Origin of the sequence: Streptomyces sp. NPDC005496 (assembly GCF_042872045.1) — a bacterium.
GTDB lineage: Bacteria > Actinomycetota > Actinomycetes > Streptomycetales > Streptomycetaceae > Streptomyces.
Genome location: NZ_JBIAJQ010000004.1, coordinates 732,981 through 790,651, shown reverse-complemented (window position 1 = coordinate 790,651; position 57,671 = coordinate 732,981). Strand labels below are relative to the sequence as shown.

Annotated in this window: 47 protein-coding genes (2 of these 47 cut by a window edge); 37 read left to right on the top strand and 10 right to left on the bottom strand. The window is 72.9% G+C overall.

What is annotated here, in order from left to right; all coding sequences use genetic code 11:
- The 5 genes from ACFYQQ_RS15790 to ACFYQQ_RS15770 form a co-directional block, all read left to right on the top strand.
- Positions 1–827, top strand: partial view of an NADPH:quinone oxidoreductase family protein gene (locus ACFYQQ_RS15790; RefSeq protein ID WP_356164591.1) — the 3' portion only. 151 nt of this gene lie to the left of the window's left edge; only the last 827 of its 978 coding nucleotides appear in the window; its start codon lies off the left edge, out of view; its stop codon occupies positions 825–827.
- Positions 824–2,032, top strand: a complete 1,209-nt coding sequence (locus ACFYQQ_RS15785; protein ID WP_388904775.1) for an acyl-CoA dehydrogenase family protein — start codon at positions 824–826, stop codon at positions 2,030–2,032. Before ACFYQQ_RS15790 ends, ACFYQQ_RS15785 begins: the two co-directional genes overlap by 4 nt.
- On the top strand, positions 2,029–3,117 hold the full coding sequence (locus ACFYQQ_RS15780) for an acyl-CoA dehydrogenase family protein (protein WP_355794072.1): 1,089 nt from the start codon (positions 2,029–2,031) through the stop codon (positions 3,115–3,117). The genes ACFYQQ_RS15785 and ACFYQQ_RS15780 overlap by 4 nt, the downstream gene beginning before the upstream one ends.
- Before the next feature lie 211 nt (positions 3,118–3,328).
- Complete coding sequence (locus ACFYQQ_RS15775) at positions 3,329–4,192, top strand: phosphatidylinositol-specific phospholipase C/glycerophosphodiester phosphodiesterase family protein (RefSeq protein ID WP_356164586.1); 864 nt, start codon at positions 3,329–3,331, stop codon at positions 4,190–4,192.
- Between the two features lie 104 nt (positions 4,193–4,296).
- Positions 4,297–4,491, top strand: a complete 195-nt coding sequence (locus ACFYQQ_RS15770) for a hypothetical protein (protein WP_355790336.1) — start codon at positions 4,297–4,299, stop codon at positions 4,489–4,491.
- Between the two features lie 2 nt (positions 4,492–4,493).
- On the opposite strand, the gene ACFYQQ_RS15765 is transcribed toward ACFYQQ_RS15770, so the two are convergent.
- From ACFYQQ_RS15765 to ppdK, 6 genes are all read right to left on the bottom strand, one after another.
- Positions 4,494–5,723 (bottom strand): phosphodiester glycosidase family protein, encoded by a 1,230-nt coding sequence (locus ACFYQQ_RS15765; protein ID WP_356164584.1) that lies wholly within the window; start codon positions 5,721–5,723, stop codon positions 4,494–4,496.
- Between the two features lie 75 nt (positions 5,724–5,798).
- Positions 5,799–6,155, bottom strand: a complete 357-nt coding sequence (locus tag ACFYQQ_RS15760; protein WP_355790339.1) for a DUF779 domain-containing protein — start codon at positions 6,153–6,155, stop codon at positions 5,799–5,801.
- 133 nt (positions 6,156–6,288) lie between these two features.
- Entirely contained in the window at positions 6,289–7,350 is a 1,062-nt protein-coding gene (locus tag ACFYQQ_RS15755; protein WP_355790342.1) for an LLM class flavin-dependent oxidoreductase, read from the bottom strand.
- A complete protein-coding gene (locus ACFYQQ_RS15750; protein ID WP_355790345.1) occupies positions 7,350–7,883 on the bottom strand; it encodes an SRPBCC family protein in 534 nt (177 codons plus the stop codon). The genes ACFYQQ_RS15755 and ACFYQQ_RS15750 overlap by 1 nt, the downstream gene beginning before the upstream one ends.
- 116 nt (positions 7,884–7,999) lie before the next feature.
- Positions 8,000–8,497, bottom strand: a complete 498-nt coding sequence (locus ACFYQQ_RS15745) for a helix-turn-helix domain-containing protein (protein ID WP_356164581.1) — start codon at positions 8,495–8,497, stop codon at positions 8,000–8,002.
- A 92-nt stretch (positions 8,498–8,589) separates the two neighbouring features.
- Positions 8,590–11,286: a pyruvate, phosphate dikinase gene (gene ppdK / locus ACFYQQ_RS15740; RefSeq protein ID WP_355789852.1), complete on the bottom strand. Its 2,697-nt coding sequence runs from the start codon at positions 11,284–11,286 to the stop codon at positions 8,590–8,592.
- Between the two features lie 286 nt (positions 11,287–11,572).
- Between ppdK and pflB the strand changes: the two genes are divergently transcribed.
- The 24 genes from pflB (at position 11,573) to ACFYQQ_RS15620 (ending at position 44,051) form a co-directional block, all read left to right on the top strand.
- Entirely contained in the window at positions 11,573–13,831 is a 2,259-nt protein-coding gene (pflB, locus tag ACFYQQ_RS15735; protein WP_388904774.1) for a formate C-acetyltransferase, read from the top strand.
- Between the two features lie 5 nt (positions 13,832–13,836).
- A complete protein-coding gene (gene pflA / locus ACFYQQ_RS15730; RefSeq protein ID WP_355786894.1) occupies positions 13,837–14,577 on the top strand; it encodes a pyruvate formate-lyase-activating protein in 741 nt (246 codons plus the stop codon).
- Positions 14,578–14,766: 189 nt separating this feature from the next.
- A complete protein-coding gene (locus tag ACFYQQ_RS15725) occupies positions 14,767–15,459 on the top strand; it encodes a response regulator transcription factor (protein WP_355786883.1) in 693 nt (230 codons plus the stop codon).
- Positions 15,460–16,482: 1,023 nt separating this feature from the next.
- Positions 16,483–17,961, top strand: a complete 1,479-nt coding sequence (locus ACFYQQ_RS15720) for a sugar transferase (protein WP_355786886.1) — start codon at positions 16,483–16,485, stop codon at positions 17,959–17,961.
- Between the two features lie 73 nt (positions 17,962–18,034).
- The gene (locus ACFYQQ_RS15715) at positions 18,035–19,351 is read left to right on the top strand and encodes a nucleotide sugar dehydrogenase (protein WP_355786888.1); all 1,317 of its coding nucleotides are present in this window, start codon (positions 18,035–18,037) and stop codon (positions 19,349–19,351) included.
- Positions 19,341–20,600 carry a glycosyltransferase family 4 protein gene (locus ACFYQQ_RS15710; RefSeq protein ID WP_356164574.1) on the top strand — a complete coding sequence of 420 codons (1,260 nt, stop codon included), beginning with the start codon at positions 19,341–19,343 and terminating at the stop codon, positions 20,598–20,600. Before ACFYQQ_RS15715 ends, ACFYQQ_RS15710 begins: the two co-directional genes overlap by 11 nt.
- On the top strand, positions 20,597–21,961 hold the full coding sequence (locus tag ACFYQQ_RS15705) for a Wzz/FepE/Etk N-terminal domain-containing protein (protein WP_356164572.1): 1,365 nt from the start codon (positions 20,597–20,599) through the stop codon (positions 21,959–21,961). The genes ACFYQQ_RS15710 and ACFYQQ_RS15705 overlap by 4 nt, the downstream gene beginning before the upstream one ends.
- The gene (locus tag ACFYQQ_RS15700; RefSeq protein ID WP_388904773.1) at positions 21,958–23,478 is read left to right on the top strand and encodes a Wzz/FepE/Etk N-terminal domain-containing protein; all 1,521 of its coding nucleotides are present in this window, start codon (positions 21,958–21,960) and stop codon (positions 23,476–23,478) included. Before ACFYQQ_RS15705 ends, ACFYQQ_RS15700 begins: the two co-directional genes overlap by 4 nt.
- A 3-nt stretch (positions 23,479–23,481) precedes the next feature.
- The gene (gene asnB, locus ACFYQQ_RS15695; protein WP_388904772.1) at positions 23,482–25,416 is read left to right on the top strand and encodes an asparagine synthase (glutamine-hydrolyzing); all 1,935 of its coding nucleotides are present in this window, start codon (positions 23,482–23,484) and stop codon (positions 25,414–25,416) included.
- A gap of 29 nt (positions 25,417–25,445) precedes the next feature.
- Positions 25,446–27,629, top strand: a complete 2,184-nt coding sequence (locus ACFYQQ_RS15690) for a bi-domain-containing oxidoreductase (RefSeq protein WP_388904771.1) — start codon at positions 25,446–25,448, stop codon at positions 27,627–27,629.
- Positions 27,626–29,584, top strand: coding sequence for an alginate lyase family protein (locus ACFYQQ_RS15685; RefSeq protein ID WP_355794004.1), 1,959 nt, complete (start codon positions 27,626–27,628; stop codon positions 29,582–29,584). The genes ACFYQQ_RS15690 and ACFYQQ_RS15685 overlap by 4 nt, the downstream gene beginning before the upstream one ends.
- An 8-nt stretch (positions 29,585–29,592) precedes the next feature.
- Positions 29,593–31,128, top strand: coding sequence for a right-handed parallel beta-helix repeat-containing protein (locus tag ACFYQQ_RS15680; RefSeq protein WP_388904770.1), 1,536 nt, complete (start codon positions 29,593–29,595; stop codon positions 31,126–31,128).
- Position 31,129: 1 nt separating this feature from the next.
- The gene (locus ACFYQQ_RS15675) at positions 31,130–32,416 is read left to right on the top strand and encodes an O-antigen ligase domain-containing protein (protein ID WP_355783287.1); all 1,287 of its coding nucleotides are present in this window, start codon (positions 31,130–31,132) and stop codon (positions 32,414–32,416) included.
- A gap of 2 nt (positions 32,417–32,418) precedes the next feature.
- Positions 32,419–33,660, top strand: coding sequence for a glycosyltransferase (locus tag ACFYQQ_RS15670; RefSeq protein ID WP_355783285.1), 1,242 nt, complete (start codon positions 32,419–32,421; stop codon positions 33,658–33,660).
- Entirely contained in the window at positions 33,657–34,892 is a 1,236-nt protein-coding gene (locus ACFYQQ_RS15665) for a class I SAM-dependent methyltransferase (RefSeq protein WP_355783282.1), read from the top strand. The genes ACFYQQ_RS15670 and ACFYQQ_RS15665 overlap by 4 nt, the downstream gene beginning before the upstream one ends.
- Positions 34,889–35,698 carry a glucose-1-phosphate cytidylyltransferase gene (locus tag ACFYQQ_RS15660; RefSeq protein WP_355783279.1) on the top strand — a complete coding sequence of 270 codons (810 nt, stop codon included), beginning with the start codon at positions 34,889–34,891 and terminating at the stop codon, positions 35,696–35,698. The genes ACFYQQ_RS15665 and ACFYQQ_RS15660 overlap by 4 nt, the downstream gene beginning before the upstream one ends.
- Positions 35,695–36,342, top strand: coding sequence for a PIG-L deacetylase family protein (locus ACFYQQ_RS15655; RefSeq protein ID WP_355783276.1), 648 nt, complete (start codon positions 35,695–35,697; stop codon positions 36,340–36,342). The genes ACFYQQ_RS15660 and ACFYQQ_RS15655 overlap by 4 nt, the downstream gene beginning before the upstream one ends.
- Positions 36,343–36,345: 3 nt before the next feature.
- Positions 36,346–37,371 (top strand): SDR family oxidoreductase, encoded by a 1,026-nt coding sequence (locus ACFYQQ_RS15650; RefSeq protein ID WP_355783273.1) that lies wholly within the window; start codon positions 36,346–36,348, stop codon positions 37,369–37,371.
- A complete protein-coding gene (locus ACFYQQ_RS15645) occupies positions 37,368–38,642 on the top strand; it encodes a DUF4910 domain-containing protein (protein ID WP_355783270.1) in 1,275 nt (424 codons plus the stop codon). The genes ACFYQQ_RS15650 and ACFYQQ_RS15645 overlap by 4 nt, the downstream gene beginning before the upstream one ends.
- Positions 38,639–39,946 carry a hypothetical protein gene (locus tag ACFYQQ_RS15640; RefSeq protein WP_356164555.1) on the top strand — a complete coding sequence of 436 codons (1,308 nt, stop codon included), beginning with the start codon at positions 38,639–38,641 and terminating at the stop codon, positions 39,944–39,946. Before ACFYQQ_RS15645 ends, ACFYQQ_RS15640 begins: the two co-directional genes overlap by 4 nt.
- The gene (locus ACFYQQ_RS15635) at positions 39,943–40,890 is read left to right on the top strand and encodes a glycosyltransferase family 2 protein (protein ID WP_356164553.1); all 948 of its coding nucleotides are present in this window, start codon (positions 39,943–39,945) and stop codon (positions 40,888–40,890) included. Before ACFYQQ_RS15640 ends, ACFYQQ_RS15635 begins: the two co-directional genes overlap by 4 nt.
- Positions 40,887–42,119: a polysaccharide pyruvyl transferase family protein gene (locus tag ACFYQQ_RS15630; protein ID WP_356164551.1), complete on the top strand. Its 1,233-nt coding sequence runs from the start codon at positions 40,887–40,889 to the stop codon at positions 42,117–42,119. The genes ACFYQQ_RS15635 and ACFYQQ_RS15630 overlap by 4 nt, the downstream gene beginning before the upstream one ends.
- On the top strand, positions 42,116–42,667 hold the full coding sequence (locus tag ACFYQQ_RS15625; RefSeq protein WP_355793901.1) for a dTDP-4-dehydrorhamnose 3,5-epimerase family protein: 552 nt from the start codon (positions 42,116–42,118) through the stop codon (positions 42,665–42,667). Before ACFYQQ_RS15630 ends, ACFYQQ_RS15625 begins: the two co-directional genes overlap by 4 nt.
- A 79-nt stretch (positions 42,668–42,746) precedes the next feature.
- Positions 42,747–44,051, top strand: a complete 1,305-nt coding sequence (locus ACFYQQ_RS15620) for a glutamate-1-semialdehyde 2,1-aminomutase (protein ID WP_355793903.1) — start codon at positions 42,747–42,749, stop codon at positions 44,049–44,051.
- Positions 44,052–44,134: 83 nt separating this feature from the next.
- Here ACFYQQ_RS15620 and ACFYQQ_RS15615 read toward each other — a convergent pair whose 3' ends face one another.
- Positions 44,135–44,845 (bottom strand): phosphatase PAP2 family protein, encoded by a 711-nt coding sequence (locus ACFYQQ_RS15615; protein ID WP_388904769.1) that lies wholly within the window; start codon positions 44,843–44,845, stop codon positions 44,135–44,137.
- 617 nt (positions 44,846–45,462) lie between these two features.
- Between ACFYQQ_RS15615 and ACFYQQ_RS15610 the strand changes: the two genes are divergently transcribed.
- Positions 45,463–47,883, top strand: coding sequence for a BTAD domain-containing putative transcriptional regulator (locus ACFYQQ_RS15610; RefSeq protein WP_388904768.1), 2,421 nt, complete (start codon positions 45,463–45,465; stop codon positions 47,881–47,883).
- Positions 47,884–47,895: 12 nt separating this feature from the next.
- Here ACFYQQ_RS15610 and ACFYQQ_RS15605 read toward each other — a convergent pair whose 3' ends face one another.
- On the bottom strand, positions 47,896–49,113 hold the full coding sequence (locus ACFYQQ_RS15605) for a cytochrome P450 (RefSeq protein WP_388904767.1): 1,218 nt from the start codon (positions 49,111–49,113) through the stop codon (positions 47,896–47,898).
- A gap of 200 nt (positions 49,114–49,313) precedes the next feature.
- Here ACFYQQ_RS15605 and ACFYQQ_RS15600 point away from each other — a divergent pair, with 200 nt between their 5' ends.
- Positions 49,314–50,528: a cytochrome P450 gene (locus tag ACFYQQ_RS15600; protein WP_355782076.1), complete on the top strand. Its 1,215-nt coding sequence runs from the start codon at positions 49,314–49,316 to the stop codon at positions 50,526–50,528.
- On the opposite strand, the gene ACFYQQ_RS15595 is transcribed toward ACFYQQ_RS15600, so the two are convergent.
- Positions 50,483–51,238: a 4'-phosphopantetheinyl transferase superfamily protein gene (locus tag ACFYQQ_RS15595; protein ID WP_356164543.1), complete on the bottom strand. Its 756-nt coding sequence runs from the start codon at positions 51,236–51,238 to the stop codon at positions 50,483–50,485. The two genes, ACFYQQ_RS15600 and ACFYQQ_RS15595, sit on opposite strands and share 46 nt — an antisense overlap.
- The gene (locus ACFYQQ_RS15590) at positions 51,235–52,842 is read right to left on the bottom strand and encodes an AMP-binding protein (protein ID WP_356164541.1); all 1,608 of its coding nucleotides are present in this window, start codon (positions 52,840–52,842) and stop codon (positions 51,235–51,237) included. The genes ACFYQQ_RS15595 and ACFYQQ_RS15590 overlap by 4 nt, the downstream gene beginning before the upstream one ends.
- A gap of 150 nt (positions 52,843–52,992) precedes the next feature.
- Between ACFYQQ_RS15590 and ACFYQQ_RS15585 the strand changes: the two genes are divergently transcribed.
- The 6 genes in view from ACFYQQ_RS15585 to ACFYQQ_RS15560 are tightly spaced (at most 41 nt apart) and all read left to right on the top strand, a layout consistent with a single transcriptional unit that may run on beyond the window.
- Complete coding sequence (locus tag ACFYQQ_RS15585; protein ID WP_356164537.1) at positions 52,993–54,699, top strand: AMP-binding protein; 1,707 nt, start codon at positions 52,993–52,995, stop codon at positions 54,697–54,699.
- A gap of 24 nt (positions 54,700–54,723) precedes the next feature.
- Entirely contained in the window at positions 54,724–54,993 is a 270-nt protein-coding gene (locus ACFYQQ_RS15580; RefSeq protein WP_355793514.1) for a hypothetical protein, read from the top strand.
- A 41-nt stretch (positions 54,994–55,034) separates the two neighbouring features.
- On the top strand, positions 55,035–55,973 hold the full coding sequence (locus ACFYQQ_RS15575; protein WP_355793512.1) for an ATP-binding cassette domain-containing protein: 939 nt from the start codon (positions 55,035–55,037) through the stop codon (positions 55,971–55,973).
- Entirely contained in the window at positions 55,970–56,785 is an 816-nt protein-coding gene (locus ACFYQQ_RS15570; RefSeq protein WP_355793510.1) for an ABC transporter permease, read from the top strand. Before ACFYQQ_RS15575 ends, ACFYQQ_RS15570 begins: the two co-directional genes overlap by 4 nt.
- Positions 56,782–57,612, top strand: coding sequence for an ABC transporter permease (locus ACFYQQ_RS15565; RefSeq protein WP_355793508.1), 831 nt, complete (start codon positions 56,782–56,784; stop codon positions 57,610–57,612). Before ACFYQQ_RS15570 ends, ACFYQQ_RS15565 begins: the two co-directional genes overlap by 4 nt.
- Positions 57,613–57,614: 2 nt before the next feature.
- Positions 57,615–57,671 carry the beginning of an FAD-dependent oxidoreductase gene (locus ACFYQQ_RS15560; RefSeq protein ID WP_356164532.1) on the top strand. It continues 1,308 nt past the right edge of the window, so the window shows 57 of its 1,365 coding nt (coding positions 1–57); its start codon is at positions 57,615–57,617; its stop codon lies off the right edge, out of view.

The following is a 57,671-nucleotide window of genomic DNA, read 5'->3' as shown; positions in this document are numbered from 1 at the left end:
AGTACCAGGTCAGGCCGCCGCTGCCGTTCACGCCCGGCGTCGAGATCTGCGGCGAGACCGAGGACGGGCGCCGCGTCCTCGCCAACCCCGCGCTGCCCTACGGGGGCTTCGCCGAGTACGCCGTCGCGGACGCCGCCGCCGTCCTGCCCGCGCCCGAGGCCCTCGACGACGCCGAGGCCGCCGCCCTGCACATCGGCTACCAGACGGGCTGGTTCGGTCTGCACCGGCGCGCCCGCCTGGAAGCGGGGGAGACGCTGCTCGTCCACGCTGCCGCCGGAGGGGTCGGCAGCGCGGCGGTGCAGCTCGGCAAGGCCGCCGGCGCCACCGTCATCGGCGTGGTCGGCGGCGCCGACAAGGCGGCCGTCGCCCGCGACCTCGGCTGCGACGTCGTCGTCGACCGGCGCGCCGAGGACGTCATCGCCGCCGTCAAGGAGGCCACCGGCGGACGCGGCGCCGACGTGATCTACGACCCCGTCGGCGGCGAGGCGTACACGCAGTCCACGAAGGTCGTCGCCTTCGAGGGCCGGATCGTCGTCGTCGGCTTCGCGAGCGGGTCCATCCCCAGCCCCGGCCTGAACCACGCGCTCGTGAAGAACTACGCGATCCTCGGCCTGCACTGGGGCCTCTACAACACCAAGAACCCGAAGCTCGTCCAGCACTGCCACGAGCAGCTCACCGACCTCGCCGCACGCGGCGCGATCAAGCCGCTGATCAGCGAGCGCGTGCCGCTGAGCGGTGCCGCCGCGGCCGTGCAGCGCGTCGCCGACGGCACCACGACCGGACGCGTGGCCGTGGTCCCCTCCCCGGAGAACGGAGCAGACGCATGACCGACGCCACACGAGCGGGCGGCGCCCTCGACGCCGCCGCACTGCGCGAGCGCACCCGGGAGCTGCTGGCCGCGCACCCGCCCGCGACGACGGACCGCCTCGACTTCCTCAGGGCCCGCTTCGACGCCGGCCTCGCCTGGGTCCACTTCCCCGAGGGCCTCGGCGGCCTCGGCGCACCGCGCGCCCTCCAGGCCGTCGTGGACGCCGAACTGGAGGCCGCGGGCGCCCCCGACAACGACCCGCGGCGCATCGGCATCGGCCTCGGCATGGCCGCGCCGACGATCCTCGGCTACGGCACGGACGAGCAGAAGCGGCGCTTCCTGCGCCCCCTGTGGACCGGCGAGGAGGTCTGGTGCCAGCTCTTCAGCGAGCCCGGCGCCGGCTCCGACCTCGCCGCGCTCGGCACCCGCGCCGTCCGCGAGGGCGACGGCTGGGTGGTCAACGGGCAGAAGGTCTGGACGTCCAGCGCCCACGTCGCCCGCTGGGCCATCCTCATCGCCCGCACCGACCCCGACGCGCCCAAGCACCGCGGGATCACCTATTTCGTCTGCGACATGACCGACCCCGGCGTCGACGTGCGCCCGCTGCGCCAGATCACCGGCGAGGCGGAGTTCAACGAGGTCTTCCTCACCGACGTGCGCATCCCCGACGCCCACCGGCTCGGTGACGTGGGGGACGGCTGGCGGGTCGCCCAGACCACCCTCATGAACGAGCGCGTGTCCATCGGCGGCATGCGCATCCCCCGCGAGGGCGGCATGATCGGCCCGGTCGCCAAGACCTGGCGCGAGCGCCCCGAACTGCGCACCCACGACCTGCACCAGCGGCTGCTGACCCTCTGGGTCGAGGCCGAGGTCGCCCGGCTCTCCGGCGAGCGGCTGCGCCAGCAGCTCGTCGCCGGCCAGCCCGGCCACGAGGGCTCCGCCATGAAGCTGGGATTCGCGCGTCTCAACCAGGAGATCAGCGGCCTGGAGATCGAACTCCTCGGCGAGGAGGGCCTGTTGTACGACGACTGGACGATGCGCCGGCCCGACAAGGTCGACTTCACCGGCCGCGACGCGGGCTACCGCTACCTCCGCTCCAAGGGCAACAGCATCGAGGGCGGGACCACCGAGGTCCTGCTGAACATCGTCGCCGAACGCGTGCTGGGCCTGCCCTCCGAGCCGCGCACCGACAAGGACGTCGCCTGGAAGGACCTGGCCCGATGACCGATCTGCTGTACTCGGAGGAGGAAGAGGCGCTGCGCGCCGCCGTCCGCGACCTCCTCGCCGACCACTGCGACGCGGCCGGCGTCATCACCCGCACCGAGACCGACGCCCCGCACGACCGCGCCCTGTGGAAGGCGCTCGCCGAGGGCATGGGCCTCGCCGGGCTCCTCGTGCCCGAGGCGCGCGGCGGTCAGGGCGCCACCCACCGCGAAGCCGCCGTGGTGCTGGAGGAGTTGGGCCGCGCGGTCGCGCCCGTGCCCTACCTGACCAGCGCGGTCGTCGCGACGGAGGCACTGCTGGCCTGCGAGGGCGACGAGGCCGACACCCTGCTGACCGCGCTGGCCTCCGGCCGGACCGTCGGCGTGCTCGCGGTCGCCCTGTCCACCGCGCCGGGCGGCACCCCCAAGTCCGTACGGTACGAAGACGGCGCGCTGCACGGGGAGTTGACCGGCATCGCCGACGCGGTGGCCGCCGACGTCCTACTCGTCCCCGCCGAGGACGGCGCCCTGTACGCCGTCGACGCGGACGCCGTCACCCTCACGCCGCAGGTCTCCCTGGACCTCACCCGGCCCCTGGCCACGGTCGTCCTCGACGGGACCCCGGCGCGCCTCCTGAGTCCCGACGCCGCGCCCGTGATCCGCCGAGCCCTGCGGTCCGGTGCCGGCCTGCTCGCCTCCGAGCAACTCGGCCTCGCCGACTGGTGCCTGACCGAGACGGTCCGCTACCTGAAGGACCGCAAGCAGTTCAACCGGCCCGTCGGAGGCTTCCAGGCGCTCAAGCACCGCCTCGCGAAGGTGTGGCTGGAAGTCGTCAACCTCCGCGCCGCAGCCCGCAACGCCGCCGACGCGCTCGCCACCGGCAGCGAGGACACCGACGTCGCAGCGGCCCTCGCCCAGGCGTACGCGGCCCCCGTAGCCGTGCACGCCGCCGAGGAGGCCCTCCAGCTGCACGGCGGTATCGGCATGACCTGGGAACACCCGGTCCACCTGTACCTGAAGCGCGCGAAGGCCGACTCGCTCGCGTACGGCACGGCGGGCAGGCAGCGGGAGGAACTGGCCGCACTGGTCGACCTGCGGGCACCCTGACGCCCGAACCGCTCCCGCCCAAGGCCCGTCCCTCCGGGGGCGGGCCTCTCGCGTGCGCCGCCGGTGAAGTGAACCCGGGACGGCAGTCCGGCCAACTCCGCGCACGCCACTGCTCCTTGGGGCCGCGCGGACCGCATACTCTCCCCGACCCGATCTCGCCCGGACGGGCGGTGCCCCCACCTGTCCGGTACGGCACACCCAGGGAGACAGCATGGCCCTCACCACCCGTCGCAGAGCCCTCACCACTCTCGGTGCCGCCCTCGCAGGCTCCGTGGCGCTGCCCTCCGCGTACGCCGGGGCCAGCGAGCGAGGCCACCGCCCGCGTCCCCTGTGGCGGGCCCACGCGCACAACGACTACGAGCACCCGCGGCCCCTCCTGGACGCCCTCGACCACCGCTTCGGCAGCGTCGAGGCCGACATCTACCTCGTGGACGGCCAACTCCTCGTCGCCCACGACCCGGTCGACCTCGACCCCGCCCGCACCCTCGAAGCCCTCTACCTGGACCCCCTCGCCGCACGCGTCAAGGCCAACCACGGCTCCGTGTACCGCGGACACCGCAGGCCCCTGCAACTGCTCATCGACATCAAGACCGAGGGCGCGTCGACGTACCTCGAACTCGACCGCCGTCTGCGGCGCCACAAGCACCTGTTCACCAGCTACGCGCACGGCAGGGTGCACCCGGGAGCGGTGACCGCCGTGATCTCCGGCGACCGGGCGGCCCGCGTCCCGATGGAGGCGCAGAGCGAGCGCCGCGCCTTCTACGACGGCCGCCTCGCCGACCTCGGCACCGCGGCACCCGCCTCCTTCGTCCCGCTGATCAGCGACAACTGGACGCTCAACTTCACCTGGCTGGGCGTCGGGCAGTTCCCCGAGGCGGAGCGGCGCAAGCTGCGCGGCATCGTCGCTTCGGCGCACGCGCGCGGCCAGCGGGTGCGGTTCTGGGCCACCCCCGACCTGGCCGGTCCGGCACGCGACGCCGTCTGGGGCGAACTGCTCGCCGCCGGCGTCGACCACCTCAACACCGATGACCTGGCCGGTCTCGAGGCGTTTCTCGACGCACACGACAGGCCGTAGAACTCCACACGTTCGGAGGACACGTCAGCAGCCCGGAAGAACCCTCCGCTACGCGACACTTGCGGCCGAATGCCGCGGTGTGGACGTGGCGGAGGAGGTTGACGATGGCCATTTCCATCTCTGTGGTGGTCCTGCTGATGATCCTGGCGGTGGTCTTCGTGCGCAACGGCGCACTGAAGCTCTCGCACGCGGTGGTCTGCGTCCTGCTCGGCTTCTACCTGGCGAGCACGAGCATGGCGCCGACCATCAGCGAGGGACTCACGGCCACGGCGGACATCGTGAGCAGCCTGAACCCCTGACGTCAGGACCGTGAGAAGACCCCGATGCCGTTGGGCACCGGACGTTCCGCCCCACCGCTGGGGTGGTTGCGCACGGTGACGGCGGCGGCTCCGGGCTCCCGGGCCACCAGCGTGGTGGAGCCGCCGCCGTCCAGACTGAAGGCGTCCTCGGAACCCAACGACCGCAGCGTGTCCGCCACTTCGGCGATCGTCAGTCCGCTGCGGTAGGCGGGTGCCCCGTCGACGGCGAGCAGGAGGAGGCGGCGGCCGCCGTCCGCGATGCCGGCCGCGGTCCGTACGGCCGACGTCGTGTCGTCCAGGCCGGGCAGCGGCTCGCCGCCGTGGAGGACCGGGTAGCCGCCGAGCGCGAAGCGGTACGCGACCCGGGAACGGGCCGCCACCAGCCGGTGCCGCACCCGCACGGTCTCGCCCGCCGACAGCTTGCGCAGCCGCTGGGCGCCCGCCTCCCGCCCGACCAGGACGGTGGTGTCCGCCGCGACGGGACCCGAGCCGGGAATGTCCGAGGCCGAGACGACCCGGCCGCCTCTGACCGTCACCTCGTAGGTGTCCGAACTGCAGGGCGCGGCCCGGTCGGTGTCCGTCCCGCACACGGCGCGGGCACGTGAGACACCGCCCCAGTCCGAGGTGAACGCGCCGACCGAATCCTGGGGCAGGGCGTACTGGTTGAGCCCGCCGAGGGCGAACCGGCCGTCCGGCGTGTGCACGGAACCGTCGAGCGCCAGGCTGTCCAGCCGGGCCCTGCCGTCGGTTCCCACGCCGAGCACGTCCTTCGTGGTGGTGCCCGGCGGCAGGGCGGGCCCGAACCGCTGTCCGTCCGGGACCGCCGCCTTGAGCGCGTGCCCGCTCTCGATCGCCGGTCCGACGGGCGCCCCGGTCGCCTCGATCCCGGGGTGCTGGGTCTCGGTGATGTTGAAGAAGTCGCCGTTCACGCCCGCGACGGCGCCGCGCGCGTCCGCGAGGCGCGAGACGGGCTCCCGGGAAGCCACGACACCGGGATACAGCAGGCCGACGCCGGTACGGGAGTCGCGCAGGTCGACGGTCAGCAGGTGGACGTGGGTCACGCCCTTCGCCGCCCGCAGGTCGAACTCCTTGTAGAGCACGCCGGGAGCGATCCGGGTGCCGTCCTCCACGGCGTTCACCGGAGACGCGCCCGCCAAGGCCGCTCCGGCCAGCGCGCTCCAGGCCGCGAGTGCCGTCAGTACCGTTCTGAACCGTGCGGTGCGAGGCGTCACAGTCCCCCCTGATGTCTCGTCAACTGTCCCAGGACTCAGGGGGAGTGCACCAGACGGCGGTGGCCGCGCCGGTGGCTACGTGCCGACGACGCGGGAACGGATCAGAAAACGCACTCCTTCGGGTGCCTCCAGCGAGAAGCCGCTGCCCCGTCCAGGCACGACGTCGACGATCAGCCGGGTGTGCCGCCAGACCTCGTACTGGCTCCGGGACATCCAGAACGGCACCGGCTCCGCGACCCCGTCCGCCTCCAGTTCGGCGAGCAGGATGTCGGAACCGCCGGTGCGGAACTCGCCGGCCGGGTAGCACATCGGTGCGCTGCCGTCGCAGCAGCCGCCGGACTGGTGGAACATCAGCGGGCCGTGCAGCTCGCGCAGCCGGCCCAGCAGTTCGGCGGCGGCCGGGGTCAGTTCGACGCGCGCGGTGGTGTCCACAGCGGTGGCTCCCGTCCTCGGAGTGTCGGGGCGCGACGCGGTCCCGTCCCGTGGCTGTGCTCAGCCGACACCCCGCGACGTTGCACGGACGTTGCGAGGTGCCGGCACGCGCGGTCCGGCGGCCTCACGGACGCTACGGGGCCGTCTCGGCCTCGATGCCGCGGACCAGCTCGACCGCCCGGCCCAGGGTGGTCAGGCGGGCGTCGAGGGTGTCCCCGGCCGGGTAGAGGCGGACGGTGTCCACGCCGGTGTCGCGCCAGACGCGGAGCCGGTCACGGACCATGTCCTCGGTGCCGATCAGGGTGGTCGCCAGCACCATCTCGTCCGTCACCAGCGCGGCGGCGCCGTCCCGGTCCCCGGCCTGCCAGCGCGTACGGACCTCTGCCGCGACCTCGGCCCAACCCTGGCGGCTGTAGGCCTTGTTGTAGAAGTTCGTGGACGCGGAGCCCATGCCGCCGAGGCTGAACGCCAGCTCCTTCTTCCGCCCGGCGACCATGGCGCGCAGGGCGTCCTCGTCGTCGGCGAAGGCGACCTCGGCACCCTGGCAGACGTCCAGGTCGGCCCGCGTCCGTCCGGCGGCGGCCAGCCCCCGGTCCAGGTGGGCGAAGTACGCCGCGCCGGCCCCCTCGGGGACGAAGCTCGTCCCGAGCCAGCCGTCGGCGATCTCACCGGTCAGCTCCAGCATCTTCGGGGAGAGGGTCGCCAGGTACACGGGGATGTCGTGCTCGGCGCGCATGGACAGGCGCATCGGTTTCGCCTCCCCGCCCGGCAGCGGGATCTCGAACTCCCGCCCGGAGTAGGCGATCTTCTCGCCGGTGGCGGCCTGCCGCACGATCTCGACGGTCTCCCGCATCCGTGCGAGCGGCCGGGCGAAGGGCACACCGTGCAGTCCCTCGATCACCTGCGGTCCGGAGGGGCCGAGGCCGAGGAGGAAGCGCCCCTCGGAGATCCGCGACAGCGTGATCGCGGCGCGGGCGATGGCCACCGGGGTGCGGGTGCCGAGCTGGATGATGCCGGAACCCAGCAGCATGCGGTCGGTCCTCGCGGCGAGATAGCCGAGCGGTGACGGTGCCTCGGAGCCCCAGGCCTCGGCGACCCAGCAGATGTCCAGGCCCAGCTTCTCGGCCTCGGTGACGAAGGCGACCGTCTCCCGCCAGTCGCCGCCGGAGGCCTCGATCGTGGTCGACGTACGCATCAGGCGTCCGCCTTCCCCGAGTCGGCGGCCCTCTCGGCCAGTTCCTTGACGGCCGCGACGGTGCCGGCCATGGCGGCCTCGAACTCCCGCATGCGCACGAAGACGATCTTCTGTTCCTTCTCCGGCATGCGGTCGATGGCGAGCGAGAGTCCCGAACGGCCCGGTCCCATCCGCATCCATTGCCGGAGCAGGGTGCCGCCGTCACGCGGCTCCGCCGTGAACCGCCAGAGGGCCGTGGGGCGTTCCGGGTCCTCGACCGCCCAGGCGAGCACCCGCGGCGGCTCGTACTCGACGATCTGCGAGGTGGTGGACCACTCGCCCAGCGCCTCGTGCCTGCTGTGCCCGACGAACCGGGCGCCGAGGGCGGGTCCGTCTGCGCCGCCCAGCCAGTGCACCGACTGGAGCTCGGAACTGAGGCGCGGCATCAGCTCGATGTCGGACACCAGCCCCCACACGTGCTCCGGTGGGGCGCAGATCCAGGTCTCCACCTCGGCCGTGGGCCCGTCCGCGTAGCGCGCGCCTGTCCACTCCATCGAGTTGCCGCCTCCGGTCCATCCGATGATCCCCGCGAAGAAAGGGGCCTGACCAGTAAAGTTGCGTAGATAGACTCACCTGTCAAGGGTGAGCGCCGAGGCGAGGGCCGCTCGCGTCAGCCCGCGAACCGCTCCCGCACGTCCGGTCGTTCGGCCAGGTGCGGCGGGTAGCCCGGTCCCATCCGGGGGTGCGTGTCGCCGGCCGTCATCGGCTCGCCGCAGCCGGCGCACACCACCTCGGCGTGGCTGTCCTGCCCGCAGGTGTCGTGGTGGAGGACCACCGGCGGACCCGCCTCCTCGGCCAGCCAGCGGTCCCCCCACCGGTTCATCACGAGCAGTACGCCGTAGAAGTCGCGGCCCTTCTCGGTGAGGACGTAGTCGTGGCGCACCGGCTCGGTCTGGTACGGGCGCTTCTCCATCAGTCCCTCGTCCACCAGCCGCCGCAGCCGGTCCGTGAGGGTGTTGCGGGCGATCCCCAGCGACTCCTGGAACGCGTCGAAGCGCCGGATTCCGTAGAACGCCTCACGCAGCACCAGGGGCGTCCACCAGTCCCCGAGCAGATCCATGGTCCGCGCGATCGAGCAGGGCCACTGAGCAAAGGAAGTCCGCCTCATGTCCGTCAGCATACGGTGCGTCTCGTGGTGAGACCCAGCAGGTGAGACGGGGTGCGCGGAAACATGCCGGGTGGGCTGTCGGCCGACTCCTCTCACCTGCTGTCGCTGTCGTCCGCCCCCTCCAGCGCGGCGCGTCCGGCCTCCAGGCGGGCGACCGGGACCCGGAACGGCGAGCAGGAGACGTAGTCGAGGCCCGCGGCATGGAAGAAGTGCACCGAGTCGGGGTCGCCGCCGTGCTCCCCGCACACGCCGATCTTCAGACCGGGGCGGGCGGCACGGCCCTCGGCGACGGCGATCCCGACCAGCCGACCCACGCCGTCCCGGTCGAGGGTCTCGAACGGCGAGGTGGGGAAGATCCCCTTGTCGAGGTAGGCGGAGAAGAAGGCCGCCTCGACGTCGTCGCGGGAGAAGCCCCAGGTGGTCTGGGTCAGGTCGTTGGTGCCGAAGGAGAAGAACTCCGCCTCCTCGGCGATCCGGCCCGCCGTGAGCGCCGCCCGGGGCAGCTCGATCATCGTCCCGACGGGACAGTCCACGGGGACCCCCGACGTCCGGGAGACCTCGGCGAGAACGCGGCCCACCTCCTCGCGCACGATCCGCAGTTCGCGCACGTCCCCGACGAGCGGCACCATGATCTCCGCCCTCGGGGAACCGCCGGCCCGGACGCGTTCCACGACCGCCTCGCCGATCGCCCGGACCTGCATCGCGACCAGACCGGGGACCACCAGGCCGAGGCGCACTCCGCGCAGCCCCAGCATCGGGTTCTCCTCGTGCATGCGGTTCACGGCGTCCAGCAGTTCGGCGTCGTGCTCGTCCGGCCGCCCGCCGCGGGCCTCGGCGGCCGCGACACGCACGGCCAGCTCGGTGCGGTCGGGCAGGAACTCGTGCAGCGGCGGGTCCAGCAGCCGAATCGTGACCGGCAGCCCGTCCATCGCCTCCAGGATCCCCGCGAAGTCCGCCCGCTGGAGCGGCAGCAGAGCCGCAAGAGCCCGGTCCCGGCCGGTGTCCGTACCGGCCAGGATCATCTCCTCCACCAGCTTGCGGCGCTCCCCGAGGAACATGTGCTCGGTGCGGCACAGGCCGATGCCCTGGGCCCCGAACCGGCGGGCCCGGGCGGCGTCCTCCGGGGTGTCGGCGTTGGCGCGCACCTCCAGCCGCCGGACGGCGTCGGCCCTCTCCAGCGCGCGGGCCACCGCTTCGACCACCCCGTCGGACGCCTCGTCGGTGTCACCGGCCTCCAGCAGCCGCATGACGGCCGAGTCGACCAGCGGGACCGGCCCCGCGTACACGGCCCCGGCCGTGCCGTCGACCGAGATGAGCGTGCCCTCCGTGACGACGGTGCCGTCCGGGGCGGTGAAGCGCCGCGCCTCGGTGTCCACCGCGAGCTCCTCGGCGCCGCACACGCAGACCTTGCCCATGCCGCGGGCCACGACCGCCGCGTGACTGGTCTTGCCGCCGCGGCTGGTCAGCACCGCCTGGGCGGCGATCATGCCGGGCAGGTCGTCGGGTGTCGTCTCGTGCCGGACGAGGACGGTCCGCTCGCCGGCCGCGGCGCGCCGTACGGCCTCGGCGGAGTCGAAGACCGCCACGCCGACCGCGGCACCGGGCGAGGCCGGGATGCCGTGCGCGAGCGGATCACCGGTCGCGGAGGCGTCGAAGCGCGGGAACATCAGCCGGGCCAGGCCCTCGCCGCTCACCCGGGAGAGGCCCTCGTCGGGGCTGATGAGCCCCTCGTCGGCCAGTTCCGCCGCGATGGCGAAGGCGGCTTCGGCGGTCCGCTTGCCGACCCGGGTCTGGAGCATCCACAGGGTGCCGCGCTCGATGGTGAACTCGATGTCGCACAGGTCGCGGTAGTGCCGCTCCAGGGTGCGCATGTGCGTGCGCAGACGGTCGTAGGAGCGCGGGTCCAGGCGTTCCAGGTCGGCCAGCTGCACCGTGTTGCGGATGCCGGCGACGACGTCCTCGCCCTGGGCGTTCGGCAGGTAGTCGCCGTACAGGCCGGGGCGGCCGGTGGCCGGGTCGCGGGTGAAGGCGACGCCGCTGCCGGAGTCGGGGCCGAGGTTGCCGAAGACCATGCACTGCACGGTGACGGCGGTGCCGAGGTCGTCGGGGATGTGCTCGCGGCGCCGGTAGAGGCGGGCGCGCTCCCCGTTCCAGGACTCGAAGACGGCCAGGACCGCCCGGCGCAGCTGCTCGGCGGGGGACTGGGGGAAGTACTCGCCGGTCTCCAGGTGGATCAGGTTCTTGTAGGTCTCCACGAGTCCGGCGAGGTCCTCGGCGTCCAGGTGCACGTCGTCCGGGGCGCCGCGCAGGTCCTTGAGCAGCGCTATGGCCCGCTCGAAGTGCGAGGGCTCGACCCCCATGACCGTGCTGCCGAACATCTGCAGGAGCCGCCGGTAGGAGTCCCAGGCGAAGCGGTCGCTGCCGGAGACCTTCGCCAGCCCGAGCACGGACTCGTCGTTCAGCCCGATGTCGAGGATCGTCTCCATCATGCCGGGCATGGAGAACCGCGCTCCGGAGCGGACGGACAGCAGCAGCGGGTCGTCCGGCTGCCCGAGCAGCCGGCCCGCGGCGGCCTCGACGGCGGACAGGTGTTCAGAGATCTCCTCCCACATGCCCGAAGGCTCACCTCCGGTGTCCAGGAAGGCCCGGCAGGCCTCGGTGGTCACGGTGAAGCCGGGAGGCACCGGCAGTCCGAGGCGGGTCATCTCCGCCAGATTGGATCCCTTGCCGCCGAGCAGCCCGGCCATGGCACGGCTGCCCTCCGTGAAGTCGTACACGTAACGAGCCATGACGCTGTGCTCCTCAGCTGTCGGGCGTGCTGCTTCCAGCGTCCGACCGCGGGGCGTTTCCCGCGAGGTGCCGGCGGTCCCGTCCCGGGGGCTGGTCGGCCCCGGTGACCGCGGCGGGGGTGCCGGAGCCGCCGTGAGCGCCGCCCCAGGGGTAAGCGCGCGGGGCCCGAAGGTCCCGGGGCGCGAGGCCGGACGGACCGCCCCGGTGCCCTGTCCGGCACTGCTCACCGGCGCCCCGCACGACGAGCATCGACAGGGAGAAGGCCGTGCGACGAGAGGACCCGTGATGACCGCGACGGTGACAGCCGGACCCCGGACCACCGACGCCTGGCGGCGGTTCGCCGGGACCGGGTGGCGTGAGGGCGTCGACGTGCGCGACTTCATCCAGGCCAATTACACGCCGTACGAGGGCGACGCGTCCTTCCTGGCCGGCCCCACGGACCGTACGCGCGCCGTCTGGGAGAAGGTAAGCGCCCTCTTCCCCGAGGAGCGGCGCAGGGGCGTCCTCGACGTGGACACCGCCACCCCGTCCACGATCACCTCGCACGCCCCCGGCTACATCGACCGCGACCGCGAGCTGATCGTCGGCCTGCAGACCGACGCCCCGCTGAAGCGGGCGATCATGCCCAACGGCGGACTGCGCATGGTGGAGAACGGGCTGAGGGCGTACGGCTACGAGGCCGACCCGTTCGTGTCGAAGGTGTTCGGCACCTACCGCAAGACCCACAACGACGGTGTCTTCGACGCCTACACGCCCGCGATGCGCACCGCCCGCAGGGTCGGCATCATCACCGGGCTGCCCGACGCCTACGGACGCGGCCGGATCATCGGCGACTACCGGCGCGTCGCCCTCTACGGCACCGACCGGCTGATCGAGGCCAAGCGTGCCGAGCGCGCCCTGCTGGACGCCCGGCCGTCCACCGAGCACGTCATCCGCGACCGTGAGGAACTGGCGGAGCAGATACGGGCGTTGGGTGAGCTGACCCGGATGGCGGCGACCTACGGCTGTGACGTCTCCCGGCCCGCGGCGACCGCGCACGAGGCCGTCCAGTGGCTTTACCTCGGCTACCTGGCCGCCGTGAAGGAGCAGAACGGCGCCGCGATGTCGCTGGGCCGCACCTCCACCTTCCTGGACGTCTACCTCCAGCGGGACCTGGACGAGGGCACGCTCGACGAGACCCGCGCCCAGGAACTCGTCGACGACTTCGTGATCAAGCTGCGGATCGTGCGGTTCCTGCGCACCCCCGAGTACGACGCCCTGTTCTCCGGCGACCCCACGTGGGTGACGGAGTCCATCGGCGGCATCGGAGCGGACGGCCGCCCGCTGGTCACCCGCACCTCCTTCCGCTTCCTGCGGACGCTCTACAACCTCGGCCCGGCACCCGAGCCGAACCTCACGGTGCTGTGGTCGCCGCGACTCCCGCCCGCCTTCAAGGAGTTCTGCGCCCAGGTGTCCATCGACACCAGCGCCGTGCAGTACGAGTCCGACGAACTGCTGCGCCCGCGCACCGGCGACGACACCGCGATCGCCTGCTGCGTCTCGGCGATGGCGGTGGGCAGGCAGATGCAGTTCTTCGGGGCCCGAGTCAACCTCGCCAAGGCGCTCCTGTACGCGATCAACGGAGGCCGGGACGAGATGACCGGCGAGCAGGTCACCCCGGAGATGCCGGCGCTGACCGGCGAGTACCTCGACTACGAGGAACTGTCGGCCGCGTACGACCGCGTCCTCGACTGGCTGGCGCGGACGTACGTGGACGCGCTCGACGTCATCCACTACATGCACGACAAGTACGCCTACGAGCGCGTCGAGATGGCCCTGCACGACCACCCGGTCCACCGCTTCATGGCCTGCGGCATCGCCGGGCTCTCCGTCGCCGCCGACAGCCTATCCGCCGTGAAGCACGCCCGGGTCAGGGTGATCCGGGACGCCACGGGACTGGCCGTCGACTTCACGACCGAGGGCGAGTTCCCCGCGTACGGCAACAACGACGACCGCGCCGACGCCCTCGCCGTCGGCCTGGTGGAGTCCTTCATGGCGAAGGTGCGCGAGCACCCCACGTACCGGGACGCCGAGCAAACCCAGTCGGTGCTGACCATCACCTCCAACGTGGTGTACGGCAAGCACACCGGCAACACACCGGACGGACGGCGGGCCGGCATGCCCTTCGCGCCCGGGGCCAACCCGATGAACGGCCGCGACCGGCACGGGGTGGCCGCCTCGGCGCTGTCGGTGGCGAAACTGCCGTACGAGCAGGCCCGGGACGGCATCTCGCTGACCACCACGATCACTCCGGAGGGGCTGGGGCACGTCCCGGAGGAGCGCGCCGGCCACCTCGCCGGCATCCTCGACGCCTACACGGCGTCCGGCGGCTTCCACATGAACGTGAACGTGCTGGACCGGTCCGTCCTCGAGGACGCCATGGAACACCCCGACAAATACCCGGAGTTGACCATCCGGGTCTCGGGCTACGCCGTCAACTTCGTCCGGCTGACCCGCGAACAGCAGCTCGACGTCATCAGCCGCACCTTCCACGGATCGCTGTGAACGCCATGACCGCGGGACCGGCCACCGGCCGGATCCACTCCTGGGACCTGTCCACCGGCGTGGACGGTCCCGGGACCCGGTTCGTCCTCTTCGTCAGCGGCTGCCCGCTGCGCTGCCTGTACTGCGCCAACCCGGACACCTGGCACATGCGCGACGGACGGGAGGCCACCGTCGACGAGGTGATGGCCGAGATCGAGAAGTACCGGGCGTTCATCACCACGGCGGGCGGCGGGGTCACCGTCACCGGCGGGGAGCCCCTGCTCCAGCCCGCCCTGACGGGGGCCGTCCTGCGCCGCTGCAAGGAGGCCGGACTGCACACCGCGCTCGACACCTCCGGTTTCCTCGGCGCCCGCGCCAAAGACGAACTCCTCGCCGACACCGATCTGGTGCTGCTGGACATCAAGTCCTTCGACGTCACGACGTACCGCAAGCTGACGGGCGGCGAACTCGCGCCCACCCTGAACTTCGCCACGCGGCTGGACCGGCTCGGCAAGCGCGTGTGGATCAGGTACGTCCTGGTGCCCGGCTGGACGGACGATCCGGAGGCCGTCGAGGGACTCGCCGGTTTCCTCGCGGGCCTCACGAGCGTCGAGCGGGTCGACATCCTCCCCTTCCACAAGCTCGGCGCCGCCAAGTACGACGCCCTCGGTCTCCCGTTCCCGCTGCGGGAGACGCCCGTCCCGGACGCGGAGCTGGTGGACCGGGTCCGTGGTGTGTTCCGCGCCCACGGACTCGCCGCCCACTGAGCGGGCCGCCTCCAGGACCTCAGGGGGCCCGGCGGCGTCATCGGGCCGCGCGCGGTCGCCCGCGGCGTCCGACAATGAGCACATGCGGACACGGAGGCCGGAACCAGGGACCAGTGGCCCTGGCCTTCCGGCCCGCCGACAGGGAAGGATCGGCCTGGAGACAGCACAGGGCATCACGAGGAGTGACTGATGGTGGACAGCGAGCGGGCCGGCACCGGGGACCCCATCCGGGTCTTCCTCCTGGACGACCACGAGGTCGTCCGGCGGGGCGTGCACGATCTGCTGGACGACGAGCCGGACATCACGGTGGTCGGCGAGGCGGCCACGGTCGAGCAGGCCCTGGTACGGGTCCCCGCGCTGCGCCCGGACGTCGCCGTCCTCGATGTGCGCCTGCCCGACGGGGACGGCGTGACCGTGTGCCGTGAGCTGCGCTCGACCATGCCCGACCTGGCGTGCCTGATGCTGACCTCGTTCGACGACGAGGAGGCACTGCTGGACTCGATCATGGCCGGTGCCTCCGGGTACGTCCTGAAGCAGATCCAGGGCTCGGACCTGGTCTCCGCGGTACGGACCGTGGCCCGTGGCCAGTCGCTGCTCGACCCGAGCGCCACCGCCCGGCTCATGGCCAGGCTGCGGGGAGGCGAGCAGCAGGAGAAGGAGCCGGACGCCCTTCCGGGGCTGACCGACCGGGAGCGGGAGATCCTGGCCCTGATCGGAGAGGGCCTGACCAACCGCCAGATCGGCCAGCGGCTGTACCTCGCCGAGAAGACGGTGAAGAACCACATCTCCCGGCTGCTGGCGAAGCTGGGTGTGGAGCGCCGCATCCAGGCGGCGGTCATCGCCACCCAGGCCCAGGACCGACTGCGCCACCAGGGACGCTGAGGCCGTCCGGCGAGGCGCGGAGGGGCCCACCGGCCTCTCCCGCCCCGGCCCCGAAGGTCCGAACGATCGGCTGCCGGTTCCCTCTGGACCCGAGCCGCGTCCCCGTACCGGCGGAAGCCCCGTTTCCGGTGCTCGCGGCGGCTGTCCGCGTCCCACGGGACGCCCGGACGCAGTCCGATCCCGTGCGCCACGACATCATGGGCCCAGGGTCCCCCGAAGGCGCCCGACGGCGACCGGCTGACCGACCCGCTCCGCGGAACAGCCGTACCCGTGCCCGGTATTCGATCCGAACCGGTGCCGCACGGGACCGCTTCCGCGGCGTGCGGGCATGGACGCGCAGGTCGAACGCGGCCGCCCGGACGCGGCGGCCGTTCCGGATCTTACGCATGGCGCCGCCTCACCAACACCCCACCTCCTGTGGTGAGTTCGCTTTTCGGTCAGTCCGCCGGGCGCTCCGGTCGGGGTGCGGTGACCGTCTGGATCTCCTTCGTCACAGGTCAGGAGGTGTTTGTGCCGGCGAGGCCTTCGCGGGCGGTGGCCGATTCGTGGAAACGGCTTCAAATGTTGCGTACAAATTGCGCACATCCCTCTCCGCACGCGGGTTCTGATGGTCTAGATTGACCGTGCTTCGCATGCTGGGACACGACGCGACAAATAATGATCTATGGGTCGGCGCCATGAAAACGGCGGCCGGTCGTGTAGCCGGCGCTGGATGTGTGGGTGAAGATTCTCGGCCCCCGGAAGGGGCCGGCGGGTGAGGGGGACACCCGTGTGGTCTGCGAATTCTCAAGGCACCTCGGCTGTCCGCAACGCCTTCAAGTCCGTTGCCCACTACGGGGATCGCTCATGCAGCACTGACGTAACCGGGATGTGAAGCGCGGGAGGCGGGGGCCTCCCGAGGTGGGAACTGTGCGGGAGGCGGGGGCCTCCCGGGGGAGGAACAGTTCGGGAGGCGGGGGCCTCCCGGGGGGAGGTAACAGTGTTGGGCGAGCACGTCGAACAACTGGGAACCGGGGGGTTTCTGTGCCGCAGGGGGGACTAGTCGGCCCATTTCCGACGACGCACGGGCGTCTGACGAACGGGGCAATCACCCAGCCCGCGAACGACTGGGAGCAGCGCTACCGCCGTACCGTCATCACCAGCGACACCGTGGCCACCGCTCTGGTGGTGGCGGCGATCGGCAACTTCTTCGGTGCCCGCGACGCGGCCAACTGGCATGAGAAATGGGGCATCCTCGCCTTCGGCACCGAACTGCTGGTGCTGGGAGCGCTCGCGGTGAGCCGGGCGTGGGCCCCGGTCGTCCTCGGTCAGGGCGCCGAGGAGTTCCGCCGCCTCGGACGTTCACTGTTCGCGGCCACCGTCGTCCTCGCGCTCGGCGGGATAGCCCTCACCTCACGCAACATCAAGCTCTGGATCTTCGTCGCGATCCCCGCGATCGCCCTCGTCACCATGACCGCGCGGTACGTGCTCCGCCTGCGACTGCACAAGCAGCGCAACGAGGGGCGCTGCCTGCGACCGGTGCTCGCCGCCGGAAGCCCCGCCACCGTGCGCGACCTGATCGACCGCACCCGCAGATTCCCGCACCTGGGCTGGCGCGTGGACGCGGTGTGCACGACGGACGGCCTCGAGGTCGACGGCGACCATCTGGACGGAGTGCCGATCGTCGGCCGGCTGGCCGAAGTCGCCGGCCACGTCCGGCGGGACGGGTACCGCGTCGTCGCGGTCACACCGGACCCGCACTGGTCACCGGACCGGCTGCAGCGGCTGGCCTGGAACCTGGAGGGCAGCGACGCCGACATGGTCGTCGCCCCGGTGCTGATGGAGGTGGCCGGACCGCGGCTGCACGTCGACGCGGTGCTCGGGATCCCGCTGCTGCGGGTCAGCATGCCGACCTTCACCGGCGGACGAAGGGCGGTCAAGGAGGTCGTCGACCGGCTGGGCGCGGCGTTCCTGATCGTGCTGTTCGCGCCGCTGATGGTCCTCGTCGGACTGCTCGTCCTGCTGGACAGCCGAGGCGGGGCGTTCTATCGGCAGCGCCGGGTCGGCAAGGACGGCCGCGAGTTCACCATCCTCAAGTTCCGCACCATGGTCACCGGCGCCCACGGGGCACGCGGAGAGCTGGCCGACCTCAACGAGGGCGCCGGCCTGCTGTTCAAGCTCCGCCGGGACCCGCGGGTGACCCGGGTGGGAGCGGTGCTGCGCCGGTACTCGCTCGACGAACTCCCGCAGCTGTTCAACGTACTCACCGGATCGATGTCGCTCGTCGGTCCCCGGCCTCCGCTGCCGGAGGAGTCCGCCGCCTACGGCCCGGACATCCGGCGGCGGCTGCTGGTCAAGCCCGGGCTCACCGGCCTGTGGCAGATCAGCGGACGCAGTGACCTGCCGTGGGAGGAGGCGGTGCGCCTCGACCTGCGGTACGTGGAGGACTGGTCGCTCGCCCTCGACACGGTGATCTTGTGGAAGACGCTGCGTGCGGTGCTCCACGGACAGGGGGCGTACTGATGCGCGGGAGCCGTCGTCCGGCAGGCGCGCGGACCGCAGGCCACAAGGGCCTGCCCAGGGGGAGGGACGCGTCATGAAAGTCAGCGTTTTCGGGCTCGGTTACGTGGGCTGCGTGTCGGCCGCGTGCCTGGCCAGCATGGGACACCAGGTCATCGGGGTGGACGTCAACCAGGCCAAGGTCGACATGGTCAACGACGGCAAGGCCCCGGTGGTCGAGGAGCGGATCGGTGAGCTCACCGCCGAGGTCGTGGGCAGCGGAGCGCTGCGCGCCACCCGCGACGTCCGCGAGGCGATCGAGGGCAGCGAGGTGTCGCTCGTCTGCGTGGGCACACCCTCGGAGCCCAACGGCAGCCTGTGCACCACCTATCTGGAGCGGGTCACCGAGGAGATCGGCGCCGCGCTGGCCGAGCGGGGCGGACGCCACACCGTGGTGTTCCGCAGCACCATGCTCCCCGGCACCTGCCTGAACCTGCTGGTGCCGATCCTGGAGAAGTACGTGGGCGGCACCGCCGGCGTGGACCTCGGGGTCGCGGTCAACCCGGAGTTCCTCCGCGAGGGCAGCAGCGTGCGGGACTTCTTCGACCCGCCCAAGACCGTCATCGGCCAACTCGACGCGGCCGGCGGCGACATGGTCGCGGCACTGTACGAGGGCCTGCCCGGCGAGGTGTTCCGGGTACCGGTGCCCACCGCCGAGGCGATCAAGTACGCGGACAACGCGTTCCACGGACTCAAGATCGGCTTCGCGAACGAACTGGGCGCGATATGCAGGGCACTCGGGGTGGACTCGCACCAGGTCATGGACGTGTTCCTGGCCGACCGCAAACTGAACGTCAGCCCCGCCTACCTGCGGCCCGGCTTCGCCTTCGGCGGCTCCTGCCTGCCCAAGGACCTGCGCAGCCTGGTCCACGCGGCGCGGCGGGCCGACGTCTCGGTACCGATCCTCTCCCACGTGCTGCCCTCCAACGCCGACCATCTCCAGCGGGCGGTGGAGCTGGTCGAGCGCACCGGGAAACGGCGGGTGGGCCTGTTCGGGCTGTCCTTCAAACCCGGCACCGACGACCTGCGCGAGAGCCCGCTCGTCGAGCTGGCGGAGCGGCTCTTCGGCAAGGGCTACGACCTGCGCATCCACGACGCCAACGTGAGCCTGTCCCGGCTGATGGGCGCCAACCGCGAGTACATCGAGACCCGGCTGCCGCACCTCGCGCAGCTGCTCGCCGACTCGGTCGACGAGGTGCTCGAACACGCCGAGGTGTGCCTGGTGGGGACCAGCGACCCGGCCGTGCTGTCCGCGCTGCCCCACGGGGACGGCCCGGCGATCATCGACCTCATCCGCCTTCCCGACGCCGAAGCGCGCCGGACCGAACCGGGGTACATGGGCCTTGCCTGGTGAAGCAGTCAGCGGCGGACGCAAGCGCGCGCTGATCCTCGTGGAGAACCTCTCGGTGCCGTTCGACCGGCGGGTGTGGCAGGAGTGCACGACGCTGCGCGACGCCGGCTGGGAGGTGCACGTCATCTGTCCCCGGGGCAGCAAGCGTGACACCGAGCCCGAGGCCGTCATCGACGGCGTGCGCATCCACCGCTACCCGCTGCGGGCGGCCACCGGAGGGCCGGCCGGCTACCTGCGGGAGTACGGAACGGCGCTGTGGCACACGGCCCGGCTGGCCCGCAAGGTCGGCCCGGTCGACGTCGTCCACGCCTGCAACCCGCCCGACCTGCTGTTCCTGCCGGCGCTGTGGCTGAAGCGGCGCGGCGCGCGGTTCGTCTTCGACCAGCACGACCTGGTGCCGGAGCTGTACCTCTCCCGCTTCGACCGCGGCGAGGACCTGCTCTACCGCGGGGTGTGCGCGCTGGAACGGATGACCTACCGGGCCGCGGACGTGGTGCTCGCCACCAACGAGAGCTACCGCGACGTCGCGGTGCGCCGTGGTGGCAAGCGCCCCGAGGACGTCTTCGTGGTGCGCAGCGCGCCGCAGACCGACCGCTTCCGACCGGTGCCCGCCGAACCGGAGTTGAAGCGCGGGAAGCCCCATCTGCTGTGCTACCTCGGTGTCATGGGTCCCCAGGACGGTGTCGACTACGCCCTGCGAGCCCTCGCCAAGCTGCGCGACGAACTCGGACGGACCGACTGGCACGCGGTGTTCGTCGGATCGGGCGACGCCTTCGACGCGATGGTGGAGCTGTCCCGCGAGCTCGGGCTGTCCGACCAGGTGCAGTTCACCGGGCGGATACCGGACGCCGACCTGGTGCGCTACCTGTCCACCGCGGACGTGTGCCTTTCCCCCGACCCGTGCAACCCGCTCAACGACGTGTCGACCATGAACAAGGTCCTGGAGTACATGGCGATGGGCCGGCCCATCGTCTCCTTCGACCTCCGGGAGGCGCGGGTCTCCGCCGGTGACGCCGCCCTCTACGCCTCCGCCGACGACGAGGCCGAATTCGCCAAGCTCATCACGCTGCTGCTGGACGACCCGGAGAAGCGGGCCCGGATGGGCGAGATCGGCAAGGAGCGGATCGACGGCCGGCTCTCCTGGCGGAACTCGCAGGCGTCGCTGCTCGCCGCCTACACCGCCGCCTGCCGTGACCGCGCCCCGGCGCGGGCGGGCGGCACGCTCCGGACAGGGAAGAGGCCGCGCCGTTGAGTGATGACACGATCCGCCTGGTCACCATCGGGCGGATACTCCGTCGGCGTCGGCGGCTCCTCGCCGTCCTCGCCGTCGTGGGTGCGCTCGTCGGCTACGGCACCTCACTGGTGTTCCCGCCGCGCTACACCGCCTCCGCGTCGGTCCTGCTGCCGGGCCAGTGGGAGGAACGCGAACTGCTGACCCAGGTCGACGTCGCGACCAGTTCCACGGTGGTCGACCGCGCGGCCGCCACTCTCGGCTGGACCGGCCTCAAGGGCGACGAGCTGCGGGACCGGGTGAGCGCCAAGGCCGCCGACGGGAACATCATCACGATCTCGGGCACCGCGGACACCCCGAAGCACGCACAGCGGCTCTCCGACGAGGTGGCCCGGCAGTTCGTCGGATTCGCCACCCGGATCGCCGGCGGCGGCAACGACCAGGCGGCCACGGAGGCCGAGGCGCTGCGGCAGCAGGTCGAGGAGACCAACCGCCGCATCACCGACCTGGCCAAGGCGGCCGACCCGGGCCAGAACGTGGAGAGCGTGCAGGCCCGCACCACCCTCGAGAAACTGCGCACCTCGCTGGAAGAGGCCATGACGAAGCTGGACCAGGCCGACCCGGCGTCCAACAAGGCCGGCATGGTCGTCATGGGCCCGGCGGCCCGGCCGACCGGCGAGACACCACCGACGCGGACGCAGCTCGTCGTCGGGGGAGCGGTGCTGTTCTTCCTGCTCTCGGTCGTCGGGCATCTCGCCGCCGCCCGGGTGAACCGGCGGCTGCGCTCCGAGGCGGAGATCTCCGCGGCGCTGGGCTCGGCGCTGCTGGGCACCGTCGACGTACCGGACGAAGGAAGCACGCGCGGGCCGGACGACCACGGCGCCCGGGCCCGTATCCGCCGGCTCCTCGGCCTGGACACCCGGTGGGACGCGCCGACGCCGCTCAGGTCGGGCGACGAGGCAGGCCGCCTGATCCGCTACCGGCGGGTGTGCGCCCGCCTGCGGAGCCAGGTGCCCGCCCCCCGGCGGCTGCTGGCCGTCGTACCGGAAGGCGACGAGATCGCCCGCCGGGCGGCGGGACAGCTCGCCGCCGAGGCCGGCGGCGATCCGCTGCTGCGCGTGGTGGAGGTCTCCGTGGACCGGCCGATGGTCCCGGACCGCGACACCGAGTCCGGAGCCCTGGTCGTCCTCGGCGCCGGCAACTGGACCGCGGACGAGCTCGCCGGCATCGCCGGGGCGTGCGCGGACGGCGGGCACGAACTCGTCGGCGCCGTCGTCGCCGACACGGTCCTGGCCCCCGTGGCACGGCCCGCCGACCCGTCACCGGACCACCCCACGCGCAATTTCGCGGTGCGGGGCAACGCGACGGGAGGCTCGGTGTGACGACACGCAACGCCGCGGACCCGCCGGCCTCCGCCCCGCTCCTGGACCTCCAGGCGCTGGTGGTGGCGGTACGCAGACGCCGCCGCCTGTGGTCCTCCCTGGCCCTGCTCGGGCTGCTCGTCGGCGCCGCGGTCGCGATCCTGCTGCCGCCGCCCCCGACCGCGGTGACCAAGGTGCTCGTCGCGCACCAGCAGGACCAGCCGAACGACACCGGAACGCTGATCCGCACCGACGTCGAGGTGCTCGGGACCACCCGCATCGCGGGCAAGGCCCTGGACACCCTCGGCTCCCGGGAGGACCCCGCGGACTTCATGCGGGACTACCGGGCCACCGGCCTGACCAACAACCTGCTGCAGATCGAGGTGACGGGCGACAGTGACGCGGAGGCCGTGGCCCGTGCCAAGGCACTGGCCGACGCGTTCGTCGCGGACCACGTGCGGCGGATGCGGGAGTCCGCGAAGGCCGAGGCCGCGGCCCTGCTCGAACAGAGCGACCGCATGCGGGACGAACTCGCCCAGGTGAACAAGGCGATCGGCGACCAGTCGCCGGAGAGCGACCCGAAGGCGTCGGCGAGCATCGAGTCGCTCTTCGCCCGCCGGGCCGAACTGAACTCGCGAATCGCCGACTTCGACCAGCGCTCCGCGGAGGCCCGCACCGGCACACCCAAGATCATCGCCGGTACGCAGATCGTGGACGCCCCTCGCGCACTGCGGCACTCCCTGCCCAAGGCCGTGGTCACCGACGCCGTGATCGGCCTGGTCCTCGGGCTGGTCATCGGGCTCGTGCTCGCCGCCGTCGGCGCGGTGGTGGCGGACCGCCCCGTACTGCGCCGGGACGTCGCGGCGAACCTCGGCGCCTCGGTCATCGCGGAGCTCCCCCGCCGCCAGAGCCCGCTGTGGCGGCGCCGGCGGACCCGGACGGCCCGCGAACGGCTCACCGCGACCCTCGCCCGGGCCGTGCGCGGCTCGACGGAACCGGTCTCCCTGCTCGAACTGGGCGCCGCACGCCCGACGAGCACCCTCGCCCTGGATCTCGCCGCCGCCCTGGCGCCCGAGGGACCGGTGGTCGTCGTCGACGCCCTGCCGGGCCGGCAGCTGGCGGGGCGCCGCCCGAAACCGGGCGACCCCACCGTGGTCGGCGCCGAGCGCACCGAGACCGTGCCGCTCAAGGAACGCCTGCTCGGCGTCGGCTCCGTGGCGCCCGGCACGGCGTGGACCGACCTGCGCCACCTCGGCACCCAGACCGTGCTCGTCGTACGCGCCGGGCACGGCAGCGCCGCATGGCTGCACACCGTGGCACGGCAGCTCGCGGACCAGCGCATCCCGGTGATCGGGGTGGTGCTGATCGACCCCGATCCGCGTGACCGCACCGACGGCACGCTCTGGGACGGCCTGCACACCGCGCTGCGCGGCCGCGGCGAGCGGCCTGACCGGCCGAACGGGGAGGGGCGGCGGCGGACGGAGCGGCTGCCGCTGTGGGCCGCACGGGTCCCGGAAAACGACCAGGAGGCGCGGTAGCACATGTGTGGCATCGCAGGCACCTACCGGTGGCCGGAGGGCAAGGTCGTCACCGACCGGCTCACCGACACCCTCGCCCACCGCGGCCCGGACGGCGCGGGCCGGTACGGCCACCCCGTCGGCGACGGCGAAGTGCACCTCGGGCACCGCCGGCTGGCCATCATCGACCTGTCCGAGACCGGCGCCCAGCCGATGGTCTCCGACGGCCTCGCCCTCACCTACAACGGCGAGCTGTACAACGCGCCCGAGCTGCGGGCCGAGCTGACCGCCGCCGGGGTGCGCTTCCGCGGCACCTCCGACACCGAGGTGCTGCTGGAGGCCTGGCGGCGCTGGGGCACGGACTGCCTGCCCCGGCTGCGCGGCATGTTCGCCTTCGGGATCTTCGACGAGCGGACCGGAGAACTGGTCCTCGCCCGCGACCAGCTCGGCATCAAGCCCCTGTTCCTGCTCCGGCGCGGTACGGGCCTGGTCTTCGCCTCCGAGCTCAAGGCGCTGGCCGCCGCGACCGGCGGAAACCTGGAGGTGGACCACGCGGCCCTGGTGGCCTCGCTGCTGTACTACTGGGTGCCGGACTCCCGGTGCGCGTTCCGCGAGGCGGAGAAGCTGCCGCCGGGAAGCTGGCTGAGGTGCCGCCCCGACGGCCGGGTGGAGCGCGGCCGTTACTGGCACCTGAAGGACGTCGCCGCCGAGGGGCGGGAGCGGGCCCGCAGCGGCGAGCTGCCGGACCTGGCCGCCGTCATCGAGGACTCGACCCGGCGGCACATGCTCTCCGACGTACCCGTCGCGACCTTCCTCTCCGGCGGCCTCGACTCCAGCTACCTCACCGCGCTGGCGGCCCGGCAGCAGCCCGGGATCTCGGCCTACACCATCGGATTCCGCGCCGAGGACCAGAAGTTCGAGGCGATGCCCGACGACCTGCGCTACGCCCGGCAGGTGGCCGAGCGGTTCGGCGTCGACCTGCACGAGATCGAGATCGCCCCGAACGTCCTCGACCTGCTGCCGGAGATGACGTACCACCTGGACGAGCCGATCGGCGACCCGGCGGCGATCAACACGTTCCTGATCTGCTCCGCGGCCCGGGACGCCGGGGTGAAGGTGATGCTCTCCGGGATGGGCGCCGACGAGCTGTTCGCAGGGTACCGCAAGCACCTTGCCAACCTGCTCGCGCTGCGCTACCAGCGCGTCCCGCGGCCCCTGCGCCGCGGACTGTCCGGCGTGGTGGACCGGCTGCCGGTGGCCACGGCCCGCCGGGGCTACCGCTCGGTGCGGTTCGCGAAGCGCTTCCTCTCCTTCGCCGACCTGCCGGAGGAGACCGCGTTCCGACGCAGCTACACCATGTACGACCAGGACGAGCTGCTCGCCCTCGTCGATCCCGACCTGGCCGGGACGGTCGACGACGTGCTGACCGAGCACGCGGACGTCTACCGGGACAACGAGCTGGACGACTTCGTCAACCGCATGTGCCTGGCCGACGCCCGGATGTTCCTGCCGGGCCTGAACCTCGCGTACACGGACCGGTCGAGCATGGCCGCGTCGACCGAGGTACGGGTGCCGTACGTGGACGTCGAAGTGGTCGAGGCGGCGTTCGCGGTGCCCGGCGACCGCAAGATCGTCGGACGCCAGGGCAAGGCCGTCCTCAAGGAGGCGGCCACCTCGGTCCTGCCACGGGAGATCGTGTACCGGCCCAAGGGCCTGTTCAGCGCACCGCTGCGGGCCTGGATGAGCCGGGACCTGGCACCGCTGGTGCGCGAGGTGGTGCACGACGGGGTGCTGGTCAACTCGGGGATCCTGCGCCGCGACGCGCTGGCGCGGATGGTCGCCGAGGACGCCGCCGGGCAGCGGGACTTCTCCAAGCACCTGTGGCACGTGCTGACCCTGGAGCACTGGTACCGCGGCGCGACCTCCGGGTCCGGCCGGAGCACGCAGCACACGGCTTAGAAGACGGCTCAGAAACAAGGGGACTTCGCGTGAAACAGGTAGTGCAGAACTACAAGAGCGGCGAGCTGGCCGTGCTCGACGTGCCGGTGCCGGGGTGCAAGCCGGGCGGGGTGCTGGTGCGCACCGCCTACTCGCTGATATCCACCGGGACCGAACTCATGAAGGTCTCCGAGGCGGGCATGTCGATGCTGGGCAAGGCCCGCTCCCGGCCGGACCAGGTGGCCAAGGTCATGCAGAGCGTGGCCACCAACGGAGTGCCCGCCACGTACCGCAAGGTGATGGGCAAGCTGGACTCCTACACGCCGCTGGGCTACTCGCTGTGCGGGGTGGTCGAGCAGGTCGGCGACGGGACCGACGACGTGAAGGTCGGCGACCTGGTGGCCTGCGCCGGCAACGAGCACGCCCTGCACGCCGAGTTGAACTGGGTGCCGAAGAACCTCTACACCCCGGTCCCGGACGGTCTCGCCCCGCGGCACGCGGCGTTCGGCACCGTCGGGTCGATCGCGATGCAGGGCGTCCGCCAGGGCGAACCCCAGCTCGGCGAGGTGGCACTGGTCATCGGCCTCGGGCTGATCGGCCAGCTGGTGGTGCAGCTGCTCACCGCCTCGGGCGTCCGCGTCGTGGGCGCCGACCCCGACCCGGCGCGCTGCGAACTCGCCGAGCGCCTGGGCGCCGTGGCCTGCGGCGACCCCGCGTCCGCGGCCGTGGAGTCCGCCGTCGCCGAACTCACCGCGGGACACGGCGTGGACCAGGTGTACCTGGCCGCGGGCGGCGGCAGCAACCAGCCCGTCGAGCTGGCCGCCCGGCTCTGCCGGGACCGCGGCCGGGTCGTCGACATCGGCAAGTGCCGCCTGGACCTGCCGTGGAACGCGTACTACGAGAAGGAGCTCGACGTCCGGTTCTCCCGCAGCTACGGCCCCGGGCGCTACGACCCGGAGTACGAGCTCGACGGGCGGGACTACCCGATCGGCTACGTCCGCTGGACCGAGCGCCGCAACCTGGCGTGCTTCCTCGACCTCCTCGCCCGCGGCAGCGTCGACGTGGAGCCGCTGGTCTCGCACGTCGCCGACTTCGACGACGCCGTGGAGACCTATCAGCGCCTGAAGGACGGCGAGTTGAAGGCCGTGGCCGTGCTGTTCCGGTACCCGGAGCAGGCGGTGGAGGCGGTCGCGCCGGCCGTGGCCGTGCCCGAGGTCAAGAGAGGCGGCGGCACCGCGCGGACCCCCGCCCGGTCCGCCACCGCGCCGGTGCGGCTGGCGTTCGTCGGCGCGGGCAACTACGCCACGTCGATGCTGCTGCCGCACCTGGCACAGCGTGAGGGCGTCACCCTCCAGACGGTCGTCACCACGACGGCGCTGTCCGCGGCCAACGCGCAGCGCAAGTTCGGCTTCGCCGAGGCCACCACCGACCTCGACACCGTGCTCGGGGACTCCTCCATCGATGCGGTGTTCGTGGTCACCCGGCACAGCTCGCACGCCGAACTGACCCGCAAGGCGCTCCTCGCCGGCAAGACGGTGTTCGTGGAGAAGCCGCTCGCGCTCACCGAGGACGAACTCGCCGGAGTCCTCGCGGCGGTGGAGGAATCCGGCAACGACCGCCTTCAGGTGGGCTTCAACCGCCGGTTCTCGCCGCTGCTGACCGAGGCCAGGAAGCGCTTCGGCGCCCGCACCGGCCCGGCGAGCCTGCGCTACCTGGTCAACGCGGGCCGGCTCCAGCACGGCAGCTGGTACCTCCAACAGGGCACGGAGGGCTCGCGGTTCGCCGGGGAGGGCGGCCACTTCATCGACACGGCGAGCTGGCTGCTCGGAGCCGACCCCGTCTCGGTGTACGCGGTCGCCGCACCCGGCAACGAGGACCTCCAGATCGTCCTCGGCTACCCGGACGGCTCCACCGCCACCCTCAGCTACGTCACCACCGGCGCCCCCGGCTTCCCCAAGGAGACGCTCGACCTCGTCGCCGACGGCAAGGTGCTGCGCCTCGACGACTTCGTCCGCGCCTCGGTCTACGGCCGCAAGCGGTGGGTCAGTTCGCGGCTGCCCAAGGCCCGGGACAAGGGCCAGTCCGCCGAACTGGCCGCGTTCGTCAGGGCCGTGCGGACCGGCGGCCCGATGCCGGTGCCGCTGGAGTCGCTGGTCGCCACCACGGCGGCCACCCTCGCCGTGCAGGCCGGCCTGGCCGGCGGCGCCCCGGTGACGCTGGCGAGAACACGATGACGATGAGCGCGGGCTGGTACCTGCGGCGGCTGTCCCGGATGGGACCGCGGGAGATCGGCGGCCGAGCGGGCGACGCGGTGCGCAGGCGGCGGTGGCGGACGGCGCGGGCCGACTGTCCGACTGTGACCGGCGCCCGGTTCACCGCCGTACTGCCCGCCGGGACGATCGCCGCGATACCCCCGGACGCCGCGAAGCGTCTCGTCGCCGGAGCCGACCGGCTGATGGACGGGCACGCCGAGTACTTCGGCGTGCCACGCGACGACATGACCGACCCGGACTGGTGCTGGGACCCGAAGACCGGGCGCCGGGCCCCCGAGGGCTACGCCTTCGACGTGCCCTACCGCAGCGAGGACGCGGTCGGGGACATCAAGCAGATCTGGGAGCCCTCCCGGCACCAGCACCTCACCGTGCTCGCCGCCGCCTACGCGATCACCGGGGACGAGCGGTACGCCGAGCGCGTGGCCGAGCACCTGCGGTCGTGGTGGGCGGCCAACCCGCCGCTGCGCGGGGTGCACTGGATCAGCGGCATCGAGCTGGGCATCCGGCTGCTGTCCTGGGTGTGGGTCCGCCGGCTGCTCGACGGCTGGCCCGGCGCGCCCGCGCTGTTCGAGGACAACCCGGTGGCCCGCGACCAGATCTGGCACCACCAGCGCTGGCTGGCCGCCTTCCCCAGCCGGGGGTCCTCGGCGAACAACCACGTCGTCGCCGAGGCCGCCGGACAGCTCGCGGGAGCCTGCGCGTTCGCGTGGTTCCCGTCCTCGGCGCGCTGGCGGGCCGGCGCGCTGCGCTCGCTGGAGCGGCACCTGCGCGGCAACACCTTCGGCTCCGGCCTCAACCGCGAACTGGCCACCGAGTACCACGGACTCGTCCTGGAACTGGGCCTCGCCGCCGTGGCCGAGGCGGACGCCGCCGGAGTGCCGGTGCCCGCGACCGTCCGCCTGGTGCTGCTGCGGATGACCGACGCGCTCGCGGCCGTCGTCGACGGCAGACTGCGCCCGCCGCGCCAGGGCGACGCGGACGACGGGCACGGCCTGGTCCTGGACGGCCCGGGCACCGACCGCTGGGCCTCGCTGCTCGCCACCGGGGACGCCGTGTTCGGGCGGCTCGACTGGTGGCCCGAGGTGACCGGTACAGACGTCCGCACCCCGCTGCTGGCCGCGCTCGTCCGTCCGTACGGGAAGAAGGGAACGGCGCCCGCCGTGACCCGCCCGGCGGACCGGCCCGCCCACTTCGCCGACGCCGGCCTGACCGTCCTGCGCGGACCGGACGGGATCTGGTGCCGGTGCGACGGCGGCCCGCACGGCTTCCTGTCCATCGCCGCGCACGCCCACGCGGACGCGCTGTCCGTCGAGGTCCGGCACGACGGGGTCGACGTGCTCGCCGACCCGGGGACGTACTGCTACCACGGGCAGCCCGAGTGGCGGCGGTACTTCCGGTCGACCCTCGGCCACAACACCCTGCGCCTGGACGGCGAGGACCAGTCCGTCTCCGGCGGTCCCTTCCTGTGGACCCGGCACGCCCGAAGCCGCGTCCTGGTCGCGGACACCTCCGACGCGGGCGTGGCCCGCTGGAGCGCCGAGCACGACGGCTACCGGCCCTCCGTGCACCGCCGCCGGGTGGAACTGACGGCCGAGAGCCGGGAGTTGAGCATCGTCGACGAGGTGAGCGGCCCGCGCCGGGCCGTGCAGCTCGCGTTCCACCTCGGTCCGGCCGTCGCCGCCGACCTGGTGGGGAACCGGGCGGCGCTCACCTGGATCCGGGACGGCGAGGGCCGCTCCGCGGTGCTCGACCTGCCCGCACAGCTCGACTGGCGGGCGCACCGCGGCGAGAGCGACCCACCGCTCGGCTGGTACTCCGCGGGCTTCGGCCGCAGGGAACCCGCCACCACACTCATCGGCACCGGCTTCACCGACAGCACGGAGGGCTTCACCACCGTGCTCAGGTTCCACGGCTAGGGGGGCGCGTGGACATCAAGAGGCGGCACTGGAAGGCGGCGGTGGCACCGCTGGCCCTGGTCCTGCTGGCGATGACCGGCTGCGAGAGCACGCCGGGCGCCGCGGCCGAACCGCCGAAGGCCGCGCCGTCCACGCCCGCGGCCCGGTCCGTGGCCCGGGTGTGCGCGAAGCCCGCGCCGGGCCCGGACAAGGCACCGGCGGGCGCGGTGACCGTCGACCCGAAGGTGGTCGGCGACCTGGCGGCGAAGACGAAGAGCAGCCCCCCGAACACCACGTTCTGGCTCCGCCCGGGCAGGCACCGGCTCGACCCTGACCGCTTCGCCCAGGTCATTCCCAAGAAGGGCGACCACTACCTCGGTGCGCCGGGCGCTGTCCTCGACGGGCGGAAGAAGAACCAGTACGCGTTCGGCGGCACCGCCCCCGACGTCACGGTCGGCCACCTGACGGTGCAGCACTTCGTCGCGCCGCGCGACGAGGGCGTGGTCAACCACGACTCGGCGGACGGATGGGTGATCGAGCACGCGACGATCCAGTACAACTCCGGCGCCGGACTGATGGCCGGCGCGCGCCAGCAGGTCCGCGCCAACTGCCTGCGCGAGAACGGCCAGTACGGCATGAACGCGTACAAGTCCGGCGGCCCGCTGCGCGGCCTCGTGGTCGAGGACAACGAGATCGTGGGCAACAACACCGGCGACTGGGAACGGCGGCAGAAGGGCTGCGGCTGCACCGGAGGCGTGAAGTTCTGGGCGGTCGACCGCGCCGACATACGGGGCAACTGGGTGCACGACAACCGCGGTACGGGGTTGTGGGCGGACACCAACAACAACGACTTCCGCATCGAGAACAACGTGTTCGAGGCCAACGACGGTGCCGCGCTGATCTACGAGATCAGCTACAACGCGGTCATCCGCAACAACACGATCCGGCGGAACAACTGGGTCGAGGGCCGCAAGGCCGCCGAACGCGGCGACACCTTCCCGTTCGCGACGGTCTATCTGTCCGAGTCCGGCGGCGAACCGAGGGTCCGCGCCCGCACCGACAGGATCGAGGTCTACCGCAACGTGCTGGAGGACAACTGGTCCGGCATCACCCTGTGGGAGAACGCCGACCGGTTCTGCAACAGCCCGGCCAACACCTCCTCCGGTGACTGCACCCTGCTGGTGAAGGGCACCGACCGGTGCGCTGACCCGGCGATCGCCAAGGCCCCGCTGTACGACGACTGCCGGTGGAAGACCCAGCGGGTCGACATCCACCACAACCGCTTCACGCTCGACAAGTCCGTCGTCAAGTGCACGGCCAAGTGCGGCCTGATGGCGGTGCTGGCCAACTACGGCACCTACCCGGACTGGTCGCCGTACCAGGGCGAGCGGGTCGCCGAGGCGATCACCACCGGCCAGCACAACCGCTGGCACGACAACGTCTACGTCGGACCGTGGAAGTTCGTCGCCCACGACCCGAGCCGGGTCCTCGACTTCGGCCAGTGGCAGGGCACGCCCTACCGGCAGGACAAGGGCAGCACCCTCGATCCGCGGGGCGGTGGCTGACATGGACGCGGACGTGCGGCACGACAGGCAGGCGGGCGGACTCGACACGGACACCGCCCCCGCCGCCACAAGTACGGCCAGGGTCGTCGGGATCGTCTGGGGCCTGCTGATCCTCAACACCCTCGGCTCGGCCGGCGCGAAGACCATCGTGCCGCTGCCCCGCTCCCTCATCCAGATGGTCACCATGGGCGCGCTCGTCGCCGCGTTCGCGCTGGCGCTCGTGGTGAACCTGCGGCTGCGCATCCGCCCCAGCGCATTCGTGCTCCTGCTCACCCTCCTGCTGGTGCCCAGCCTGATCTCCAGCGCGAACCTCAACTCCGGGTTCGGCGCGCTGTTCCGCTGCGGCCGGCTGGCCCTCTTCGTCGGCACGCTGTGGCTGCTCAGCCGCTGGTGGGACGGCGGCACCACGTTCGTCCGGCACCACATCCGGATGTACTTCGCGGTGCTCGGCTCGGTGGCCGCCGGCCTGCTCATCTCACCCGGCGCGGCCCTGCCCGAGCTGTACGGCGGGCGGCTCGTCGGCGCGCTGTGGCCGCTCACCCCGCCGCAGATCGGGCAGTACGCCGCGGTCATCATCGGACTCACCGTGCTGCTCGTGCTCGGGCGCAGGACGGACCGGGTGAGCGCGGCGGTGGTCATCGTGCCGTCCCTCGTCCTGCTCGCGCTGACCCACACCCGTACGGCCACGCTCGGCCTGATCATCGGGCTGACCCTGGCGATCGGCTCGCTCGTCCTGACCAGCGCCGCCGCCCGCCGCTTCTTCACCTGGGCGGTGCTGTGCGCCGTGGTCGCCGCCGTGGGGTTCGCCGGCGCGCTGCGGTCGTGGTTCCTACGCGGCCAGAGCCAGGAGAACTTCTCCAACCTGACCGGCCGGGCGAAGGTCTGGGACGCCCTGCTGGCGGCGCCCCGGAGTACGGGGGAGAAGCTGTTCGGGATGGGCCTCGGCGACAAGTCGTTCGGCGGGCTGCCGATCGACAACAGCTGGCTGGCCGTCTACCACGAACAGGGGCTGACCGGCATCGCGCTGGTCGGGTCGGTCATCGCCGTGCTGGGCGGAGTCGCGCTGCTGCGGCCGCCGTCGCTGTCGCGGGCCTGCGCGATCTTCCTGATCAGCTACTGCGCGATCGCCTCGTACACCGAGGCCGGACTCGGCGACGCCTCGCCGTATCTGCTGCACCTCGCGGTGGCCGCCTCCCTGCTGGCGGCACCGGCGGACCCACCGCTGCCGCCGCCCGCGGTCCCGCGACGACACGTCCCGCGCTGGGCCCGCGGACCGGAGGTGAGCTGAGCATGCACGTCCTCGTGGTGCACAACCACTACGCCTCGGCGCAGCCGAGCGGGGAGAACAAGGTCGTCGGCCAGGAGACGGAGCTGCTGCGCGCGGCCGGCCACCGGGTCGAGGTGTTCGAGCGCCGCAGCGACGACATCGCCGCGATGTCCCTGCTCGCCAAGGTGGGGGTGCCGCTGCGCGTGCCGTGGAACCCGGCGGTCCGGCGGGAACTCGCCGCCCGGCTGCGCGCCGAGCGGCCGGACGTGGTCCACGTCCACAACGTCTTCCCGCTCCTGTCGCCCGCGGTGCTCGCCGCCTGCGCCGACGCGGACGTGCCCGTCGTCGCCACGCTGCACAACTACACCCAGATCTGCCCTCCCGGCACACTCCAGCGGGACGGCCGGCCCTGCACCGAGTGCGTCGGGTCGACGCCGCTGCCCGCCGTCCGGCACGGCTGCTACCGCGGCTCCCGGCTGGCGACGGTGCCGCTCGCGGTCAGCCTGTCGGCGAACCGGCGCCGGTGGTGGTCCGGCGTGGACCGGTTCCTGTGCATCTCCGCCGCCCAGCGCGAGGTCCTGGCCCGGGGAGGCATGCCGCCCGAACGGCTGGCGGTCAAGCACAACTTCGTGCCCGAGCCGGGCGAGGTGCGCACCGGCGCCGGCGAGCACCTGCTCTACCTCGGCAGGCTCGCGGAGGCGAAGGGCGTACGGCTGCTCATGGCGGCCTGGGACGCGATCGCCGCCGACGGCGGGCTGGGCCTGCCGCTCGTGATCGCCGGCACCGGGCCCCTGGAGCGGGAGGTGACCGACTGGGCGGCGGGCCGGGACGACGTGCGCTACGCCGGGCTGCTCGACACCGCGGAGAGCCGCAAGGCCGTCGCCCGCTCGGTCGCCGTGGTGGCGCCCTCGACGTGGCTGGAGGCGTTCGGCCTGGTGGTCGTGGAGGCGATGGCGGCGGGCGTACCGACCGTCGCCGCCGGTCACGGCGCCTTCGTGGAACTCGTCGAGGACGGGGTGACCGGGCTGCTGCACCGGCCGGGCGAGGCCGCCTCGCTCGCGGCCTGCCTGCGCCGGATCGCGGCCGGCCCCGACGACGGCCGGGAGATGGGGCGGGCGGCCCGGCGGCGCTACGTACGGGACTTCAGCCCGGCGGTCGGGCTGAGGCGCCTGGAGGAGGAGTACCGCACCGCGATCGCGGGTCGGTCAGCACAGGCTCGCGCCGGGGACACCCGCGCGAACAGGGGGGATGGGGACAACAGATGACACGATGCCGACTCTGCGGCTCGGCGACGCTGGCGAGCGTCGTCGACCTGGGGGCGACCCCGCCGTGCGAGAGCTTTCTCGCCGCGGACGCGCTGGACCGGCCGGAGACGACGTACCCGCTGCACCTGCGGGTCTGCACCGCGTGCTGGCTCGCGCAGATCCCGCCGCTGATCACACCGGAGGAGACGTTCAAGGAGTACGCGTACTTCTCCTCGTTCTCCACCTCCTGGGTGGAGCACGCGCGCACGTTCGTCGACGCCGCCGCGGAGCGGGTGGGCCTCGGCCCCGACGCCTTCGTGGTCGAGGTCGCGAGCAACGACGGCTACCTGCTGAAGCACGTGGTGGACCGGGGGATCCGCTGCCTGGGCGTCGAACCGTCGGTGAACGTCGGAGCCGCGGCACGGGACGCCGGAGTGCCCACCCTCACGGAGTTCCTGAGCCCGGACACCGGCAGGGCCGTCCGCGCCGAGCACGGTCCGGCGGACCTGGTCGTGGCGAACAACGTGTACGCGCACATCCCGGACGTGGTCGGGTTCACCGAGGGACTGCGCGCCCTCGTCGCCGACGACGGCTGGGTCTCCATCGAGGTGCAGCACCTGCTGACCCTCATCGAGGAGAACCAGTACGACACGATCTACCACGAGCACTTCCAGTACTACACGGTCGCGTCCGCGATCCGGGCGCTCGCCAGTGGCGGACTCGCCCTCGTGGACGTCGAGTTGCTGCCGACGCACGGCGGCTCCATCCGCCTGTGGGCCCGGCCGGCCGAGGTGGCGGGCGAACCGTCCGCGCGGGTCGCCGACGTACTGGACCGCGAGAAGGCCGCCGGACTTCAGGAGCTGTCCGGGTACACCGAGTTCTCCACCCGGGTGGCCAAGGTCCGCCGGGACCTGCTGCGGTTCCTCGTCGAGGCGGCCGAACGCGGTGAGACGGTCGTCGGCTACGGCGCCCCGGGCAAGGGCAACACCCTGCTCAACCACTGCGGCATCCGGCCCGACCTGCTCGCGTACACGGTCGACCGCAACCCCTACAAGCACGGCCGGTTCACCCCCGGCACCCGCATCCCGATCCTGCCGCCCGAGCGGATAGCCGCCGACCGGCCGGACTACGTGCTCGTCCTGCCCTGGAACCTGCGGGCCGAACTGGTGGAGCAGCTGTCCTTCGTGCACGAGTGGGGCGGCCGGCTGGTCTTCCCCATCCCGGAACTGAGCATTGTCGAGGTCACGCGATGAAGGTCGTCCTGTTCTGCGGCGGTTACGGGATGCGGATGCGCAACGGCACCTCCGACGACGTCCCCAAGCCGATGGCGATGGTCGGCCCCCGGCCGCTGATCTGGCACGTCATGCGCTACTACGCGTACTTCGGGCACACGGAGTTCATCCTGTGCCTCGGGTACGGCGCCCACCACATCAAGAACTTCTTCCTCAACTACGAGGAGACGACGTCCAACGACTTCGTGCTGCGCGGCGGACGGACCGAGCTGCTGTCCACCGACATCTCGGACTGGACGATCACGTTCGCGCAGACCGGCATCGAGTCGCCCATCGGTGAGCGGCTGCGCCGGGTACGGCACCACCTGGACGGCGACGAGATGTTCCTCGCGAACTACGCCGACGTGCTCACCGACGCCCCGCTGCCGGAGATGATCGACCGGTTCGCCGGGCGCGACGCGGGCGCCTCGATGATGGTGGTGCCGCCGCAGTCCTCGTTCCACTGCGTTGAGCTGGGCGAGGACGGACTCGTGGGGGGCATCACCGCGGTGAGCGAACTGCCGCTGTGGGAGAACGGCGGCTACTTCGTGCTCCGCCAGGAGATCTTCGACCACATCCCGGAGAACGGGGACCTGGTCGCCGACGGATGCGGCCGACTGGCCAAGCAGGGACGGCTGGTGGCCCACCGGCACCGCGGCTTCTGGAAGCCCACCGACACCGTGAAGGAACGCGCCGCGCTCGACGAGGCGTACGCCCGGGGCGAGCGCCCCTGGGCCGTCTGGGAGCGGGACGGCGCGGCGACCGGTGCCCGCGTGGGGACCGCGTGATACGGCTCGGCGCGGGGCGCCTGGACCGGATCGTCGCGGTCGGGGCGCACTGCGACGACATCGCCATCGGCGCCGGCGCCACCCTGCTGACCATGTGCCTCGCGCGGCCGGGCCTGCGCGTCGACGCCCTGGTGCTCTCCGGCGGCGGCACCGAGCGCGAGCAGGAGGAACAGGCCGCGCTCGCCGCCTTCTGCCCGGGCGCCGACCTGCGGCTGACCGTGCACAAGCTGCCGGACGGCCGGCTGCCCGCGCACTGGGAGGAGGCCAAGGACGCGGTCGAGGACCTGCGCGCGGACACCGAGCCCGACCTGGTGCTGGCCCCGCGCACCGACGACGCGCACCAGGACCACCGCGGCCTGGCGCGGCTGATGACCACCGCCTACCGCGACCACCTCGTGCTCGGCTACGAGATCGTCAAATGGGACGGCGACCTCGGCCGCCCATCGGCGTACCAGCCGCTGTCGCCTGAGATCGCCGAACAGAAGGTGCGGCTGCTACAGGAGCACTACCCCTCGCAGCGGCACCGGCCCTGGTACGACCGGGAGGCCTTCCTCGGCCTCGCACGGATCCGCGGCATCGAATGCCACGCCCGCTACGCCGAGGCGTTCACCGTCACCAAACTCACTCTCGACCTGGGGGATTGAACCTTGCGCGTACTGCTGACCGGACACCAGGGCTACCTCGGCACCGTGATGGCCCCGGTGCTCGCGGCCGCCGGACACGAGGTCGTCGGCCTCGACGCCGGACTGTTCGCCGACTGCGTCCTCGGCCCGGCGCCCGCCGACCCCGCGGGGCCGCGCGTGGACCTGCGCGACGTCACGGCCGAGCACGTCGCCGGGGTGGACGCGGTGATCCACCTGGCCGCGCTGTCCAACGACCCGCTGGGCTCGCTCGCGCCGGAACTCACCTACGACATCAACCACCACGCGTCCGTACGGCTCGCCCGGCTGGCGCGCGACGCCGGAGTGCGGCGCTTCCTGTACGCGTCGACCTGCTCCGTCTACGGTGCCGCCGGTGGCGGGGACCTCGTGGCCGAGGACGCCCCGCTGCGCCCGGTGACGCCGTACGCGGAGTCCAAGGTGCGGGTCGAGGACGACCTGCACGCCCTGGCCGACGGCGACTTCAGTCCCGTGTACATGCGCAACGCCACCGCGTTCGGCTACTCGCCCCGGCTGCGCGCCGACATCGTGCTGAACAACCTGGTGGGCCACGCCCTGCTGTCCGGCGAGGTCCTCGTGCTCTCCGACGGCACCCCCTGGCGCCCGCTGGTCCACGCCGCCGACATCGCGCGGGCCTTCACGGCGGCGCTCACCGCCCCGCGGGAGGCGGTGCACGACCGGGCGTTCAACATCGGCAGCGAGGTCAACAACGTCACCGTCGCCGAGATCGCCGAGCAGGTCGCCGCCGCGGTGCCCGGTTCGAAGGTGGTGATCACCGGCGAGAACGGTGCCGATCCGCGCTCGTACCGGGTGGACTTCTCGCGGTTCCGCGCCGCGGTGCCCGGCTTCGACTGCGAGTGGACGGTGAAGCAGGGCGCCCTCGAACTCGCCGACGCCTACCGCGAACACGGGCTGACGCGGGAGGACTTCGAGCGGCGCTTCACCCGGCTGGCCGTGCTGCGCGCGGCGACCGAGGCCGGTGCCGTCGACGACACCCTGCGGTGGCGCCGATGACCACGGCCGGCGAGGAGATGCACGCGCTGGTGAAGCGGCTGTACCCGCTGTGCCGGAGCATCACCGGCGACGGCGTGCGCGCCACCCTGGACATCGTCGGCGAGTACCTGCCGCTGCGGGTGCACGAGGTGCCGACCGGGACGCAGGTCCTCGACTGGACCGTGCCGCAGGAGTGGAACATCCGGGACGCGTACATCGCCGACGCCGAGGGCCGCCGGGTCGTCGACTTCGCCGCGTCCAGCCTGCACGTGCTGGGCTACAGCGTGCCCGTGTCGGCGACCATGCCGCTGACCGAGCTGCGCAAGCACCTGCACACACTGCCGGACCACCCCACGTGGGTGCCGTACCGCACCAGCTACTACCAGCCGGAGTGGGGGTTCTGCCTGTCCCAGGAGACCCTGGACGCCATGCCGGACGGCGACTACGAGGTGCGCGTCGACTCCACCCTGGAGGACGGCCACCTCACCTACGCCGAGCACGTGATCCCCGGGCAGGTCACCGACGAGGTGATCGTCTCCTGCCACGTCTGCCACCCGTCGCTGGCCAACGACAACCTGGCCGGCATCGCGGTGGCGACCTATCTGGCCCGGGCGCTGGCCGAGCGGACGCCGTACTACACCTACCGGTTCGTCTTCGCGCCCGGCACCATCGGGGCGATCACCTGGCTGGCCCGCAACAGGGAGCGGATCGACCGGGTCAAGCACGGCCTGGTGCTGGCCTGCGCGGGCGACTCGGGCCGGCTGACGTACAAGCAGAGCAGACGCGGCGACGCGGAGATCGACCGTGTCATGCGGCACGTGCTCACCGCCTCCGAACGCCCGCACCACATCACCGAGTTCACCCCCTACGGCTACGACGAGCGGCAGTACTGCTCGCCCGGGTTCGACCTCGGCGTGGGCTCGCTCAGCCGGACCCCCTACGCCGGGTACCCCGAGTACCACACCTCGGCGGACAACCCGGACTTCGTCTCCCCGGAGGCGATGGCGGACACCCTCGCCGTCTGCCGCGAGACCTTCGCCGTGCTGGACGCCAACCGGCGCTACCTCAACCTCAGCCCGTACGGCGAACCACAGCTGGGGCGGCGCGGGCTGTACGACTCGCTCGGCGGGCGCAGCGACGCCAAGCAGGCCCAGCTGGCCATGCTCTGGGTACTGAGCCTCTCCGACGGGGAGCACGGTCTGCTGGACGTGGCCGAGCGGTCCGGGCTGCCGTTCGACACGGTCGCCGGCGCGGCCGACGCCCTGCACGGCGCCGGGCTGATCAAGGCATGACCCCGATGACCACCGAGGGGGCGGATCCGCCGACGACGAAGACGCCGGCCGGATCCGCCCGGCGTGCCCTCGTCGGCCGGCTGTCCTGGGGGCTGGCCGACCAGGCGGCATCCAGCATGACCAACTTCGCGGTGGGCATCTACGTGGCCCGCTCGCTGGGGCTGACCGCGTTCGGCGTGTTCAGCCTCGCCTGGGTCACCTACGGCGTGGTGCTCAACGTCTCGCGCGGCCTGGCCACCGACCCGCTCGTGGTGCGCTTCAGCGGCGTGCCGCACGCGTCCTGGCGCGAGGCCGTGGCCCGGTCGTCGGGCATCGCGCTCGGCGTCGGCACCGTCCTCGGCGTGCTGTCCCTGGTGACCGGGCTCGCCGTCGGCGGGCGCGTCGGGTCCGCGTTCGCCTGCCTCGGCGTGGTCCTGCCGGGGCTGCTGCTCCAGGACGCCTGGCGGTTCGCGTTCTTCGCCGCGGGCACCGGCCGGAAGGCGTTCGTCAACGACCTCGTGTGGGGGGTCGCGCTCGTCCCCGCCATGGTGGTGGCCGCCCGCGTGGGCAGCGTCGGCGCGTTCGTGCTCGCCTGGGGCGCGTGCGCCGCGGTGGCCGCGGTCTACGGCTGCTTCCAGTCCGGCATCCGGCCCGGCCTGACCGGAGCACGCGACTGGCTGCGCGACCACCGCGACCTCGGCTACCGGTACCTGGTCGAGAACGTCAGCAACAGCGGCGCGAGCCAGCTGAGGGCGTACGGGCTCGGCGCCGTCGTCGGTGTCGGCGCGGTGGGGGTGATCCGGGGGGCGGAGCTGCTGCTCGGCCCGTTCCTCGCCCTGCTGATGGGGCTGTCGCTCGTCACCGTCGCGGAGGCGGCCCGGGTGCTGCGGCGGGCCCCGCACCGCCTCGCCGCGTTCTGCCTGCTGCTCGGCGGCGGGCAGGCCGCCGCCGCGCTGCTCTGGGGCGGCGCCCTGCTGCTGGTGCCGGACCGGGCGGGCGAGTTCGTGCTCGGCGGTGTCTGGGGCTCCGCCTCGGAGCTGATCGTGCCGGTCACGCTCGGCGTCGCGGGCGCCGGCCTCGGCACCGGCGCGGCGGCCGGGCTGCGAGCCCTCGGCGCCGCCCGGCGCAGTCTGCGCAGCCAGCTGATCGGCTCCGCCTGTTACGTCGCCGGCGGGCTCGGCGGGGCGGCCCTGGCCGGCACGGCCGGCTCCGCCTGGGGTGTCGCCGCCGCGACCGTCTGCGGCTCGGCCGTGTGGTGGCTGCACCTGCGGTCCGCCCTGCGCGAGCGCCACCACAACTCCGTTCCCGAAGTGAGGACTTCATGAGCGCCCAACCCAGGCTGAGCATCGGCCTGCCCGTGTACAACGGCGAGGAGTACCTCGCCGAGTCCCTCGACGCGCTGCTCGGCCAGACCTACGAGGACTTCGAACTGGTCATCTCCGACAACGCGTCGACCGACGGGACCGAGGACATCTGCCGCCGGTACGCCGCGAAGGACTCCCGCATCCGGTACATCCGGCTGCCCCGCAACATCGGCGCCGCCCCGAACCACAACTACGTCTTCACCGAGTGCCGCGGCGAGCTGTTCAAGTGGGCCTCGCACGACGACCTGTACGCACGGGACCTGCTGCTGCGCTGCGTCCAGGCGCTGGACGAGCGCCCGGACGTCGTCCTCGCGCACAGCGGACAGGCGGTCATCGACGGCGACGGCCAGGTGAAGGTCCCCTACGAGTACGGCCTCGCCACCGACTCCCCGCACGCGCCGGAGCGCTTCCGCAGCCTGCTCTTCGAGCCGGGCGGCGACGACTTCTACGGGGTGATGCGGGCCGACGTGCTGCGCCGGGTGAAGCCGCACGACAGCTACCACCACGCGGACCGCACCTTCGTCGCCGAGATCACCCTGCACGGGCCCTTCCACCAGGTGCCCGAGCTGCTGTACTTCCGCCGCGACCACCCGACCCGCGCCGAGCGGGCGAACCCCTCCAAGCGCTCCCGCTGCGTCAACCTGGACCCGCGCCGGGCGGGCCCGCTGCACCCGACGCCCCGGCTGCTCGCCGAGTACGTCTGGGGCTTCGTCTCGGCGATCCGGCGGGCGCCGCTGTCCCCGGCCGACCGCCGCGCGTGCTACCGCCACCTGGCCTCGTGGATGACCAGCCGGTTCCGGCCGGGCGCCGGCGAGCGCGTCGAGGACCGCGCACGGGTCGACCCGGCCCGCCTCACCGTCTCCGTGGACGCCCTCGTCGCCGGCCGCGAGGGGAGGCAGGCGTGACCGTCCCCGGCGAGACCCCGGTGCGCGTAGGGGTGTTCGGCCTGCTCGGCTCCGGCAACCTCGGCAACGACGGCTCGCTGGAGGCCGTGCTCGGCTACCTGCGTGCCCGGCACCCGGAGGCGCTCGTGGACGCGCTGTGCGGAGGGCCCGAGGAGGTGGCCACCCGGTACCGGATTCCCGCGACGCGGCTGCACTGGTACCGCGGGGAGTACCGCACCGCGTCACGCCTGGGCGCCGTCGCGGGCAAGGGCCTGGGCAAGCTCGTCGACGTCTTCCGCACCGCCGCCTGGGTGCGCCGGCACGACGTGGTGATCGTGCCCGGCATGGGCGTCCTGGAGGCCACGCTGCCGCTGCGGCCGTGGGGCTTCCCGTACTCGCTGTTCCTGCTGTGCGCCTCGGGCCGGCTGTTCGGGACCCGGGTGGCGCTGGTCGGCGTCGGCGCCGCCCCGATCGGCGACCGCGCCACCCGGGCCCTGGTGCGCTGGTCGGCGCGGCTGGCCGCGTACCGCTCGTACCGCGACACCCTGTCCCGCGACGCGCTGCGGGCCATGGGCGTGGACACCGCGCGCGACAAGGTCCACCCGGATCTCGCCTTCGCCCTCCCGGCGCCCTCGCCGAGCACGCCGTCGGGCGCTCCCGGGCCGGTCTGCGTCGGCGTCATGGACTTCCACGGCGGCAACGACGACCGGGCGCGGGCCGAGGAGATCCACCGCCGCTATCTCGACGGGACGACCCGCTTCGTCCGCGCCCTGGTCGAGGAGGGCCGGCCGGTGCGGCTGCTCACCGGCGACGACTGCGACGCCCCGGTGGCCGCAGCGATCGTCGACGCGGTCGGCTCGCCGCTGGTCACCGCCGCCGAGGCCACCTCCCTGGCCGACCTGATGAAGGAGACGGCGGCTGCCGACACCGTGGTGGCCACCCGCTACCACAACCTGGTCTGCGCGCTGAGGGCCGGCACACCGACCCTCGCCCTCAGCTACGCGGCGAAGAGCGACGCGCTGATGGCCCGGATGGGACTCGACGCGTACTGCCACCCGGCGCGCGAGATCGACGCCGACCGCCTGCTCGGCCAGTTCCGGGACCTGGAGGGCAGGTCGGCACAGCTGCGGCGGACCCTCGCCGAACGCAACCTGCTGGTGTCCCGCCAACTGGACGACCAGTTCACCGACTTGACCGCGGCCCTGTTCCCGGCGGCCGACCACACCCACGTCCTGCGGGAGGCCTCGTGAAGGCGACCGAAGTCCCGGCCATCGCCGGCGCGTTCCTGTTCGAGTCGACGCCCCACGCCGACGAGCGCGGCTTCTTCTGCCGCACCTTCGACGCCGACGTGGTCCGCTCCGTGGGGCTCGATCCGGACGCCTTCATCCAGGACAGCGTGTCCCGCTCGGTCCGGGGCGTCCTGCGCGGACTGCACCTGCGCTCCGGCGCCGGCGAGGCCAAGCTGGTGCGCTGCTCCTACGGACGGATCTTCGACGTGGTCGTGGACCTGCGGCCGGACTCGCCGACCTACCGCAACCGGGAGTTCTTCGAGCTGTCGGGCGACACACCCACGACCCTCTACATCCCGGCCGGATGCGCCCACGGCTTCCAGGCGCTGACCGAACCGGCCGACGTCACGTACCGGATCGACCGCCCGCACGATCCGGCGGAGGACGTGACGATCGCCTTCGACGACCCCGAACTCGCCATCCCCTGGCCGCTGCCGGCCACGTCCATGTCCAAGCGGGACCAGGAGGCGCCGAGCCTCGCCGAGGTCCTGAAGCAGAGAGAGAAGTGAGACCGGCGTGGACACCGAGAAGAGCGCGACCGCCGCGACCGCGGAGACCGAACGGGCTCGAGGGACAGCCGAGTTCGCGCTGCCCCGCTCGCAGGCGGCGAACGAGCGGCTGCACGCCCTGATCCCGGGCGGCGCGCACACCTACGCCAAGGGCGACGACCAGTACCCGGAGAACCTGGCCCCCGTCATCAGCCACGGCCGCGGCGCCCACGTGTGGGACGTCGACGGCAACCGGTACATCGAGTACGGCTCCGGTCTGCGGTCGGTCAGCCTCGGTCACGCCCATCCCCGCGTGCTGGAGGCGGTGCGACGGGAACTCGACCGCGGCAGCAACTTCGTCCGCCCGTCCATCGTCGAGGCGGAGGCGGCGGAGCGCTTCCTGGCCACCGTGCCGACGGCGGAGATGGTCAAGTTCGCGAAGAACGGCTCCGACGTCACCACCGCGGCGGTACGCCTCGCGCGCGCCGTCACCGGCCGGCCCAAGGTGGCCATCTGCGGCGACCACCCGTTCTTCTCGGTCGACGACTGGTTCATCGGCACCACGCCGATGTCCGCGGGTATCCCGGAGGCGATCACGGACCTCACCGTGGCGTTCCCCTACGGGGACCTGGCCGCCACGGAGGAACTGCTCACCCGGCACCGCGACGAGGTCGCCTGCCTGATCCTCGAACCCGCCGGTCACCGCGAGCCGCCGCCCGGCTACCTCGCCGGACTGCGCGAACTGGCCGACCGGCACGGATGCGTCCTGGTCTTCGACGAGATGATCACCGGCCTCCGCTGGTCGGAGGCGGGCGCCCAGGGCCTGTACGGCGTGGTCCCGGACCTCTCCACCTTCGGCAAGGCGCTGGGCAACGGGTTCGCCGTCTCCGCGCTGGCCGGGCGCCGCGACCTGATGGAGCTGGGCGGGCTGCGTCACGAGCAGGACCGGGTGTTCCTGCTGTCCACCACGCACGGGGCGGAGACGCACTCCCTGGCGGCCGCGATGGCCGTGCAGGCCACCTACACCGAGGAGGGCGTCACCGCGCGGCTGCACGCCCTCGGCGAGCGGCTGGCCGCCGGCGTCCGCGAAGCCGCGGCCGGCATGGGCGTCGGCGACCACGTCCTCGTCCGGGGCCGGGCCAGCAACCTGGTCTTCGCCACGCTCGACGAGAAGGGGCAGCCGTCGCAGCCGTACCGCACGCTGTTCCTGCACCGGCTCCTCGCGGGCGGGGTGCTGGCCCCGTCCTTCGTGGTGAGCAGCGCGCTCGACGACGACGACATCGATCACACCGTCGACGTGGTGGCCCAGGCGTGCGCGGTGTACCGGAAGGCACTGGACGCCGGTGACCCCACCCCCTGGCTGACCGGACGGCCCGTGAAGCCCGTGTTCCGCCGTCGGGCCTGACCTGACGTAACGTCAGTCACGGCGAACCGCTGCCTATTTGACGTTATGTCAGACAGTGGGCGCTGGGGGCCCCGGGGGTCTCGTCAGTGAGGTGCTCGCGGGCCGGAGTGGGCCGGGCGGTCGTCCACCCGGGCGTCCGCCCGGCCGCCGGGTCCGTCGGCCACCCGGTCGACGAGCCACGCGGTCGTCGGCACCACCGCCAGCGCGGTGCACCAGCCGCCGAGCACGTCGGTCGGGTAGTGGGCGCCGAGGGCGACCTGCGCCCACCCCATGGCGGCGCCGGCGACCAGCGCCACGGCGAGCACGAGTGACGCGCCCGCCCTCCTGCCGAGGCCGGGCCGGCCGGCCGCGAGGAGCGCCACCACCAGGGCCAGCGCGGTGAGGAAGGCGGTGTGCCCGCTCGGGTAGGAGAGGTTGTCGTCGCCGTGGATGGTGCGCCCCACCAGGTGCTTGAGCAGCGTCGCCGTGACCACGGCCGCACCGGAGGCGGCGACGGCGAGCACCGCCGCGCGAGGACGCCGGAGCAGCAGACAGCCCGCCACGACGACCACGACCAGCGCCGCCGCTCCGGCGGGCTCGCCGAGGAAGTCCGCGGCCAGGGCGACGCGCCGCCAGGGCGGCCCCACGCTGTCCGCCGTGGGCTCCACGAACCACCGGTCCACCGCGCCCGGTTCGCCGTGGCCGGCATACAGGACCCCGATGCCGGCGACCACCAGCACGGCGAGGCACGCGACCGGTCCGAGCCAGGAGCGCAGCGAGAGCGGCAGCACCGCGGGCGCCGGCCGGCCCTTCACGCGCCCACCGGGTACCGGCCCGGCCGGGCCGGTGTTCCGGTCCCTCCTGTCAGGTGATCCAACGCGTCCCCCCGTGTCGTCCGGCCCACCTCCCGGCGACCCTAACCCGCGCCCCGTTCCGCCGTTGACGCTCCGGGAGAACGCGGCCTCCCGGGCCGTACGGAACGGGAAGGCGACGCATCCCCCGGACTGTGCGGGGCAACAGTCCACATGACGGACAGGTCCACGCGGTTGCGGATGTCCACATGACGGGGCAAAGTACACACCGGCCGCACTCCGGCTCAAACCGCGAAGTCCCGCCGGAAGGCCCAGGTTTACAGCCGTGTCCGGGATCAGGGGCCCGATGCCACGGGCCGGCGGACGAACACCACGGCTTCAGCTTCAGCCCATGCTCGGTCCAAGGGGGAATGGATGGACGGCCTGAAGTCCGCTTGTACCGTGACCGGAACGCGGGTCTTACCGGCCCCGCACTCGGGGTCACGCGCCGGCGGATCACTTGCCACGCCGGTGTCCGCACGAGACGGCTCACGCTCATCGGTCGACCGCCGATGCCGCGGGCCCGTCCTCGTGGCCGGAGCACCGTGTACGCGCATACCCGCGGCCTGCGAGCCCGCCGCATGACGCGAGGGGAAGAGGGCCTGCGCTTTCAGGTGCTGGGGCCCGTCGCGGTGCGGTGCGGGGATGCCGCCGCCCGGCTGCCGAGCACCGTGGCGCGCCGTGTGCTCACCGTGCTGATGCTGTCCCCGGGCGAGGTGCTCAGCACCCCCCGGCTCGCCCGGGCGGTCTGGGGCACCTGCTGCCCGGCCACCGCCTCGAACCAGGTGCGCAAGGCGGTGGCCCAGCTCCGGCAGGCGATCCCCGGCGCGGGCGACTACCTCCTCACCGACGGCCCGAACTACCGGCTCGACGTGGGCGCAGCCGAGTCCGACCTGGTGGAGTTCAACCAACGGCGCCTGCGGGTCCGCAAGTTGACGGACGGCGGAGCGGACGAGGCCCAGGTGATCGGCGAACTGCAGGCGGCCCTCGCCCTGTTCCGCGGGCAGGTCGCGGCGGACGTCGTCGACGCCGACGAGCTGGACAACGGATCGATCCGCGCGGCCGCGCGCGTAGTGGAGGAGCGACGGCTGGCGGTGCAGAAGGAGTTGATCACCCTTCAGCTGCGCTCGTCGCCGCCCGCGCTGGTCATAGGGGATCTCCGGGACCTGGTGGCCCAGCACCCGCTGGCGGAGGACCTGCGGGCGCAGCTCATGCTCGCGCTGTCCCTCTCGGGGAGGCAGGCCGACGCGCTCGCCGAGTACGCCGAGATCCGCACCCTGCTCCGCGACGAGCTCGGGATCGATCCCGACCACTCGCTGGCACAGGTGCACAAGGCGGTCCTGCGCGGGGACGCGCTGGCCTACCTGCGGGCCGGCGCTCCCCCCGGATATCGGGGGCAGGACTCCGCGTCGAGGAGTGACGCGGGTAGACACCCGGCGGTGGCGCCCTCCCGCGGGGCACGTATCCGCCCCACCTGCACCCTGCCCCACGGTCTCACCGACTTCGTCGGCCGCCGCCAGGAGGTCGACGCCCTGCTGCGGACCGCCAGGGAGGGCTCGCGGGGTTCCGGGCCGCTGCTGATCTGCGTCGACGGCATGGGCGGCATCGGCAAGACGGCACTCGCCCTGCACACGGCGCACCGGCTGGCCCAGGACTATCCGGACGGCCAGTTCTACGTCGACCTGCACGGGTTCAGCCCGGGGGAGGGGCCCCGTGAGCCGGCCGAGGTCCTGCACGTGCTGCTCCGCTCGCTGGGCACCGAGGCGGCGCGCATCCCCGCGGACCTCGACACCCAGGTGGCCATGTGGCGTGCCCTGCTGGCCGAGTCCAAGGTGCTGCTGGTGCTCGACAACGCGGCGAGCGAGGCGCAGATCGTGTCGCTGCTGCCACCAGGCAACGGCTCCCTCGCCCTGATCACCAGCCGGCGCCGTCTCTACGGCCTGGACGGCACCGAACCCTGCCCGGTCTCCCGGATGAGCGACGCGGACTCCAGGACGCTCGTCGAGCGGCTGCTGGGGGACGGCCTGGACCCGGAGGCCACCCGGCGGCTCGTCGCACACTGCGGCGGACTCCCGCTGGCGCTGCGGCTGGCCGCAGCCAAACTGCGCAGCCGCCCCACCTGGAATCTGTCCCACCTGGTGGAGCGCCTGGACGACATGCAGCGGCGTCCCGCCGAACTGAAGGCGGGTGACCGCAGTGTCCGTTCGGTGCTCCAGCTCTCCTTCGAGACCCTGACCGACGCGCAACGGGACGCGCTGGGCGTGCTGACGCTGCTGCCGGACGCGAGCCTGGACGCGTACGAGGCGGCCGCCCTGCTCGGCACCAGCCCGCCCGAGGCCGAACTCCTCCTGGAGAGCCTGCTCGACGTCAACCTCCTGGAGCAGCCCCGTCTCGGCCGCTACTCCCTGCACGGACTCGTGGCCGGTGTCACGGCGGGCATGGGCGAGGTCAAGTGGCTGCTGCGCAGCGACAGGCGGCGCTCGGCGCTCCGCCGGCTGCTGGACTACCACCTGGCGGTCAGCGACCGCAGTTGCACGCTCCTCGGCCGCAAGGACCCGGAGACCGACGCCCGCGTGGACACCGTCCCGTACCTCCCCGAGATCGAGAGCCGGGAGGAGGCGACGGAGATCTGCGAGAGAGAGTCACCCGCGATGCTGGCGGCACTGTGCACGGCCCGGCACGAGGGGTTCTTCGTGCCGGCCGCGCAACTCGCGCACAACCTGCGGTTCGTCCTGGCGCCGGACGGCTGCCAGGCCTTCGACCAGGGCGCGGCGTACGGCGACGCGGCACGGCCGCCGAAGGAGTCCGAGATGTTCCGGGCGGCGCTGCTCGGCCTCGCCGCCGCGTGCCGGCGGACCGGGCTGATCGAGCAGAGCAGGACCCTGGCGAGCGAGGCGCTGAACATCACCGTGTCCCGCAGGCCCCGGTGGGGGAGCCCCGTGCCGCACTCCGCGGGCGCGGTGCGGCCGGGGCGTGCCGCGGGCCGGGCGGGGTCGCGGTGAAGGCGCCGCCGGTCACCGCGGAGCGGGCTGAAGCCTGACGGGGATGCTGCGGTACGCGCGGAAGGTGACGCTGGGACGGCGCTCGACCGCGCCCGCCGCGACCGGGGTGGCCGGTGCGTGCGCCAGCCACCGCAGCACCGCACGCCCTTCCACCTGGGCCAGCGCCGCACCCAGGCAGTGGTGGACACCGCCGCCGAAGCTCACGTGCGGGTTGGGGTCGCGGGTGATGTCGAGCTCCCCGGGGCGGGCGAACCGGGCCGGATCGTGGTTGGCGGAGCCGAGGAGCAGCACCAGGATGCGGCCGGCGCGCACGGTCCGGCCGTCGATCTCCACCGGCTCCCGCACGTAGCGTGCGGTGGCCTGGATCGGCGCGTCGTAGCGCAGGAACTCCTCCACGGCAGGGACCGCCAGCTCCGGACGGGCCCGCAGCAGGGTGAGCTGCCCCGGGTGCCGCAGCAGCGCCGAGAAGATCGTGGAGATCAGGTTGGTGGTGGTCTCGAAGCCCGCGAAGAACAGGAAGACCACGTTGTCCACCAGCGTCTCGCGGTCGAAGCCGGGATGGGTGCGCCGGGCGGCCAGCAGGTTGCTCACCAGATCGTCGGTGGGACGCCGGGCCCGTTCGTCCACCAGGGCCGAGACGTAGGACCGGAGCCAGGTGACCGCCTCGTGCGCCGACGCCCGCTCCTCCGGGGGGACGTAGAGGGCGAACGCCTTGGCCAGCTCCACGGCGTACGGCCGCACCGCGGCCCGGTCCACGTCCGGGATGCCGATCAGCTCGCACACCACGGTGACCGGCAGCGGGAAGGCCAGGTCGCCGACCACGTCGAGCACCCCGCCGGGGCCCGCGCGTTCCCGGGCCTCGGCCATCAGCCGGTCCACCTGGGTGGCGACGTAGTCCTCCAGCCGGCGCATCAGCTTCGGGCTGAACGAACGCTGCATGATCCCGCGCAGGAAGGTGTGCGCGGGTGCGTCCTGGTCCAGCACGATCCGCTTCAGGAAGTCGTTGGCGGGTCCGGCGCCGGTGGAGAACTCGTGGTACTCGGGCGGGTATTCGTGCCCGAGCCGGCGGTCCTTGAGCAGCAGGCTGACGTCCCGGTGGTGCGAGACGACCCACTGGCCGGCGGCGCCGCGGGCCAGCCGGCCGGCGGCGCGCAGATCGGCGTACACCCGGTAGGGGTCCGCGACCACGGCGGGGTCGCGGGAGTCGAACCTGGCGGGCAGCGTGCGCATGCGGCCGGCACCTCCTGTGGCTGGCGCGTGGTGTCCCGTGAGCCTGCCAGCTCCGCGGCGGGGTCGCGGGAACCTGTCGTCAGTCCTTCACGGCCGCCCGCCGCCACCCGCCGGGCTCCCACACTGGGCGGGCCGGGGAACGACCTGACCACACGGCCGAGCACCCGCGGGTGCCGGGAGGTGACGCAGCGTTGAAGAGCGTGCTGAACATGCCGCGCTTCCTGCTGGACGACGCACGGGCGATGCGTGACCCCTATCCGGTCTACCGCCGCCTGCGCGACCACGGCCCGGTCTGCCGGGGCGGCCCGGGGCAGTGGGTCTTCCCGCGGTACGAGGAGGTCTCCGCGCTGCTGCGCGACCCGCGGCTGGGCCGGGAGTTCCCCGAGGAGTACCAGGAGATGTCGGTGGGCGCGGGACCGGCCAACGACTACCTGCGGCGCATCGTCGTCGACCGTGACCGGCCCGACCACACGCGGCTGCGCCGGCTGCTGGTCAAGTCGCTGAGCCCCGCGATGGTCCGCGGCATGCGCGAACCCGTCGGCCGGCTCGTGGACGGGCTGCTGGACCGGTTCGCCGACGAGGGCCGCTTCGACCTCGTCCGGGACCTGGCCGTGCCCGTACCGATGATGGTGATGAGCGAACTGCTCGACATCCCCCGCCCCGACCGTGCCGACATCGCCCGCCTGTCCACCTCGCTGGCCCAGGCGTTCGCGGTCTTCATCCCGGAGGACAAGCGCCGCGAGGCGCACAGTGCCGTGGTCGAGCTGCGGGAGTACATGGTCGGACTCCTGCGCGAGCGCAGGCGCCGGCCGGGCGAGGACCTGCTGTCGCGGATGATCACCGCGGTCAGGGAGGGCGAGGAGCCGCTGACCGACGAGGAGATCATCGACAACGCGCTGTTCGTCTACTACGCCGGCTTCGAGACGACGACCAACGCGATCGCCACCGGCGGCGACCTGTTCCTCCGGCAGCCGCACACGCAGCGGCAGTTGCGCGCCGACCCGGGCATCGTCGGCAGCGCGGTGGAGGAGTTCCTGCGCTACGACGCGCCGATCCACGCGACCACCCGGATGGCCGTCGAGCCCGTCGAGGTCGCCGGCCTGACGATCCGCAAGGGGCGGGTGGTGGTGCTGCTGCTGGCCTCCGCCAACCACGACGAGAGGGTGTTCCGCGACCCGGCCCGCGCCGACCTGACCAGGTCGCCGAACGCGCACCTGAGCTTCGGCGGCGGGGTGCACCTGTGCCTCGGCGCGGCGCTGGCGCGGGTCGAGGGCGCGGTGGTCTTCGAGCGGCTGGTCACCCGCTTCGCGGACATCGAGTCCGCCGGTGAGGGCCTGTGGGAGCCCAGCGAGGGCGGCTTCCGGTTCCCCTACTGGGCCCACCGCGGCATGCCGGTCGCGGTGCGCCCCGCCTGACCCGGGCGGGGCAGCGAGCCCACCGGTGCGGCGATCGCGGTCACCACGACGCCGGGACCGGCCGCCCAGCGCCCCCGCAGAGCCGGGAAGCCGGTGGTGGCGGCGTCGAAGTCCGCGTCGGTCCGGCGCACCCGCCGGGCACCGCCCGCCACCGGCCGCACCGTGAACCACCCGCGGTGCCGGCCGCCTTCGAGGACGGCCTCGGCGTCGTCGAAGCCCAGCCAGCACCCCATCGCGGGATACCAGACCTTGTAGTACGACTCCTTGGCACTGAAGAGGAGCCGGCACCACGGCACGTCCGGCTCCGCCGCCGCCAGCGCGTCCAGGTGGGCCCGCTCGGCCGCCGAGGCCACCTGGGCCAGCACCCGGGCGGGCAGCGGGGCGCGCGGTTCCGCGTCGATGCCCAGCCCGTCGGCGTCACGGGTCCGCGCCACCGCCGCCGCCCGGTAGCCGGGGCAGTGCGTCAGGGAGCCGACCGTCCCGGCCGGCCAACGGGGCGCCCCGCCGGCACCGCGCGCCAGCGGTACGGGTGCTTCGCCCAGCTCGGCCAGGCAGGCGCGCGCCAGCCGCCGCACGGTCGCGTACTCGGCCCGCCGTCGCGCCGACGCGCCCGCCACCTGCCGCAGTTCGGGCTCGAAGAGGCCGGGGCCGGTCAGCTCGCCGCCGCTCGACCGGGCCGCCGTGCCGGCCGGCAGCAGCGCGCGGATCAACCGGCCGCCACCGCGGCCCGCAGCGCGACCTTGTCGATCTTCCCGACCGGGGTCCGCGGCAGCACCGGCAGCTCGCGGACCTCGTCGGGCAGCTTGAACGCGGCCAGCCCCCGGCCGGCCAGATACCGCTTGATCTCCACCAGCGAAGGCGCCCGCCCGGCGCCGCCGCCCGGTACCACGAACGCCAGCACGGCCTCGCCGAGTTCGGGGTCCGGGCGGGCCACCACCGCGGCGTCCTCGATGGCCTCGTGCCCGCGCAGGTGCCCCTCCACCTCGTCCGCCGACACCTTCTCGCCGCCCCGGTTGATCACGTCCTTGGCGCGGCCGACGACGACCAGGTTGCCCTCGGGCGTGAGCCTGGCCAGATCGCCGGTGCGGAAGAAGCCGTCCGGCGTGAACGAGGCCGCGTTCGCCTCGGGCGCGTTCCAGTAGCCCTTGATCGTGTACGGCCCGCGAGTCACCAGCTCGCCCACCGCGCCGGCCGGCACCTCGCGCAACTCCTCGTCGACCAGGCGCAGTTCGTCGAGTTCGGACAGCGGCCGGCCCTCGGTCGCGTGCACCACCTCGTCCGGATCGTCGAGGCGGGTGTAGGTGAGCAGCCCCTCGCCGATGCCGAACCAGTTGGAGATCCGGCAGCCGAGCGCGGACTGCGTGCGGCCCGCGGCCTGCTCGTCGAACTTGGAACTGCCCACCTGAAGTACCACCGACTTCATGTCCACCGGGCGGACAGCGGCGGCACGGGACCACAGTGCCGCGAGAGCGGGCACCACCGTGGTGTGGGTGACCCCCTCCTTGCCGATCAGCGGGAACACCTCGTCGGGGGAGGGGCTCGCGGCCAGGACGGCCTTGCCGCCCACCAGCAGCGCGCCGAGCACGCCCGGGCATCCCAGCGCGGCGTTGTGCGCCGCCGGGTTCGCGGCCAGGTAGACGCTGTCGGCACCGAACTCCAGGGCCTCGGCGCAGGCGGCGATGTTGAAGACGTAGTCGTCGTGCGTACGCGGGATCAGCTTGGGCTTGCCCGTACTGCCACCGCTGAGCAGCAGGAACGCGACACCGGACGGATCGACGCGGGGGAGCGGTCCGGCTCCGGCGCCCTGGGCGCGAATCCGCTCCAGCGGGGTGAACTCCTCACCGTCGCCGGCCACGACCACCGTCCGCACCCCGGGGAGGGCCGCCGCGTGGCGGGCGAGGGTGCGGTAGTCGAAGCCCTGGAAGCGGTCCGTGGTGACGTAGCCGACCGCGCCGGACGCCTCGATCAGGTGCCGCACCTCGTTCGTGCGGTGCCCGGGCAGCGCGAACACCGGGATGATGCCGGCGCGGAACATCCCGACCGTCACGGTGAGGAACTCGACGACGTTCGGCAGCTGGACCATGACCCGGTCCCCGGGGTTCACCCCCCGGGCCAGGAGCCCGCGGGCGATCTCGTCCGCCTCGGCGCGCACTTGACCGTGGGTCACCCGGCGCCTGCGGTCCACGGCGGCCGTCCGGTCGGGAGTGGTCCCGGCCGCGGCGGTCAGCGCGTCGCCCAGCGGGACCCCCCGCCAGATCCCGGCGGCCCGGTAGCGGGCGGCGTCCTCGTCGCTCCACGGCGTGAACTCATCCATGGGCGCCAGTGTTCCGGCCCGCCCGGCCGGGACGCCCGGGACGAACAGAGCCGTGAAAGAGACGACGGCCCTCCCCGCGATCGCTCCTAGTGTCACCAGCGTCGCCGAGGAGACGCCGGCCCCCAGGGGCGCCCCACGAAGGAGTGGCAGATGAGCCGACCCCCCACGCTCCGAGCCCGCACGGACGTGCCCCGCACGCTCGGCTGGCTCGACGCGCCCCGCCACGACACCGGGGTCGAGATGTTCGACGAGGTCTCCCACACCTACCGGCCCTACCCGGACATCGCCGCGGCGGCCCTCCGGATCTCGGGAGGGCTGATCGCGGAGGGCGTGCCGCGCGGGGCGGTCGTGCCGCTGCTCTGCTCCACCGGGCCCGACCTGATCGCCGCCTTCTACGGCGTGCAGGCCGCCGGCTGCGTGGTGAGCGTGCTGGCGCCGCCCACCCGGGTGTCCGGGGAGGCCGGCCGCGCGCACACCCGTGCCGTCGTCGCCGCCGTGGACGCCGGCGCGGTGGTGGTGGAGGCCGCCCACCGCGACCACCTCGTGGAGGTACTCGCCGAGGCCGGGCCGCGCACCCGGGTGCTGCTCCTGGAAGAGCTCGCCGAGGCCGCGCCCGGCCGTCGCGCCCCGGACGAACGCGCCCTGGTCCAGTTCACGTCGGGCAGCTCCGGACGGCCCCGCGGGGTGCGGATCAGCCACGCCGCACTCGACGCGAACACCGCCGCGATCCGAGCCTGGGAGCAGGCCGGCCCCGACGACTCCTGGTGCTCGTGGCTGCCGATGCACCACGACATGGGACTCATCGGCTGCCTGGTGGTGCCGGTCTCGGGCAACAACCGGCTGGCCGTGTGCAGGCCCGAGACCTTCCTCCGGCACCCGATGGCCTACGTCACGCGTTTCGACGCCAACCGGGTCGCCCAGCCCGCCACGATCACCGCCACCCCGGCGTTCGGACTGCGGCGGATCGTGGACAAGATCGGTCACGCCGACCTGGCGGGCGCGGACCTGTCCCGCACCCGGGCCGTGATCGTCGCGGCCGAACGCGTCGACCCCGCGGTCGTGGACCGCTTCACCGAACTGATGCGGCCCCACGGGCTGGCACCCACCGCCCTCACCACCGCCTACGGCCTCGCCGAGAGCACGCTCGCCGTCACGGGAGTCCCGGTCGACCGGACCCCGCGCGCGGTCCGCGTGCACCGGGACGACCTGCGGGTGGGAGCGAGGGTCCGGCTGCTCGCCGAGACCCCGGAGCACGAAGGCACCGGCGACAGCGTGCAGGTGATCAGCTGCGGAAGTGCCCTGGAGGGCCTGTCGGTTCAGGTGGTCGACGACGACGGGCGGCCGCTGCCCGAGGGCCACGCCGGCGAACTGGTGGTCACCGGCACCTCACTGGCCGACGGCTACCTCGCGGCGGCCCCCGGCCGGGGCACCGCCTTCGAGGACGGCCGGCTCCTCACCCGCGACGTCGCCTTCGAGCTGGGCGGCGAGTTCTACGTGCTGGGACGGCTCGGCGACAGCGTCAAGGTCCACGCCCGCTCCCTCTTCGCCGAGGACGTCGAGCTGATGCTCGGACAGGCCGGACTCGACCTCAGCCGGGTCTGTGTCGTGCTGGGCGAGGCCGGCGGCCGAGCGCACGCCGTGGCCGTACTGGAGGACCTCGGCCCGCGCGCCGCGGAGGTGGCCGAGGACGTGCTCGCCGCCGCCTGCCCCGGCACCCGCCGACGCGTGGCCCGGGTGCCGCGCGGCGCGATCCCGCGCACCAGCAGCGGCAAGAGCCGCCGCCCGCAGCTGTGGCAGCACCTCCGCCGGGAGCACCTCCTCGACCAGGTGCCCGCCACGACCGACACCCCCGCCTGACCGGGCCGGAGAACAGGAGACCCCATGCCCTACTCCAGTGAAGAGGTGCGCGAGACCGTGCTCGCGATCATCGAGCAACTCGCCCCCGAACGGGAGCGGTTCGAAGCGGGCAAGGACATGCGGCTGGTCGAGGACCTCGGTTTCCACTCCCTCGCCCTGCTGGAGATGGCCTTCGCGATCGAGGACGACTTCGACCTGCCGCCCATCGACGAGAAGACGGGCCGCTCCATCCAGACCACGGAACAGGTCCTCGCCTACGTCCTGAGCCAGGTGGAGGTCAGGACACCGTCGTGACCGCGCCCACCGACCGAGCACGACGCCACGAAGGAGCCACGATGACCGAGGCGATCTCCCTCTCGGACCTCACCAAGCGATTCGGTGACCAGACCGCACTGGACCGGGTGTGCTTGCGGATACCGGCCGGGACCGTGGTGGGCCTGCTCGGCCCGAACGGCGCCGGCAAGACCACCCTGATCAACTGCCTGACCACGCTGCTCCAGCCCGACGGCGGCAGCGTCCGCGTCCTCGGCCACGACCCGGAGACCGAACCCTCCCTGGTGCGCGCCAACATCGCCGTCACCGGGCAGTTCGCCGCCCTGGACGAGCAGATCAGCCCACGCGAGAACCTGGTGTTCTTCGGCCGGCTGCTGGGACTGAGCCGCGGCGAGGCGCAAGGGCGGGCGGGGGAGATGCTGGAGCGCTTCGAGCTGGCGGAGGCCGCCCACACCCCGGTGGGATACCTCTCCGGCGGCATGCGCCGGCGCCTCGACCTCGCGGTCAGTCTCGTGGTCCCCCGGCCGGTGCTGGTGCTCGACGAACCGACCACGGGCCTCGACCCGCGCAGCCGCAAGCTCCTGTGGGACATGGTCAGGGCCGAGGCCCGCCGCGGGGTGGCCGTCCTGCTCACCACCCAGTACCTGGACGAGGCCGACCAGCTCGCCGACCGCATCGTCGTCATCGACAAGGGCCGGGTGCTCGCGGACGGCTCCTCGGACGAACTCAAGCGCGACGTCGGCGGCATCATGTGCCGGCTCACCCTGACCGGCGGCGCCGACCCCGAAGCGGTCCGCCACGCACTGCGCGACCTGCCCGGCGCGGTGGCCGAGGGCGACAAGGTCACCGTACCGATGTCCCACCCGGAGGAGATCGCCGCCGTGATCGGCCGGCTCGACGGCACGGGACTGCGGATCGCCGACATCGAGGTCACGCGGCCGACCCTCGACGAGGTGTTCTTCGCGCTCACCGAGCCGCTGGAGCGGGAGGCCACCCGATGAGCACCGCGTCCGACGTCACGGGCGTGCCCGCCGCACCCGTCCCGGGCCGCCCGGCCGGCTGGCAGCACGACTTCCACGTGCTCTTCGACCGGCTGCGCACCCGCTCGTTCTCGCGCGCCGGCCTGATCGCCACCGTGGTGCAACCGCTCCTCTTCTTCGCCATCTTCTACTGCACCTTCGCGCGGATGCTGGACGAACAGGGCATCGGCTTCGGCCGGTTCGTGACCCCCACCGTGCTGGTGCAGGCGCTGATGTTCGTGGCCATCGGCAGCGCCACCGAACTGGCCGCCGACCGCTCCAGCGGCGTCTTCACCCGCCTGCTCACCAGCCCGGTCGACATGCGCGCGATGAGTCTGGCGCACCTGGGCGTGGTGGCGCTCCAGGGCCTGCTGTCGACCGTCGTGATCGCGCTCGCCGGGCACCTGGCCGGCTTCCGCTTCGACCAGGGTGTGCTCGCCGCGCTGGCGTTCGTCGCGTTCGCCGTGGCGTTCACCGTGGCACTGTCGCTGGCCACGGCCACCATCGCGCTGCGCCTGCGCAACCTGGAGGCGCTCAGCGCGGTGCTGCACCTGCCGTACCTGCCCCTGCTGGTGCTCTCCACCGGCTTCGTCGAGGCCGACCTCTTCCCCGGCTGGCTCCAGCCGATCGTCTCGGCCTCGCCCGTGTCCGGGGTGATCGACGCGCTGCGCGCCCTCTCGACCACCGAGCCGACCTGGGGTGCCGTCCTGCCCGGACTCGCCTGGCTGGTGGCCCTGCTCGCCCTCTTCTCGTGGACCACGACCGCCGCGTTCAGGAAGGTGGCCGTCCGATGACCGTGCAGTCGCCGGGGCCGGTCGCACCCACCGCGCCGCCGTCCCCCTCACCCGAGCCGGCCACCCTCACCGTCGCCTGCGCCGTCATCGCCGGCCGGGTCGTCCGCCAGTTCGTCCGCAACCGGATGATGCTCATCGTCACCGTCGCGTTTCCGCTGCTTCAGCTCTTCATGCTGCTGGCCGCGTTCAACGTGCTCGTACGCGACACCCAGGACGTCGACTACGTGCAGCGGCTGGCTCCGCTGATCGTGCTCACCACGGCGTTCTCCTCGATCCTCACCACCGCGATCGCCCTGTGGAGCGACATCCGCAGCGGGGTGTTCAACCGGCTGCGCGCGATGCCGCTGGACATGCGCGCCTACGTGTTCGGCCGGATCGGCGGGGACTTCGTACGGATCATGGGGGTCGCCGTACTGGTGACCCTGATCGCCCACACCGTCGGCTTCCGGTTCTCCCGAGGACCGCTCGCCGTCCTCGGCTTCTTCGGGATCGTGGCGCTGTTCGGGATGATGTGCAGCGCGCTGGCCGTCGCCGTCGCGCTCGTCGCCCAGCACCCGGGCATCATCGTGCGCTACGTGCAGATGCCCACCCTCGTGCTGACCCTGATGTCCAGCGGTTACGTGCCCCTGGAGGCCTTCCCTCACTGGATCCGGCCCGCGGTGAGCGCCAACCCGGTCTCGCTGGCCTCCGACGCACTGGCGTCCCTGGCCCGGGAGGGGGCGCTGACGGTGCCGGTGCTCGGTACCGCGGCCTGGGCCCTCGGCGTCACGGCCGTGTGCACCGTCGTCGCCACCCGCCGCTTCGCGACGCTCGTGAAGCGGGGCTGACCGTGGCGGACATCGTCGTGCTGGGCGCCGGGGTGGCCGGCCTCGGCCTCGCGGCGTTC

Coding starts and splice junctions, on each gene's coding strand:
- ACFYQQ_RS15785 (WP_388904775.1), top strand. CDS start 824: ATGACCGACGCCACACGAGCGGGCGGCGCCCTCGACGCCGCCGCACTG.
- ACFYQQ_RS15780 (WP_355794072.1), top strand. CDS start 2,029: ATGACCGATCTGCTGTACTCGGAGGAGGAAGAGGCGCTGCGCGCCGCC.
- ACFYQQ_RS15775 (WP_356164586.1), top strand. CDS start 3,329: ATGGCCCTCACCACCCGTCGCAGAGCCCTCACCACTCTCGGTGCCGCC.
- ACFYQQ_RS15770 (WP_355790336.1), top strand. CDS start 4,297: ATGGCCATTTCCATCTCTGTGGTGGTCCTGCTGATGATCCTGGCGGTG.
- ACFYQQ_RS15755 (WP_355790342.1), bottom strand. CDS start 7,350: ATGCGTACGTCGACCACGATCGAGGCCTCCGGCGGCGACTGGCGGGAG.
- ACFYQQ_RS15750 (WP_355790345.1), bottom strand. CDS start 7,883: ATGGAGTGGACAGGCGCGCGCTACGCGGACGGGCCCACGGCCGAGGTG.
- ACFYQQ_RS15745 (WP_356164581.1), bottom strand. CDS start 8,497: ATGAGGCGGACTTCCTTTGCTCAGTGGCCCTGCTCGATCGCGCGGACC.
- ppdK (WP_355789852.1), bottom strand. CDS start 11,286: ATGGCTCGTTACGTGTACGACTTCACGGAGGGCAGCCGTGCCATGGCC.
- pflB (WP_388904774.1), top strand. CDS start 11,573: ATGACCGCGACGGTGACAGCCGGACCCCGGACCACCGACGCCTGGCGG.
- pflA (WP_355786894.1), top strand. CDS start 13,837: ATGACCGCGGGACCGGCCACCGGCCGGATCCACTCCTGGGACCTGTCC.
- ACFYQQ_RS15725 (WP_355786883.1), top strand. CDS start 14,767: ATGGTGGACAGCGAGCGGGCCGGCACCGGGGACCCCATCCGGGTCTTC.
- ACFYQQ_RS15715 (WP_355786888.1), top strand. CDS start 18,035: ATGAAAGTCAGCGTTTTCGGGCTCGGTTACGTGGGCTGCGTGTCGGCC.
- asnB (WP_388904772.1), top strand. CDS start 23,482: ATGTGTGGCATCGCAGGCACCTACCGGTGGCCGGAGGGCAAGGTCGTC.
- ACFYQQ_RS15685 (WP_355794004.1), top strand. CDS start 27,626: ATGACGATGAGCGCGGGCTGGTACCTGCGGCGGCTGTCCCGGATGGGA.
- ACFYQQ_RS15675 (WP_355783287.1), top strand. CDS start 31,130: ATGGACGCGGACGTGCGGCACGACAGGCAGGCGGGCGGACTCGACACG.
- ACFYQQ_RS15670 (WP_355783285.1), top strand. CDS start 32,419: ATGCACGTCCTCGTGGTGCACAACCACTACGCCTCGGCGCAGCCGAGC.
- ACFYQQ_RS15665 (WP_355783282.1), top strand. CDS start 33,657: ATGACACGATGCCGACTCTGCGGCTCGGCGACGCTGGCGAGCGTCGTC.
- ACFYQQ_RS15660 (WP_355783279.1), top strand. CDS start 34,889: ATGAAGGTCGTCCTGTTCTGCGGCGGTTACGGGATGCGGATGCGCAAC.
- ACFYQQ_RS15645 (WP_355783270.1), top strand. CDS start 37,368: ATGACCACGGCCGGCGAGGAGATGCACGCGCTGGTGAAGCGGCTGTAC.
- ACFYQQ_RS15640 (WP_356164555.1), top strand. CDS start 38,639: ATGACCCCGATGACCACCGAGGGGGCGGATCCGCCGACGACGAAGACG.
- ACFYQQ_RS15635 (WP_356164553.1), top strand. CDS start 39,943: ATGAGCGCCCAACCCAGGCTGAGCATCGGCCTGCCCGTGTACAACGGC.
- ACFYQQ_RS15610 (WP_388904768.1), top strand. CDS start 45,463: ATGACGCGAGGGGAAGAGGGCCTGCGCTTTCAGGTGCTGGGGCCCGTC.
- ACFYQQ_RS15605 (WP_388904767.1), bottom strand. CDS start 49,113: ATGCGCACGCTGCCCGCCAGGTTCGACTCCCGCGACCCCGCCGTGGTC.
- ACFYQQ_RS15590 (WP_356164541.1), bottom strand. CDS start 52,842: ATGGATGAGTTCACGCCGTGGAGCGACGAGGACGCCGCCCGCTACCGG.
- ACFYQQ_RS15585 (WP_356164537.1), top strand. CDS start 52,993: ATGAGCCGACCCCCCACGCTCCGAGCCCGCACGGACGTGCCCCGCACG.
- ACFYQQ_RS15580 (WP_355793514.1), top strand. CDS start 54,724: ATGCCCTACTCCAGTGAAGAGGTGCGCGAGACCGTGCTCGCGATCATC.
- ACFYQQ_RS15575 (WP_355793512.1), top strand. CDS start 55,035: ATGACCGAGGCGATCTCCCTCTCGGACCTCACCAAGCGATTCGGTGAC.
- ACFYQQ_RS15570 (WP_355793510.1), top strand. CDS start 55,970: ATGAGCACCGCGTCCGACGTCACGGGCGTGCCCGCCGCACCCGTCCCG.
- ACFYQQ_RS15565 (WP_355793508.1), top strand. CDS start 56,782: ATGACCGTGCAGTCGCCGGGGCCGGTCGCACCCACCGCGCCGCCGTCC.